The 57,671-nt window shown below is 44.8% G+C and carries 64 protein-coding genes and 4 tRNA genes (1 of these 68 running past the window's edge); 11 read left to right on the top strand and 57 right to left on the bottom strand.

Features of this window, described 5'->3' with window-relative positions:
* On the top strand, positions 1 to 502 hold the 3' portion of the coding sequence (gene ispB / locus DFP80_RS18660) for an octaprenyl diphosphate synthase (protein ID WP_113918307.1). Its footprint begins 479 nt before the window's first position; only the last 502 of its 981 coding nucleotides appear in the window; the start codon falls outside the window, past its left edge; the stop codon is at positions 500 to 502.
* 69 nt (positions 503 to 571) lie between these two features.
* Here ispB and DFP80_RS18655 read toward each other — a convergent pair whose 3' ends face one another.
* Positions 572 to 1,471, bottom strand: coding sequence for an alpha/beta hydrolase (locus DFP80_RS18655; protein WP_113918306.1), 900 nt, complete (start codon positions 1,469 to 1,471; stop codon positions 572 to 574).
* A 301-nt stretch (positions 1,472 to 1,772) separates the two neighbouring features.
* On the opposite strand from DFP80_RS18655, the gene fabA reads away from it, so the two are divergent.
* The gene (gene fabA / locus DFP80_RS18650; RefSeq protein ID WP_113918305.1) at positions 1,773 to 2,288 is read left to right on the top strand and encodes a 3-hydroxyacyl-[acyl-carrier-protein] dehydratase FabA; all 516 of its coding nucleotides are present in this window, start codon (positions 1,773 to 1,775) and stop codon (positions 2,286 to 2,288) included.
* 26 nt (positions 2,289 to 2,314) lie between these two features.
* On the top strand, positions 2,315 to 3,529 hold the full coding sequence (gene fabB, locus DFP80_RS18645) for a beta-ketoacyl-ACP synthase I (RefSeq protein ID WP_113918304.1): 1,215 nt from the start codon (positions 2,315 to 2,317) through the stop codon (positions 3,527 to 3,529).
* A 77-nt stretch (positions 3,530 to 3,606) separates the two neighbouring features.
* On the opposite strand, the gene DFP80_RS18640 is transcribed toward fabB, so the two are convergent.
* The 4 genes from DFP80_RS18640 to smrA form a co-directional block, all read right to left on the bottom strand.
* A complete protein-coding gene (locus DFP80_RS18640; protein WP_113918303.1) occupies positions 3,607 to 4,359 on the bottom strand; it encodes a lysophospholipid acyltransferase family protein in 753 nt (250 codons plus the stop codon).
* Between the two features lie 19 nt (positions 4,360 to 4,378).
* Complete coding sequence (locus DFP80_RS18635; protein WP_113918302.1) at positions 4,379 to 5,485, bottom strand: 1-acyl-sn-glycerol-3-phosphate acyltransferase; 1,107 nt, start codon at positions 5,483 to 5,485, stop codon at positions 4,379 to 4,381.
* A 90-nt stretch (positions 5,486 to 5,575) separates the two neighbouring features.
* Entirely contained in the window at positions 5,576 to 8,497 is a 2,922-nt protein-coding gene (locus DFP80_RS18630) for an insulinase family protein (RefSeq protein ID WP_113918301.1), read from the bottom strand.
* Positions 8,498 to 8,665: 168 nt separating this feature from the next.
* Positions 8,666 to 9,247, bottom strand: a complete 582-nt coding sequence (gene smrA, locus DFP80_RS18625; protein WP_113918300.1) for a DNA endonuclease SmrA — start codon at positions 9,245 to 9,247, stop codon at positions 8,666 to 8,668.
* Positions 9,248 to 9,612: 365 nt separating this feature from the next.
* On the opposite strand from smrA, the gene DFP80_RS20945 reads away from it, so the two are divergent.
* Entirely contained in the window at positions 9,613 to 9,765 is a 153-nt protein-coding gene (locus DFP80_RS20945; protein WP_241560310.1) for a zinc-binding dehydrogenase, read from the top strand.
* A gap of 55 nt (positions 9,766 to 9,820) precedes the next feature.
* On the opposite strand, the gene DFP80_RS18615 is transcribed toward DFP80_RS20945, so the two are convergent.
* The 3 genes from DFP80_RS18615 to DFP80_RS18605 form a co-directional block, all read right to left on the bottom strand.
* Positions 9,821 to 10,210 carry a VOC family protein gene (locus DFP80_RS18615; RefSeq protein ID WP_113918298.1) on the bottom strand — a complete coding sequence of 130 codons (390 nt, stop codon included), beginning with the start codon at positions 10,208 to 10,210 and terminating at the stop codon, positions 9,821 to 9,823.
* Between the two features lie 94 nt (positions 10,211 to 10,304).
* Positions 10,305 to 11,015 (bottom strand): single-stranded DNA-binding protein, encoded by a 711-nt coding sequence (gene ssb / locus DFP80_RS18610; RefSeq protein ID WP_113918297.1) that lies wholly within the window; start codon positions 11,013 to 11,015, stop codon positions 10,305 to 10,307.
* 39 nt (positions 11,016 to 11,054) lie between these two features.
* Positions 11,055 to 12,413, bottom strand: coding sequence for an MFS transporter (locus DFP80_RS18605; protein WP_113918296.1), 1,359 nt, complete (start codon positions 12,411 to 12,413; stop codon positions 11,055 to 11,057).
* Between the two features lie 157 nt (positions 12,414 to 12,570).
* On the opposite strand from DFP80_RS18605, the gene uvrA reads away from it, so the two are divergent.
* Positions 12,571 to 15,393: an excinuclease ABC subunit UvrA gene (uvrA, locus tag DFP80_RS18600; protein ID WP_113918295.1), complete on the top strand. Its 2,823-nt coding sequence runs from the start codon at positions 12,571 to 12,573 to the stop codon at positions 15,391 to 15,393.
* Positions 15,394 to 15,518: 125 nt separating this feature from the next.
* Here the strand turns inward: uvrA and rplQ are convergent, their stop codons facing one another.
* The 48 genes from rplQ to DFP80_RS18360 form a co-directional block, all read right to left on the bottom strand.
* Complete coding sequence (gene rplQ / locus DFP80_RS18595) at positions 15,519 to 15,896, bottom strand: 50S ribosomal protein L17 (RefSeq protein ID WP_113918294.1); 378 nt, start codon at positions 15,894 to 15,896, stop codon at positions 15,519 to 15,521.
* A 42-nt stretch (positions 15,897 to 15,938) separates the two neighbouring features.
* A complete protein-coding gene (locus tag DFP80_RS18590; RefSeq protein WP_111608644.1) occupies positions 15,939 to 16,943 on the bottom strand; it encodes a DNA-directed RNA polymerase subunit alpha in 1,005 nt (334 codons plus the stop codon).
* A 33-nt stretch (positions 16,944 to 16,976) separates the two neighbouring features.
* The gene (rpsD, locus tag DFP80_RS18585) at positions 16,977 to 17,597 is read right to left on the bottom strand and encodes a 30S ribosomal protein S4 (protein WP_113918293.1); all 621 of its coding nucleotides are present in this window, start codon (positions 17,595 to 17,597) and stop codon (positions 16,977 to 16,979) included.
* Between the two features lie 16 nt (positions 17,598 to 17,613).
* Entirely contained in the window at positions 17,614 to 18,006 is a 393-nt protein-coding gene (rpsK, locus tag DFP80_RS18580; RefSeq protein ID WP_012071913.1) for a 30S ribosomal protein S11, read from the bottom strand.
* A gap of 65 nt (positions 18,007 to 18,071) precedes the next feature.
* Positions 18,072 to 18,428, bottom strand: a complete 357-nt coding sequence (rpsM, locus tag DFP80_RS18575; RefSeq protein WP_013797821.1) for a 30S ribosomal protein S13 — start codon at positions 18,426 to 18,428, stop codon at positions 18,072 to 18,074.
* 127 nt (positions 18,429 to 18,555) lie between these two features.
* Positions 18,556 to 18,669 carry a 50S ribosomal protein L36 gene (rpmJ, locus tag DFP80_RS18570; protein WP_110577380.1) on the bottom strand — a complete coding sequence of 38 codons (114 nt, stop codon included), beginning with the start codon at positions 18,667 to 18,669 and terminating at the stop codon, positions 18,556 to 18,558.
* Positions 18,670 to 18,688: 19 nt separating this feature from the next.
* On the bottom strand, positions 18,689 to 20,020 hold the full coding sequence (gene secY / locus DFP80_RS18565) for a preprotein translocase subunit SecY (protein ID WP_012071916.1): 1,332 nt from the start codon (positions 20,018 to 20,020) through the stop codon (positions 18,689 to 18,691).
* A complete protein-coding gene (rplO, locus tag DFP80_RS18560; RefSeq protein ID WP_072841824.1) occupies positions 20,021 to 20,455 on the bottom strand; it encodes a 50S ribosomal protein L15 in 435 nt (144 codons plus the stop codon).
* A gap of 1 nt (position 20,456) precedes the next feature.
* Entirely contained in the window at positions 20,457 to 20,642 is a 186-nt protein-coding gene (gene rpmD / locus DFP80_RS18555; RefSeq protein WP_012071918.1) for a 50S ribosomal protein L30, read from the bottom strand.
* A 6-nt stretch (positions 20,643 to 20,648) separates the two neighbouring features.
* Complete coding sequence (rpsE, locus tag DFP80_RS18550) at positions 20,649 to 21,149, bottom strand: 30S ribosomal protein S5 (RefSeq protein WP_113918292.1); 501 nt, start codon at positions 21,147 to 21,149, stop codon at positions 20,649 to 20,651.
* 10 nt (positions 21,150 to 21,159) lie between these two features.
* Entirely contained in the window at positions 21,160 to 21,510 is a 351-nt protein-coding gene (rplR, locus tag DFP80_RS18545) for a 50S ribosomal protein L18 (RefSeq protein WP_113918291.1), read from the bottom strand.
* A 10-nt stretch (positions 21,511 to 21,520) separates the two neighbouring features.
* A complete protein-coding gene (gene rplF, locus DFP80_RS18540; protein WP_113918290.1) occupies positions 21,521 to 22,054 on the bottom strand; it encodes a 50S ribosomal protein L6 in 534 nt (177 codons plus the stop codon).
* Positions 22,055 to 22,062: 8 nt separating this feature from the next.
* Positions 22,063 to 22,455 carry a 30S ribosomal protein S8 gene (gene rpsH, locus DFP80_RS18535; RefSeq protein ID WP_113918289.1) on the bottom strand — a complete coding sequence of 131 codons (393 nt, stop codon included), beginning with the start codon at positions 22,453 to 22,455 and terminating at the stop codon, positions 22,063 to 22,065.
* Positions 22,456 to 22,584: 129 nt separating this feature from the next.
* A complete protein-coding gene (gene rpsN, locus DFP80_RS18530) occupies positions 22,585 to 22,890 on the bottom strand; it encodes a 30S ribosomal protein S14 (protein WP_110577373.1) in 306 nt (101 codons plus the stop codon).
* 12 nt (positions 22,891 to 22,902) lie between these two features.
* Complete coding sequence (gene rplE, locus DFP80_RS18525) at positions 22,903 to 23,442, bottom strand: 50S ribosomal protein L5 (protein ID WP_012071924.1); 540 nt, start codon at positions 23,440 to 23,442, stop codon at positions 22,903 to 22,905.
* Positions 23,443 to 23,459: 17 nt separating this feature from the next.
* Positions 23,460 to 23,777 (bottom strand): 50S ribosomal protein L24, encoded by a 318-nt coding sequence (gene rplX / locus DFP80_RS18520; protein WP_113918288.1) that lies wholly within the window; start codon positions 23,775 to 23,777, stop codon positions 23,460 to 23,462.
* 17 nt (positions 23,778 to 23,794) lie between these two features.
* A complete protein-coding gene (gene rplN / locus DFP80_RS18515) occupies positions 23,795 to 24,163 on the bottom strand; it encodes a 50S ribosomal protein L14 (protein WP_067020125.1) in 369 nt (122 codons plus the stop codon).
* Between the two features lie 51 nt (positions 24,164 to 24,214).
* Positions 24,215 to 24,475, bottom strand: coding sequence for a 30S ribosomal protein S17 (rpsQ, locus tag DFP80_RS18510; protein WP_013797833.1), 261 nt, complete (start codon positions 24,473 to 24,475; stop codon positions 24,215 to 24,217).
* A gap of 1 nt (position 24,476) precedes the next feature.
* A complete protein-coding gene (rpmC, locus tag DFP80_RS18505; protein ID WP_113918287.1) occupies positions 24,477 to 24,668 on the bottom strand; it encodes a 50S ribosomal protein L29 in 192 nt (63 codons plus the stop codon).
* Positions 24,669 to 25,082 carry a 50S ribosomal protein L16 gene (gene rplP, locus DFP80_RS18500; RefSeq protein WP_013797835.1) on the bottom strand — a complete coding sequence of 138 codons (414 nt, stop codon included), beginning with the start codon at positions 25,080 to 25,082 and terminating at the stop codon, positions 24,669 to 24,671.
* A 10-nt stretch (positions 25,083 to 25,092) separates the two neighbouring features.
* On the bottom strand, positions 25,093 to 25,773 hold the full coding sequence (gene rpsC / locus DFP80_RS18495; RefSeq protein ID WP_113918286.1) for a 30S ribosomal protein S3: 681 nt from the start codon (positions 25,771 to 25,773) through the stop codon (positions 25,093 to 25,095).
* Between the two features lie 14 nt (positions 25,774 to 25,787).
* The gene (gene rplV, locus DFP80_RS18490; protein WP_110577367.1) at positions 25,788 to 26,120 is read right to left on the bottom strand and encodes a 50S ribosomal protein L22; all 333 of its coding nucleotides are present in this window, start codon (positions 26,118 to 26,120) and stop codon (positions 25,788 to 25,790) included.
* A gap of 14 nt (positions 26,121 to 26,134) precedes the next feature.
* The gene (gene rpsS / locus DFP80_RS18485; protein ID WP_012071932.1) at positions 26,135 to 26,410 is read right to left on the bottom strand and encodes a 30S ribosomal protein S19; all 276 of its coding nucleotides are present in this window, start codon (positions 26,408 to 26,410) and stop codon (positions 26,135 to 26,137) included.
* Between the two features lie 15 nt (positions 26,411 to 26,425).
* Positions 26,426 to 27,250 (bottom strand): 50S ribosomal protein L2, encoded by an 825-nt coding sequence (gene rplB / locus DFP80_RS18480; protein WP_113918285.1) that lies wholly within the window; start codon positions 27,248 to 27,250, stop codon positions 26,426 to 26,428.
* Between the two features lie 14 nt (positions 27,251 to 27,264).
* A complete protein-coding gene (gene rplW / locus DFP80_RS18475; protein WP_012071934.1) occupies positions 27,265 to 27,561 on the bottom strand; it encodes a 50S ribosomal protein L23 in 297 nt (98 codons plus the stop codon).
* Positions 27,558 to 28,163, bottom strand: a complete 606-nt coding sequence (rplD, locus tag DFP80_RS18470; RefSeq protein ID WP_113918284.1) for a 50S ribosomal protein L4 — start codon at positions 28,161 to 28,163, stop codon at positions 27,558 to 27,560. The genes rplW and rplD overlap by 4 nt, the downstream gene beginning before the upstream one ends.
* Positions 28,164 to 28,175: 12 nt before the next feature.
* Positions 28,176 to 28,814, bottom strand: a complete 639-nt coding sequence (rplC, locus tag DFP80_RS18465) for a 50S ribosomal protein L3 (protein ID WP_113918283.1) — start codon at positions 28,812 to 28,814, stop codon at positions 28,176 to 28,178.
* A 128-nt stretch (positions 28,815 to 28,942) separates the two neighbouring features.
* The gene (rpsJ, locus tag DFP80_RS18460) at positions 28,943 to 29,254 is read right to left on the bottom strand and encodes a 30S ribosomal protein S10 (protein ID WP_012071937.1); all 312 of its coding nucleotides are present in this window, start codon (positions 29,252 to 29,254) and stop codon (positions 28,943 to 28,945) included.
* Between the two features lie 207 nt (positions 29,255 to 29,461).
* Entirely contained in the window at positions 29,462 to 30,685 is a 1,224-nt protein-coding gene (gene tuf / locus DFP80_RS18455) for an elongation factor Tu (protein WP_113918282.1), read from the bottom strand.
* Positions 30,686 to 30,720: 35 nt separating this feature from the next.
* On the bottom strand, positions 30,721 to 32,814 hold the full coding sequence (gene fusA, locus DFP80_RS18450) for an elongation factor G (RefSeq protein ID WP_113918281.1): 2,094 nt from the start codon (positions 32,812 to 32,814) through the stop codon (positions 30,721 to 30,723).
* A gap of 21 nt (positions 32,815 to 32,835) precedes the next feature.
* Positions 32,836 to 33,309, bottom strand: a complete 474-nt coding sequence (rpsG, locus tag DFP80_RS18445) for a 30S ribosomal protein S7 (RefSeq protein ID WP_012071940.1) — start codon at positions 33,307 to 33,309, stop codon at positions 32,836 to 32,838.
* Positions 33,310 to 33,408: 99 nt separating this feature from the next.
* Complete coding sequence (gene rpsL, locus DFP80_RS18440) at positions 33,409 to 33,783, bottom strand: 30S ribosomal protein S12 (RefSeq protein WP_012071941.1); 375 nt, start codon at positions 33,781 to 33,783, stop codon at positions 33,409 to 33,411.
* A 137-nt stretch (positions 33,784 to 33,920) separates the two neighbouring features.
* On the bottom strand, positions 33,921 to 38,123 hold the full coding sequence (gene rpoC, locus DFP80_RS18435; protein ID WP_113918280.1) for a DNA-directed RNA polymerase subunit beta': 4,203 nt from the start codon (positions 38,121 to 38,123) through the stop codon (positions 33,921 to 33,923).
* Positions 38,124 to 38,188: 65 nt separating this feature from the next.
* Positions 38,189 to 42,289, bottom strand: coding sequence for a DNA-directed RNA polymerase subunit beta (gene rpoB / locus DFP80_RS18430; RefSeq protein WP_113918279.1), 4,101 nt, complete (start codon positions 42,287 to 42,289; stop codon positions 38,189 to 38,191).
* A gap of 188 nt (positions 42,290 to 42,477) precedes the next feature.
* The gene (gene rplL / locus DFP80_RS18425; RefSeq protein ID WP_113918278.1) at positions 42,478 to 42,846 is read right to left on the bottom strand and encodes a 50S ribosomal protein L7/L12; all 369 of its coding nucleotides are present in this window, start codon (positions 42,844 to 42,846) and stop codon (positions 42,478 to 42,480) included.
* Between the two features lie 82 nt (positions 42,847 to 42,928).
* Positions 42,929 to 43,429, bottom strand: coding sequence for a 50S ribosomal protein L10 (gene rplJ, locus DFP80_RS18420; RefSeq protein ID WP_113918277.1), 501 nt, complete (start codon positions 43,427 to 43,429; stop codon positions 42,929 to 42,931).
* Positions 43,430 to 43,662: 233 nt separating this feature from the next.
* Positions 43,663 to 44,364, bottom strand: coding sequence for a 50S ribosomal protein L1 (rplA, locus tag DFP80_RS18415; protein ID WP_113918276.1), 702 nt, complete (start codon positions 44,362 to 44,364; stop codon positions 43,663 to 43,665).
* The gene (gene rplK, locus DFP80_RS18410) at positions 44,364 to 44,798 is read right to left on the bottom strand and encodes a 50S ribosomal protein L11 (RefSeq protein WP_113918275.1); all 435 of its coding nucleotides are present in this window, start codon (positions 44,796 to 44,798) and stop codon (positions 44,364 to 44,366) included. The genes rplA and rplK overlap by 1 nt, the downstream gene beginning before the upstream one ends.
* Before the next feature lie 49 nt (positions 44,799 to 44,847).
* On the bottom strand, positions 44,848 to 45,381 hold the full coding sequence (nusG, locus tag DFP80_RS18405; protein ID WP_113918274.1) for a transcription termination/antitermination protein NusG: 534 nt from the start codon (positions 45,379 to 45,381) through the stop codon (positions 44,848 to 44,850).
* A gap of 9 nt (positions 45,382 to 45,390) precedes the next feature.
* Entirely contained in the window at positions 45,391 to 45,759 is a 369-nt protein-coding gene (gene secE / locus DFP80_RS18400; protein ID WP_072841851.1) for a preprotein translocase subunit SecE, read from the bottom strand.
* Between the two features lie 40 nt (positions 45,760 to 45,799).
* Positions 45,800 to 45,875, bottom strand: a tRNA-Trp gene (locus DFP80_RS18395).
* Positions 45,876 to 45,991: 116 nt separating this feature from the next.
* Positions 45,992 to 46,067 (bottom strand) — tRNA-Thr (locus DFP80_RS18390).
* Positions 46,068 to 46,069: 2 nt separating this feature from the next.
* Positions 46,070 to 46,144: transfer RNA gene (locus DFP80_RS18385), tRNA-Gly, on the bottom strand.
* Positions 46,145 to 46,147: 3 nt separating this feature from the next.
* A tRNA-Tyr gene (locus tag DFP80_RS18380) sits at positions 46,148 to 46,231 on the bottom strand.
* 74 nt (positions 46,232 to 46,305) lie between these two features.
* A complete protein-coding gene (locus DFP80_RS18375) occupies positions 46,306 to 47,010 on the bottom strand; it encodes an SPOR domain-containing protein (RefSeq protein WP_113918273.1) in 705 nt (234 codons plus the stop codon).
* Positions 47,007 to 47,741, bottom strand: a complete 735-nt coding sequence (locus DFP80_RS18370; protein ID WP_113918272.1) for a type III pantothenate kinase — start codon at positions 47,739 to 47,741, stop codon at positions 47,007 to 47,009. The genes DFP80_RS18375 and DFP80_RS18370 overlap by 4 nt, the downstream gene beginning before the upstream one ends.
* On the bottom strand, positions 47,725 to 48,678 hold the full coding sequence (locus tag DFP80_RS18365; protein ID WP_113918271.1) for a biotin--[acetyl-CoA-carboxylase] ligase: 954 nt from the start codon (positions 48,676 to 48,678) through the stop codon (positions 47,725 to 47,727). The genes DFP80_RS18370 and DFP80_RS18365 overlap by 17 nt, the downstream gene beginning before the upstream one ends.
* Positions 48,679 to 48,791: 113 nt before the next feature.
* Positions 48,792 to 49,982: an alpha/beta hydrolase gene (locus tag DFP80_RS18360; RefSeq protein WP_113918270.1), complete on the bottom strand. Its 1,191-nt coding sequence runs from the start codon at positions 49,980 to 49,982 to the stop codon at positions 48,792 to 48,794.
* A 150-nt stretch (positions 49,983 to 50,132) separates the two neighbouring features.
* On the opposite strand from DFP80_RS18360, the gene DFP80_RS18355 reads away from it, so the two are divergent.
* Both DFP80_RS18355 and DFP80_RS18350 read left to right on the top strand, forming a co-directional pair.
* Entirely contained in the window at positions 50,133 to 50,516 is a 384-nt protein-coding gene (locus DFP80_RS18355; RefSeq protein ID WP_241560308.1) for a GNAT family N-acetyltransferase, read from the top strand.
* Positions 50,517 to 50,652: 136 nt separating this feature from the next.
* A complete protein-coding gene (locus DFP80_RS18350) occupies positions 50,653 to 51,996 on the top strand; it encodes a GH1 family beta-glucosidase (RefSeq protein WP_113918268.1) in 1,344 nt (447 codons plus the stop codon).
* 92 nt (positions 51,997 to 52,088) lie between these two features.
* Here the strand turns inward: DFP80_RS18350 and DFP80_RS18345 are convergent, their stop codons facing one another.
* A complete protein-coding gene (locus tag DFP80_RS18345; RefSeq protein ID WP_241560309.1) occupies positions 52,089 to 53,720 on the bottom strand; it encodes an OpgD/OpgG family glucan biosynthesis protein in 1,632 nt (543 codons plus the stop codon).
* 474 nt (positions 53,721 to 54,194) lie between these two features.
* On the opposite strand from DFP80_RS18345, the gene DFP80_RS18340 reads away from it, so the two are divergent.
* From DFP80_RS18340 to DFP80_RS18325, 4 genes are all read left to right on the top strand, one after another.
* Complete coding sequence (locus DFP80_RS18340) at positions 54,195 to 55,430, top strand: uracil-xanthine permease family protein (RefSeq protein WP_113918266.1); 1,236 nt, start codon at positions 54,195 to 54,197, stop codon at positions 55,428 to 55,430.
* Positions 55,431 to 55,617: 187 nt separating this feature from the next.
* Positions 55,618 to 56,121 (top strand): sigma-70 family RNA polymerase sigma factor, encoded by a 504-nt coding sequence (locus tag DFP80_RS18335; protein ID WP_113918265.1) that lies wholly within the window; start codon positions 55,618 to 55,620, stop codon positions 56,119 to 56,121.
* A gap of 4 nt (positions 56,122 to 56,125) precedes the next feature.
* On the top strand, positions 56,126 to 57,064 hold the full coding sequence (locus DFP80_RS18330; protein ID WP_113918264.1) for a FecR family protein: 939 nt from the start codon (positions 56,126 to 56,128) through the stop codon (positions 57,062 to 57,064).
* A gap of 106 nt (positions 57,065 to 57,170) precedes the next feature.
* Positions 57,171 to 57,671 (top strand): STN domain-containing protein (locus DFP80_RS18325; protein WP_181799892.1); only part of this gene is annotated, 501 nt, incomplete at its 3' end.

Below are 57,671 nucleotides of genomic sequence, written 5' to 3'. Positions count from 1 at the left end.
GGATACAACCGAAGAAAGCTATTTAAAAGTTATCCAATACAAAACTGCAAAGCTGTTTGAAGGCGCGGCACTTTGTGGCGCCGTCATCTCCGGAGCCAGTACTGAGTATCAAACAGCTTTAAGTGATTTTGGCATGTATGTCGGAACAGCTTTCCAGCTAATTGATGACGTAATGGATTACACCAGCACCGCTGAAGAAATGGGAAAAAGTGTCGGCGACGATCTAGCTGAAGGCAAACCAACCCTACCGCTCATTTTCACCATGAAACATGGCTCTTCAGCGGCAGTAGAACGAGTAAGACAAGCAATTTTAACCGGTGGTCTTGAGCAATTAGAGACAATTATAAATGACGTACAAAGTTGCGGAGCCATTGAATACACGCAACAAAAAGCACAAGAACAAGCGGACCTCGCAATAAAAGCCATTACACCATTGCCCGAGTCAGACTATAAAGCAGCATTAATTGCGCTCGCCAACGCTTCAGTAAAGCGTCGTAATTAGCTGCATCAACAACACAATAAAAACGCCAAACATGGCAAGTCATGTTTGGCGTTTTTATTAATACTCATTCTAGTCTTTCGTTTTTTTCAACGCATCCATGACAGCTTGAGCTGCCATAGTTGAATGCTGCTGCATAAAACAATGACCGCCGTCGACTTCAATCACTTGAATGTTCGGATTCAGTTTTGCAGCCAATTGATAGGCCTCTTTGAAATAATCAAAAGTATCTTTACCTTGAATAATGTAAGTAGGCACAGATATCTTTGTAATTGCTCTCCAAAGCTTCTTGGGATAGCTAGAAAAGATCGCAGCCTCCATCCAGGGTGGGCACCCTAATTGGTAATGTCCTTTTTCATCATGCTTAATAGAGAATTCGATATAGTCTTTCAAACAAGCAGGTTCCCAACCTTTAAACGTCCCCCTTTCAAAAAAACTACTTTTCACTTGAGCAAAACTTTCCCATTGAGTACGCCGACGACGAGCCTGTCGCGCCAAAGGAATTTGGCTTTTTAAGCCCGCCAGCTTTACACCACGCATCATCCAGATTAAACGTGGAGGAAAAAGCGCAGGGTCTAACAACACCAGTCGATCAAAAAGCAATGGGGCTTGCTCGCTCATTAACGCAGTCATGCAACCACCAAAACTGTGTCCAACACCAATTAATTCATTCTCTGGCAGCACAGCTCGCTGAGAGCTCAACGACTCTCTAAAACGAGAAGCCGTATTATTCCACCCAACAAACTGCTTTCCTGCTGTTGACTCTCCATGGCCGGCTGCATCTTGCATAATTAAATTAAAGCCTTCGAGCTTTTCTAAAAAGCACAAATACGTCTTTACCGCAAAGCCATTACCATGAAGAAAGTGTATCGTTGGCCGACCGCTTCTTAATGGACTTAGGTAGCCCTGTATATGACCGCCATCTACTTGGTATTGCCAAGGAGTTAGTTTTACATTTCTTTCTGAAGACATATAAAGGCTCTCGGAACGACAAAAAAATCATGAAAACAAACACTTTAACAGAAAAAAATAACGACGCCTGCTAATTAAAATCACTTTAAAACACACCTTTCCTAGTCTTCGACCCCCAAAAACATTAACAACAACGTAAAAATGATCACTTTTCATGCAGGTAATACGGTTTTTTTCCGTTCAAACATTCATATTAAGGTTTCAAACCGATATAATCAGTTGGATTTTCTACTGCAAACTGGACCACGACAATCCGCCTGACTATTTTGAGTCATCGGCTGGATGTGGATATAGGACTATAATGACTACAGCTTCATCTTTTGAAAAAGACGAACTATTAAAATGCGGCCACGGTGAAATGTTTGGTGCAGGCAATGCCCAACTTCCTGTCGGCAATATGCTAATGATGGATCGCATTACTCACATCTCGACTGAAGGCGGGGAACACGGCAAAGGCGAAATTATTGCTGAGCTAGACATTAATCCTGACCTATGGTTTTTTGCGTGTCACTTTCCTGGAGACCCAGTTATGCCTGGCTGTCTTGGCTTGGACGCGATGTGGCAGCTAGTAGGATTTTTTCTAGGCTGGAAAGGGAATAAAGGTCGCGGTCGCGCTCTGGGTTCTGGCGAAGTAAAATTCACTGGTCAAATTCTCCCTACAGCAAAAAAAGTTACCTTTCACATCAATCTTAAACGCGTAATCGAGCGTAAGTTAGTGATGGGGATTGCAGACGGAAGTGTTAAAGTTGATGGACGTGAAATTTACACAGCAAAAGATTTGCGTGTAGGCTTATTCACTTCAACTGATAACTTCTAAAGATTAAGAATGAAAGAGGCACATTTATGCGTCGTGTAGTAGTAACAGGTCTTGGCATTGTCAGCTGCCTTGGCAATGACAAAGAGAGCGTTCTAAACTCCTTACGCGAGGGCCAATCCGGCATTCGTTTCGCCGAAGATTACAAAGAGCATGGCTTCCGTAGTCACGTTTGTGGTCGTATTGATTTAGATGCAGACGGCATTGACCGCAAAGTTCGTCGTTTCATGGGTGATGCTGCAACTTATGCTTACGTTTCTATGCAACAAGCTATTTTAGATGCCGGTTTAACAGAAGACCAAGTATCCAATATTCGCACAGGCTTGGTTGCAGGTTCTGGTGGCGCATCCGCTAAAAACCTCGTTGATTCAGCCGATACACTGCGTGAAAAAGGCGTTAAACGCGTTGGACCATATCGAGTCACTCAAACTATGGGCAGTACTGTATCTGCTTGTTTGGCTACACCGTTCAAAATCAAAGGCGTTAACTACTCAATCACTTCAGCTTGCTCTACTAGTGCTCACTGTATCGGTAATGCCATGGAGCTTATCCAACTAGGCAAGCAAGATATCGTGTTTGCTGGTGGCGGTGAAGAAGAAAGCTGGACTCAAACTTGTATGTTTGATGCCATGGGCGCCCTATCTTCAAAGTACAACGACACACCTGAAAAGGCATCACGCGCTTACGATGCAAATCGTGACGGTTTCGTTATTGCTGGCGGTGGCGGCATGCTAGTTATTGAAGAACTAGAACATGCTAAAGCTCGCGGTGCTAAAATCTACGCTGAATTAGTGGGTTACGGTGCTACGTCTGATGGTTATGACATGGTTGCTCCTTCTGGCGAAGGCGCAGTACGTTGTATGCAGATGGCAATGAGCACAATTGATGGCGACATTGATTACATTAACACTCATGGCACAAGTACTCCTGCTGGCGACATGAAAGAGCTACAAGCAGTTAATGAAACTTTCGGTGATAAAATTCCACTGATTAGTTCGACTAAATCTTTGTCTGGTCACTCTCTAGGTGCCGCAGGCGTTCATGAAGCAATCTACTGCTTGCTAATGATGGAAAATAATTTCATCACTGCATCTGCAAACGTTGACGAGCTTGATGAAGCAGCAGGCAATATCCCTGTTGTAACAACTCGCAAAGATAATGCAGACTTGAATTTGATTATGTCTAACAGCTTTGGATTTGGCGGCACTAACGCCAGCCTAGTATTCAAAAAGTACTCTGCATAGATAAGACACTAAGAAACAAAAAAGCCGCATCAATGGATGCGGCTTTTTTATGGTATTTAGTTTAGCTTTCGGCTTGGCTAATACAGAAAATCATTTCCTTTGGGAAGCTTCGCCATTTCAGCACGCATCCAAACATCCATCTCTTCATGTAATGCCGACGTTTTTTTACCTTCAGACTCGATAATGGGTCCAATAACCACACGAATAGAGCCCGGATATTTACGCCATTTTTTACCTGGCCAAGTATAACCTGCGTTATGCACTACCGGTAGAATTGGAACACCCGCCGACGTTGCTAACATTGCAGCCCCTTTATTGAAGGCTTGCTCTTCATTAGGCGCGATTCGTGTGCCTTCAGGAAAAATCAGCACTGAGCGGCCATCGTCTAAACGCTCTTTACCCTGACTGATAATTTGCTTCAGAGCGTTAGTCCGCTGAGAGCGGTCAATGGCAATAGGCTGTACCATACGTAATCCCCAGCCAAAGAAAGGCACTGACAGCAGTTCTTTCTTCAATACCGTTGAAACCGGTGCCATCAACACCTGCAGCACATAAGTTTCCCACTCGCTTTGGTGATTTGCCACCAGCACAACAGGGCGATTTTTATTAATGTGCTCTAACCCAATGATTTCAACTTTCACGCCACAAAAAATACGAAAGACAAATAATAACCCCTTGTTATGCAGGTTCAATACTGGCTGTCGATAATTTTTTGGCAACAAAAGCGTTGCAAAAGGCGCAAGAATACCAAATATAATGGTTGATACCGTATAGTAAATGGCGAATATTATTGAGCCAACCCAAGACCTTAATGATGCCCATGTGCTCATTGACAGCTTACTCCCATGACTATTTATTCAGATATTTTTGCTGTTGTTTCAATGGATTTGCATACATTGCCAACACAGTTTCTTTTAAACTCTCAGGACAACGCTCAAGATAGCTTGTGAATGCACTATCCGTTGAAGGTAAGCCCTGCTGTAAAGCCAGCGCAACTTCATTGGTAGACTGAATCGCATAGTTAGAAATGATCTGACGATCCACTTCGGCAACAAACTCTTCAGGTGTTTCAAAGCCGTCTTTTATAACATCACCAAAAGTGACGACAACTTTACCTTTTTGGCCGACAATGCCATTTTTGATACTATCTATGTCTTCAAATTCGGCCTTTTCATAATTACCTGTTGTCGATTTTTGATGCAATTCACGCGCCTTATCAAAAGCACATGGATCATATTCATAAGCAATGGAGACAGGTACAACTTTCAAGTTTGCCATGGCTTCAGAGAAAGGTTTTTTTTCTTTCTTCTGACTCATAAAAAACATCTTTATAATCGCAGGATCTGTCTGATCCAAACCATCTTTCGCACGCCCCTCTTTTTGAGCGATCCAAATATTAGCTTGGTCTTTTGTTAATGATTCCGTGATATACGCAGAAAGCTGCCCAAAAGCCGCCATCATTTCTCGAATACCATTCGCTGAGCGCTTCACAATAAAACTCTTATTAAGGCGCATGAGATCCGATACAAAAGGGCGACGCAGTAAGTTATCTCCTATTGCAATACGAACAGTATCAAAACCCGCTAGATACAAACCGTAGTTGACAAAAGCCGGGTCCATGGCGATATCCCTGTGATTAGACAAGAATAAATAACCAACACCTTTCTCTAGCTTTTCAATACCTCGGTATTCAACATTCGTTGTCGTGGTTTTTATCATGCGCTCCATGTAGCTAGCGACACGCATTTGGAATTCATGAACATTCGAAATATTACCAATTTGACGCTTTAGCGCCAGCTTGACACAAAAAGCCAATGGCGCTTTTAAAAACTTAGGCCATTGAGCAAAACGAAAACCAATAATTGTATTAATAAAATCTGGCATTTCGACCAAATTATTCAACACCTCGGCGACCTCATCGTCGTTGTAAGGGCGTATATCGTGAAACTGATCCATTTAATTTTCCGTCAGTAAGACTGTTTTGTTATTAAATGAGCCCCTTGCACGATGACGCATTCGTCATTTCCTACAAAGGTCTCAATATTTTTACAGGGTCTGAATATCAAACCCAAGCGTTTCTAGCTCTGCGCGCTTGGATGTGGACGTAACCACAGCGACATTTTCATTTTCTTTCGTTAAATAAGTCTTAGTGACTTCTTTCAACTGCTCAAGAGTCACCGACAAAATCTTCGCGCGGAAAGCTTCTCTATAGGCCAAACTACGACCATGCAGATGCACATAGAAATCACTTTGCGCTTCTCCAGCTGGTGAACTTGGTTTATCCATCGAACCAATCACCCCTAAAATCGCTTCTTCAAGTGCATCTTCAGAGTGGGTTTCATTCAACATCCACTCAATCGACGCATCAAAGTCCGACAGGGTTTCTGTCAAACGAGGATCACGATAAGAATAGAAGCGGAACGAGCCAGTACTGCCATCAAATGTCGCGCCACCACCGTAAGCTCCACCCTGCTCACGAATCACACGATGCAAGAAGCCATTACGCAGAAAGCCGCCCAATACAGTCAATGCTGCAACATCGGGATGCTCGCCAAATGCCGTACGAAAGGCCTTGCCACAGAAATTCACCTGAGTCGATGTCAACCAAGCAACATTTACTTGAGAGTCAACAGGCGCTATCGAGAACTTAGTCTGCGCTGTACCAACAGGTAAATTAGCAAAAACAGATTGAACCTCACGCAATACATTTTCTTCATGTTGAGGCTCAGCCACTAATAGAAGCTGCTTGTTCGCTTGCAATAATTTTTCATGTAAACGTTTAAAAATAGCTAAAACATTTTCCGCCGTTTTACTATCGGCTTTCATCGCATCATCCAGCGCAATCGCAGCACGAATGCCTGACATGCCACTCCATTTTTCTTGCTGCGCAGCCAAACCAGAAATCGCACTAGAAGCCGCCGCCATCGCTAATGAGTGGCCTTGGCCGGTAATCGATTGTTCGCGACGAGCACGACGTTGGGCCACCAGCTCTTTCACTCGGCTCGCTTCGTCGAAGCGCACATTCAGCATAGTATCTTTCACTAATTCGCTCATGCCTTTAACATTTGGCACCAGGGCTTTAGATGACAATATGAAGTAGCCATTTAGCTCTTGTCGGTCTTCCACTGTTGCACGAATAGAGTTAGAAGCACCTAAGCCACCACAAACTTGAGCTTGGCGTTCCTGAACAGCCAGGTAACCCTCTTCGCCAATGCCTAGCTCCGTCATCATTGAAGAGAACAAAGGCAAATATTCCGTCTCTTCTTCATCCAGCTCAGGTAAATCGATCACCAACTGCTGGTAAACCAAACCATTTGTACCTTGTGGGTAAAAGGTAACCGGCAAATCACCTGCTACTTTTTCATTTTCGTATTCAGGCAAACGCGCAGGTACATCTTCTAAGCCTACTTTCGGCAGAATACTCATGTCGTCAACTTGTGATTGGCGCGCTTTCAATGCTGCACTGCGAGCAATAATTTGCTGCTTATCGCTATCGGACAACGCTGCTTTGATCTGACTTAAGCGGTCTTTTTCTGCCTGATTTCGACGCGCTTCAAGGGCATCATCAGGGCTTAGAGTTAGCGTTACTCGATGCGCATTCGCTAGCAGCAAATTTTTGATCAAATTCGGAATATATTGTTGATCCTGAACTTTCTCGCGCATCGCATTAATAACAGGATCAAGATCAAGCTGAGCAATGACATCGCCCGCATGAACTGCCGTCGACAAGCCAGCTAAAATCAGTTGTAAACCATAAGGATAGCTACCACCACCAACTTCACGTTGACTCAACTCTAATTGATGTAACATGGCGTCAACCATGTCTTGTGGTACGCCCTTTTCGACAATGTCTTCAAGCGTAGACAAAACCAAGGCTTCAACTTTAGGCGCATCTTCTCGTTTCACGCCTTCCAAACCACACATGAAACTCATTTCTTTATTACTGTCTTCAAGGCCACACAGTGGTGATGGCGCACGACCAAGGTCGCTATTCTCTAATACTCGCAGTAAAGGCGAGGCGCTGTTATCAAGTAAAACACTAGAAAGCAGCTGCGCTTCGAACTGTTGATTTAAGTCGGTGCTTTCACCCAGCAACCAACCGACAACAACATGACTGCCGTCTTCTTTTACTTCATCAGCAGCATAGCCTTCTTCAACGCGTACCGGAGAGAAGTAACGCTTCGCATTCGGCACACTAACTTGTTCTTCCAATCGCTCAAAACGACTTAGCACTTTGTCTTCAAACTCGGCCTGTAGTGTTTCCGCTGGAATATCACCAAACGTCATGAAGACCGCATTAGAAGGATGGTAATGAGTGCGATAAAACGCTAAGAGATCTTGGTAAGACAAATCAGGGATATCCGCTGGCTCACCACCAGAGTTGAAATGATAGGTATTGTTTGGGAACAAATACTTGGTAAGCGTTTGCCACAATACCGATGTGGTTGAGCTCATCGCGCCTTTCATTTCATTGAAAACAACGCCTTTGAACGTCAATTCTGACTCAGCATTATCTGGCTCGGCAAACTCTAAGCGATGACCTTCTTGGGAAAAATCCAACTCATCTAAACGAGAAAAGAACACCGCATCCAAATACACACCTAAAAGGTTATGGAAATCTTTCTTGTTCTTACTGGCAAATGGGTAAGCCGTCCAATCAGAGGAGGTAAACGCGTTCATAAAAGTATTCAACGAACGGCGAATCATCATAAAGAAAGGGTCACGCACAGGAAAACGCTCCGAACCACACAATACCGTGTGTTCAAGAATATGCGCGACGCCACAAGAGTCCGTTGGGACCGTTTTTAAACCAACTAGGAAGACATTTTCGTCATTCTCAGACGCGATATGAAAATGCTTAGCGCCCGTAACTGTGTGCTCAAACTCTTGAACAGTAACATTCAGAGCATCAATAAACTCACTGCGAAGAAACGTAAACGCAGGATGGTGTGCGGTGCTATTTGCCATTCTCTACCTCGATAAAATTAGAATACGATAATTACAATGTTTTGGGGCAGCTTGGCGACATTCAAGACAACATAAGTCCAAGACAGCAAAGTGGCGGGATTATAGCAAAAACATGGCTTTTACTGCACGAAATAACGTGAATACTCTCATTTAAGACGTCACAACTTATTAACGCTTCTGATGCTTTTCCCAATCATCCAAGCGTGCTTTTTCCGTCTTTTTCAACAATACATACACCGCACCCAAGCCGCCATGGTAGCGTTGCGCACTGTGGAAGGCCATGACGTTGTCTAAGTCCCGTAGCCATTTATTAATGTAGCTCTTAATCATAGCTTGGCTATCAGGATCTGGGGTTCTATCCCCTTTACCGTGAACAATAATAGCCACGCGAATATCATTGCGCATGCAATCTTCAACGAACTGATACACCAGCTCTCGAGCTTGGGCCACCGTTCTTTGATGCAGATCTAAGCGCGATTCAATGCCATATTTGCCTTGGCGTAAACGCTTAAATACGCCATCTTGCACCCCTGGTCGCTTGTATTCCAAGACATCATTTGGCTCGACTTTCTCAACGTAATCATGGGAAAGATGATTATTATCCGCTTCCTTCGCCATGATGGCTGCGCGCTTACGAGCTTGAAAGTCGACTGGTTCGCCTTTCTTGCCAAGGTACACTTCGCTTTTTTCTAAAGGCTGAATGCCCGCAACCTCTTGGGCAAATAAAGACGCTTCATCGTCATCGTTCATTGTTTCAAGCTCTGCATCTAGTTTGTACTGGCTAATCCCTATGGATTAGCGATCAAAAAAACGCCTAGTATACCGATAAATTGAAGCCAGATATCACCTTCTTACAAACAAAATCATAGACGGAGTTAAGCACAGACATTGGTAAAAGCAGAAATCTGGCAGTTTTTAGCACTAAAAAGCCAGCAGCCTTACTGACATTGAATTTGCGTTTTTCTCTGCTCCTATTCAAACAGCGAAAATAGCGTCGATGTAGTGGTCGCTATGCTGTTGCTGGCGCTATTGGCGGAGCCTTCGTCGAGCTGGACGTCAAAACCTTGTATTTGAAAAACTTAAGCCTATTTGGCTGTACCGTATTAGCTTCAGAGGTGTTCCAGAACTTAGTTCGTCACCTTGAAGAAGGGAAAATTCAACCTCTGGTAGCACAAACTTATCCGCTTAAAGAGATAGTCCAAGCACAAACCGCTTTTCAGAAGAAGGACCACTTAGGAAAAATAGTACTAACAATTAAGCCGTCATAATACGTTGCAACTCGACACGCTGACAGGTTAATTAACTAGCCAGCCAGCGCCATACTTACTCAACAATGGCACTGTTAGCTTCATGCATTACATGCAACTTATTGCCATCTGGATCTCGGCAATAGGCACCGTAATAATGGGGACGATAACGATAACCAGGTGCGCCTTCGTCGCTTCCCCCATGAGCTAATACAACACGATAAAATTCATCCACTTGCTCATTGCTTGCCGCCTGAAATGTCAGCTGCACACCATTGCCCACCGTCGCTGGTTGTTTATTAAATGGTGTTAATATCCAAAAACAGCTTGCGCCGCCCACCACGCCATAGCCTATCTCGCCATCTACCGTCATGGTTCTCACCATATTAATCGTACCTAATACAGCGTCGTAAAAGTCTCCCGCCTGGGCGAGATTATTGGTTCCTAGCATGGCCCCTAACAACATGGTTTAGTCCTCTGATGAAAATCGCTAATGAAATACAAGAAAGCCCCTATAAAAGGGGCCTTCACGTCAACTCTACAGCTTATATACTCAGATATCAGAACGGGATGTCGTCATCAAAGTCATCAAAGTTAGGCGCTTGCTGAGGCTTTGGCTCAGGTGCTGGAGCACGCTGTGGAGCTGGCTGCTGAGGTGCGCGCTGTTGTGGCGCTTGTTGAGCAGGCGCTTGCTGCGGTGCATTACCCCAGCTGCCAAAAGACTGTGGTTGAGCTTGTGGCGCTACTTGTTGCGGTGCTTGCTGAGCAGGTGCTTGGTTGTAACCGCCTTGTGGCTGGTTAAAGCCTTGCTGAGGTGCTTGTTGCTGTGGCGCTTGATTGTAACCACCTTGCTGAGGTGCTTGGTTGCCGTAGCCACCTTGCGCACCAGAATCATAACCACCTTGCTGGCCACCGTTGTTGTCACCACGGCCATCAAGCAATTGCATTTCGTTCGCTACGATTTCTGTTGTGTAACGCTTGATACCATCTTTTTCCCACTCACGCGTACGCAAAGAACCTTCAACGTAAACTTTTGAGCCTTTCTTGATGAAATCACCGGCAATTTGACCTAGGCGGAAATTGCCACGGTCCATGAATGCCACTCGGTGCCATTCAGTACGCTCTTGCATTTGTCCAGTTTGCTTGTCACGCCAGCTCTCTGATGTTGCTAGGTTAACGTTTGCAACCGCTGCACCCGATGGCATAAAACGCACTTCGGCATCGTTGCCTGCGTTTCCTATCAAGATTACTTTGTTTATTCCACGTGCCATGACGTTCTTCTCCAACTAAAAGATAGAATAGTGTTTTACTTAAAGATGTACTTGCGGTGCCAGGCGCACCAGAGCATCTTTATCTAATATTTTTTTATCGACTTTTAGATAAGCCGTTTGCTCATCTTTAAAAATTTGCATACCTTCCACTCCTTGGATTTCAGCAAGTTGATCCGCCAACTTTGTTACATCTTCATCTGTCATATTGGGTAGGCTAAACGCCATACTGCTTAACTGACGAGGTGCAGGCTGTACGGCACAAACAAGCGACCAAGCCAAAAACACCACACCAACAACCCAAAAGACACCACCATTTGCATGATGTTGCAGCAACCAACCACCGCCAACACCACCCAAAAATGAGCCCATAAATTGATGAGTAGAAAACACGCCCATCGCAGTACCGCGATAACCTACAGGTGCCAACTTACTAATTAGCGAAGGCAACACGGCTTCTAGAGAATTAAAGCCCACAAAATAAACCCACAATAAGGCCCCAAACACCCAAAGGTGAGGCGCCCAATGCAGCAATATAGAGCTTAAGCCCAACAAAATCATCACGGCGATTAAGACGCCTTTTGTCTTACCTTTTGATTCGGCAATAATCACTAATGGTAACATACCAGCAAAGGCAAAACCCATGATAGCTAAGTAAAGCCAGCTATGTTCTGACAAGGGCAAATCAAATTGTTGAACCAACAAATTTGGCACAGTGACAAACAATGCAGTAAGGCTAGCATGCAACAATAAAACACTGACATTTAAAAACCGAAGTTTAGAGTCTTTCAGAACCAAGCCAAGAGCCATTAGGCTTGGCGTCGTGTCGCGCTTAAAAGTGTGCTGAACGATATTCGGCACAGCAAAAACGATCAAGATGATACCAAGTAAAGATAACGCAAAGGAGAGATAAAACAGACCAGAAAGGCCAATCAAAGCAAAAATCCAAGGACCCAGCACTAAAGACAACATAAATGAAGCACCGATACTTACACCAACAATTGCCATGGCTTTGGTCCGGTTTTGCTCTCTAGTAACATCACTCAACAATGCCATAAGAGTACTAGCAATGGCACCTGCACCTTGAACTGCGCGCCCAACTATCAAAGTATTGATATCACTCGCATTAGCACAGATCAAACTACCCACAGCAAACAATAGCAAACCAATGACAATGACACGCTTACGGCCAATTTTATCTGACCACATGCCCATCGGAATCTGCAAACTCGCTTGGGTCAGACCGTAAATACCAATCGCCGTACCAATCAACGCGGCATCGGCCCCTGTCAGCCCATCTGCCGCCACACTAATAACAGGCATAATGAGGAACAAGCCCAACATTCTGAATAAATAGATCAGCGCTAAAGCAAGAACTGAACGACGTTCAAGTAGATCCATAAGGCGGTTTCAACCGTTTAACTGGGTGGTTAAGAAAAAAGATTGTCAATTTTACAAAAAATACCGTTGAAGCTCCATTTCAACTACTGTAAAAATAGACAGTTATTTAATTTACTGACAGATTTCTTTCTGTTGATCGACTTCACATTGGAGACTCATGGATACCATTACCATACGCGGGGCCCGCACACATAATTTAAAAAATGTGGACCTAGACATTCCAAGAGACAAACTTGTGGTGATTACTGGGCTATCAGGCTCAGGTAAATCATCTCTCGCTTTCGATACATTATATGCAGAAGGACAGCGCCGCTATGTAGAATCGCTTTCAACATACGCCCGACAATTTTTGTCCATGATGGAAAAGCCAGACATTGACCATATTGAAGGTCTTTCTCCTGCTATTTCTATCGAGCAAAAATCAACCTCTCACAACCCGCGATCAACCGTTGGTACAATAACAGAAATATACGACTATCTACGATTGTTATTTGCCCGCGCCGGACAACCTCGCTGCCCAGATCATGGCGAGCCATTAGAGGCGCAAACCATATCACAAATGGTCGATAAAGTTATATCGCTACCGGAAGAAACTAAGATGATGTTGCTTGCACCGATCGTTAAAGATCGAAAAGGTGAGCACTTACATACAATAAGCGATCTATTATCAAAGGGCTTTATTCGAGCCAGAATTGATGGCATTGTCGTCGATCTAGATGACGCGCCAGCGTTAGAAAAAAACAAAAAGCACACCATCGAAGTAGTGATCGACCGCTTTAAAGTACGCCCCGACTTACAGCTTCGCTTAGCAGAGTCTTTCGAAACTTGTCTTGGCTTATCCGACGGCATCGCTAAAGCGATTAACATGGATGATGAACAAGAAGAATACATTTTCTCTAGCAAGTTTGCCTGCCCTGTTTGTGGCTATAGCTTAACAGAATTAGAACCCCGCCTATTCTCCTTCAACAACCCAAATGGCGCCTGTCAAACATGCGATGGCTTAGGCACTCATCAAATGTTTGATCCAGAACGCATCATCCAAGATGACAGCCTAACTCTAGCAGAAGGCGCAATACGCGGCTGGGGGCGACGTAGCATCTTTTACTACCAGCAACTGAACGCTCTTGCGAAACACTATGGATTCGACATAGAGGCGAAATACAAAGACATTCCTAGTGATTTTAAAAAACGTATTTTACAAGGCTCAGGCAAAGACAAAATAGATTTCGTCTATATCAATGAGCGTGGCGACAAGATGACGCGATCTCATGCATTTGAAGGAGTCATTCCAAACTTGCAACGCCGCTATCACGAAACAGAATCTGATAGCGTACGTGATGACCTTTCACAGTACATCAGTATTCAACCTTGTCCAGATTGCCATGGCTCGCGACTCAATCGATCTGCTCGCAATGTTTTTATTGCTGAACAAACATTACCAGAAGTCGTAACTTATCCAATCGCAGAATGCTTGAGATATTTTGAAACACTAAAGCTTCCAGGGGCCCGTGGCGAAATTGCCTCAAAAATCCTAAAAGAGATTCGTGATCGATTAACCTTCTTAGTAAACGTCGGCTTAGACTATTTAACACTGGACCGAAAAGCCGACTCATTGTCCGGTGGTGAAGCACAACGAATACGCCTTGCTAGCCAAATAGGTGCCGGTCTAGTAGGCGTAATGTATATTCTTGATGAACCCTCCATTGGCCTGCATCAACGTGACAATGAACGCCTAATCGCCACATTAACTAGGCTTAGAGACCTAGGTAATACCGTAATTGTGGTGGAGCACGATGAAGATGCAATTCGTATCGCTGATTTTGTTGTCGATATCGGCCCTGGAGCAGGTATTCACGGTGGAGAAGTTATCGTCAGCGGTACGCCACAAGACATTATGAACTGCCCACAGTCGATTACCGGACAGTATCTAACGGGCAAGCGTAAAATTGAAATTCCCACTATTCGACATCAAGCTAAGAACCAACAACAGCTTAAATTAATAGGCGCAACAGGCAACAACTTGAATACGGTTAACCTCCATATCCCTGTTGGTGTAATGACTTGTGTTACGGGGGTTTCAGGATCAGGTAAATCAACATTAATCAATGGCACCCTATACCCTCTTGCCGCCACAGCACTTAATGGTGCAACAACATTAAAAGCAGCACCCCATGAAGCTATCGAAGGTTTAGATTTATTCGACAAGTGCGTGGACATTGATCAAAGCCCTATTGGACGTACACCAAGATCAAATCCAGCCACCTACACGGGGATTTTTACACCGATGAGAGAGCTATTTTCAGCAACACAAGAATCGCGCTCACGTGGGTATAAACCAGGGCGTTTCAGTTTTAACGTCAAAGGTGGACGCTGTGAAGCTTGTCAAGGTGATGGCGTAATTAAGGTTGAGATGCACTTTCTTCCGGATGTCTACGTTCCTTGCGATACCTGCAAAGGCAAACGCTACAATCGTGAAACACTAGAAATCCATTACAAAGGGAAGAACATTCACGAATGCTTAGAAATGACCATTGAAGATGCTCGAGACTTCTTTGATCCTGTTCCTTCTATCGCAAGAAAACTACAAACGTTAATAGATGTAGGCTTGGGTTATATTCGTCTGGGACAAGCCGCGACCACGCTTTCTGGTGGTGAAGCTCAGCGGGTTAAACTAGCTAAGGAACTATCTAAACGAGATACAGGTACAACGCTATACATACTGGATGAGCCGACAACAGGCCTACACTTTGCCGATATAGAGCAATTACTAAAAGTTCTTCATCGCCTTAGAGACCATGGCAATACCGTCGTTGTCATTGAGCATAACCTAGATGTCATTAAAACAGCAGATTGGATTGTAGACTTAGGGCCAGAAGGTGGTAGCGGTGGCGGATACATAGTTGCAGAAGGAACACCTGAAGACATTACTAAAGCCGAAAAGTCGCACACTGGACGCTTCCTGAAACAAATGCTTAATTAGCAATATCAAAGGCAACAAAATACCCGAAAGAGAAAACTTCGGGTATTTTTTATGCCTGAAAAACAGTCACATTCTGGGCAAAAAAAAGCCGAGCTATTAGCTCGGCTTTTTATTACAAACTGATATTACTCAGCGGCTTCTGTAACTGGACGATCGACCAATTCAACATAAGCCATAGGCGCGTTGTCACCTGTACGGAAGCCACATTTAAGAATGCGAACATAACCACCAGGACGAGCTTGGTAACGAGGACCAAGTTCAGAAAACAATTTACCTACTGCATCTTTGCTACGAGTACGAGCAAAGGCAAGGCGACGATTCGCAACAGAATCAACTTTCGCCAATGTGATCAATGGCTCAGCAACACGACGTAGTTCTTTCGCTTTCGGCAACGTAGTTTTAATAACTTCGTGTTCGAACAAAGAAGCAGCCATGTTTTTAAACATCGCTTTACGATGTGAGCTAGTACGGTTTAAGTGACGTCCACTCTTACGATGACGCATTTTACATTCCTTACCAAACTACGGTGGTCAGGGAACAATGACCTAGCGAGCTAGAACTTTGCTATCGTCTTTCAAACTAGCCGGTGGCCAATTTTCCAAACGCATTCCCAAAGACAAACCACGCTGTGCTAAAACATCTTTGATTTCAGTTAACGACTTCTTACCTAGGTTAGGCGTCTTAAGAAGCTCAACCTCAGTACGTTGAATCAAATCACCGATGTAATAAATGTTCTCTGCTTTTAAACAGTTAGCACTGCGAACGGTCAATTCAAGATCATCAACCGGGCGTAGCAAAATTGGATCAATCTCATCCTCTTCTTCTACAACAGGGGCTTCGCTTTCGCTTTCAAGGGCGACAAAAACTGCGATTTGCTGTTGTAAAATAGTCGCTGCACGACGAATTGCTTCTTCAGGATCGATTGTACCATTAGATTCGATATCTAAAACTAGCTTATCTAAATCTGTACGCTGCTCTACACGAGCATTATCGACACTGTACGCAACACGGCGAACAGGGCTGAATGAGGCATCCAGTTGCAAGCGACCGATTGGACGAGTCTCATCGTCGCCAGCAACACGAGCATCAGCAGGCTCATAACCACGGCCACGAGCGACTTTGATCTGCATAGTTAACTCTGCAGTATCATCCAAGTGCGCAATCACATGGTCCGGGTTAGCGATCTCTGCATCAGCAACCAACTGAATATCTCCAGCTGTTACGATACCAGGACCTTTTTTACTTAGAGTAAGAGTTGCTTCATCTTGCCCGTGTAGAGCGATCGCAACTCCTTTCAGGTTAAGAAGAATTTCAATTACATCTTCTTTAACCCCTTCGATTGCGCTGTATTCGTGTAATACACCGTCGATTTCGACTTCAACAATCGCACAACCTGGCATTGAAGAAAGCAAGATTCGGCGCAGTGCGTTACCTAAAGTATGACCAAAACCACGCTCTAGTGGTTGCAGTGTAACTTTAGCGCGACAGTTGCCTAGCTCCTGAACTTCAATGTTGCGTGGGGTTAACAATTCGCTCACTGAACGCTGCATAGATCCACCTATTTCTTAATCCCAATTACCGACTTACTTAGAGTAAAGTTCGACAATTAGGTTCTCATTAATTTCAGCTGATAAATCGGCACGTTCTGGAGCAGCTTTGTAAGTTGCTTCCAGTTTAGTTGAATCAACTTCGATCCAATGGATCGGTGCACGACCTTTAGATAGCTCTAGTGCGCTTTGTACACGCAATTGCTTCTTAGCTTTTTCACGGATAGACACAACGTCACCAGCTTTAACTTGGTAAGACGGAATGTTAACCGTAGCGCCATTTACTAGAATGCCTTTATGGCCAACTAGCTGACGAGCTTCTGCACGTGTAGAACCAAAACCTGCGCGGTATACAACGTTATCTAAACGTGATTCCAAAAGTTGCAGAAGGTTTTCACCAGTTGCACCTTTAAGACGAGCAGCAGATTTGTAGTAATTACGAAATTGCTTTTCAAGAACACCGTACATACGACGTACTTTTTGTTTCTCACGTAATTGTAAGCCGTAATCAGAAAGACGACCGCGACGTGCACCGTGCACACCAGGAACCGTTTCTACTTTACATTTCGACTCAAGAGCGCGTGAACCGCTCTTCAATTGCAAGTCGGTACCTTCACGACGAGACAACTTACAAGTTGGACCTATATAACGAGCCATGTATCTGTCTCCTCAATTAAACGCGACGTTTCTTAGGTGGACGACAACCGTTGTGCGGAATTGGCGTCACATCTGTGATGTTATTGATACGCAAGCCCAATGCATTTAATGCACGAACTGCGGACTCACGACCAGGACCAGGGCCCTTGATCATTACGTCAACGTTTTTAAGGCCGAACTCTTGTGCGACAGTACCGGCACGTTCCGCTGCTACTTGAGCTGCGAAAGGAGTACTTTTACGAGATCCGCGAAAACCAGAACCACCGGCAGTAGCCCAAGACAAAGCATTGCCTTGGCGGTCAGTGATAGTCACGATCGTGTTATTAAATGACGCGTGTACATGAGCAACACCGTCGACGACCGTCTTTTTGACTTTTTTCTTGGTGTTGCGCGTAGCTGGCTTAGCCATATTGCACTTTCCTATTTAATGCTCAGCTCTAGCAAACTTAGTGGCTAGAGCGAAACGCGTTTAAATTACTTACGAATAGGCTTACGAGGGCCTTTTCGTGTACGAGCGTTCGTTTTGGTACGTTGACCACGAACTGGTAGGCTGCGGCGATGACGAATCCCGCGATTGCAACCTAGGTCCATCAAACGTTTGATAGACATACTGACTTCACGACGTAAGTCACCCTCTACAGTATACTTAGCAACTTCACCACGAAGCTCATCAAGGATATCATCACTTAATGAACCAATTTTCGCAGTTTCAGCAACACCCGTAGCTGCGCAGATAGCGCGTGAACGAGTGCGACCAATTCCGAAGATGTAAGTCAGAGAAATGACCGCATGTTTATTGTCAGGAATATTGACACCGGCTATACGAGCCATTCACTTTACTCCGTTGTTATTGATGATTATATGTTAATTCATCACTTTACTATCATGAGGGCGGCTGATTATGCCTATCTTTAGGACATAAATCAACCACCCTTCCCATCATCGAGCGAACTCGCTATTAACCTTGACGCTGTTTGTGACGAGGCTCAATGCAAATCACTCGAACTGAACCGTTACGACGAACGATTTTGCAGTTACGACAGATTTTCTTTACAGATGCACGTACTTTCATGTTCAACTCCAACCTACGCTTAACGCATTAGGCCATTTGGACCATAACCAGTCAGATTAGATTTCTTCATTAATGATTCGTATTGCTGACTCATCAAATGACTTTGCACTTGCGACATAAAGTCCATGACAACTACCACTACGATCAACATAGAAGTACCGCCAAAGTAGAATGGAACATTCCACGCAACAACAAAGAACTGAGGCATCAGAGACACTAGAGTGATGTATAAAGCACCAAACAGTGTCAAACGAGTCATTACACCATCAATATATCGAGCTGTATGATCGCCTGGACGAATACCCGGCAAAAACGCACCGGACTTTTTCAAGTTATCTGCCACATCTTTAGGGTTGAATACTAGCGCCGTATAGAAGAAGCAAAAGAAAACAATTGCTATCGCAAACAACAGCACATAAAGCGGTTGCCCAGGAGCTAGAGCCAAAGAGATATTTTGCAACCATTCCATTCCTTCACCCTGACCAAACCACTGTCCGATCGAAGCTGGGAATAAAAGGATACTTGAAGCAAATATAGGTGGAATTACACCAGCCATATTCACTTTAAGAGGCAAATGACTCTTTTGTGCAGCAAATACTTTTTTGCCTTGTTGACGCTTAGCATAATTAACCGTAATACGACGTTGACCGCGTTCAATGAAAACAACGAATGCGATGGTCGCAATAGCTAATATACCAATTAACAACAAAGCTAAAATATTGATATCGCCTTGACGAGCCGACTCAAATGAACGGCCTAAAGCAGAAGGTAAGCCAGCAACGATACCTGCAAAGATTAGAATGGAAATACCATTACCAATCCCTTTTTCGGTAACCTGCTCACCTAGCCACATCAAGAAAACAGTACCAGCAACAAGGGTTACAACAGCTACAGCATAGAATTCCATGCCACTGCTAAATGAGATCCCTTGACTTGCTAAACCAACTGCCATACTAGCAGACTGGACAAGAGCAAGAAGCACAGTACCGTAACGAGTGTACTGAGTAATCTTACGACGACCCGCCTCACCCTCTTTCTTTAACTGCTCTAGCTGCGGACTCACAACTGTCAATAACTGCATAATAATAGAGGCAGAAATATAGGGCAAAATCCCAAGCGCAAAAATACTCATGCGCTCAAGCGCGCCCCCTGAGAATACGTTAAATAAACTCAGAATAGTGCCTTCATTTTGATCAAACAACGCAGACAGCCTATCAGGGTTAATACCTGGGACAGGAATGTGTGCACCGATTCGGTATACAATAATTGCCAGAAACACAAAACGGATACGAGCCCAAAGCTCGCTTAATCCATTTTGCATACCAGCTGGTAGTGAGCCACGCTTTGCCATTTATTCCTCGACTTTTCCGCCAGCTGCTTCAATAGCGGCACGAGCACCTTTAGTCACTTTAAGGCCACGAACAGTGATAGCTTTGTCGATAGAACCAGACAAAATCACACGAGCAGTCTTAATTTGATGACCTAAGATGTCGGCGCCTTTAAGAGCAGCCAAATCTACAACTTCAGCATTTACAGCAGCAAGCTCGTTTAAACGAACCTCAGCAACATACTTTGCCTGACGTGAAGTGAAACCGAATTTTGGCAGACGACGCTGCAAAGGCATTTGACCACCTTCAAAACCAGGTTTTACTGAGCCACCAGAACGAGACTTAAGACCTTTATGGCCACGTCCGCCGGTTTTACCCAAGCCGCTACCAATGCCGCGACCAACACGTTTAGGAGCATGCTTGCTACCTTCGCCAGGACGAAGTGTATTTAAGAACATGTTATTCCCCTACCACTTTAACCATGTAATAAACTTTATTAACCATACCACGTACAGAAGGAGTATCTTCCAACTCACGTGTTTGGCCAACTTTACGCAAACCCAAGCCTTTAACAGTTTCACGGTGCTTTGGAAGACGACCGATCGGGCTGCGGGTTAGTTGAACTGTGATGGTATTATTCGCCATGACACATTACCCCAAAATTTGATCGACTGACTTACCGCGTTTTGCCGCGATTTGTTCAGGTGCTTTCATATCCTGCAAACCTTTGATAGTAGCGCGAACTACGTTTACTGGGTTTGTAGAACCGTAACATTTCGCCAAAACGTTGTGAACGCCAGCGATTTCTAGAACCGCACGCATTGCACCACCGGCGATGATACCGGTACCTTGAGACGCAGGCTGCATGTAAACTTTAGATGCTCCGTGATTCGCTTTAACAGGATACTGAAGAGTATCGCCATCTAGCTTAACAGAAACCATGTTACGACGAGCTTGTTCCATTGCTTTTTGAATTGCTTGAGGAACTTCACGCGCTTTACCACGACCAAAGCCAACTTTACCTTTACCATCACCAACGACTGTCAAAGCTGTGAAAGAGAAGATACGACCACCCTTTACAACTTTAGCTACGCGGTTTACTTGAACTAGCTTCTCTTGGAGGTCGCTAGTTTGTTGATCATTAACTGCCATTTGCTACCCCTTAGAACTCTAGACCGGCTTCACGTGCAGCGTCAGCAAGAACTTGAACGCGGCCATGGTATTTGAAGCCAGAACGGTCGAAAGCGACCGAAGTGACACCTGCTTCTTTAGCGCGTGTAGCAATCAAAGTACCGACTTCTTGAGCCGCTGCTTTGTTGCCTGTCGCTGAGCCACGAAGAGCTTCTTCAAGAGTAGAAGCGCTAGCTAGCACTTTACTACCACAAGGAGAAATCACTTGAGCATACATATGGCGTGGTGTGCGATGTACAGTAAGACGATTCGCACCTAAGTCACGAATATGCAAACGAGCACGGCGTGCACGACGAATCCGAGATTGTTTTTTAGTGTTCATGAATGCCTACCTACTTCTTCTTAGCTTCTTTACGACGAATTACTTCGTCAGAATAGCGAACACCTTTGCCTTTATATGGCTCTGGTGGACGGAAACCGCGAACTTCTGCAGCAACCTGACCAACGGCTTGTTTATCAATACCGCGGATCACGACTTCTGTTTGAGAAGCACATTCAGCTGTTACGCCTTCAGGAAGTTCGTAATCTACTGGGTGAGAGAACCCCAGAGATAGGTTAAGTACGTTGCCTTTAAGCGCAGCACGGTAACCAACACCTTGAAGAAACAATCTTTTCTCAAAACCCTGACTAACACCAACAACCATGTTGTTAATCAAAGCACGAGTTGTACCAGCTAAGGCACGGCTTTGTTTAGCACCATCGCGCGCAGCGAAGGTAATAACATTTTCTTCTTTAGACACTTGTACGCTTGTGTGAACATTAAACTCTAAAGAACCTTTGCCGCCTTTAACAACAACATTTTGTCCATTTAGAGTCAAATCTACACCACTAGGAAGCGTCACGGGACTATTAGCAACTCGAGACATACTAACTCCTAGAATACTGTGCAGATTACTTCGCCACCGATACCAGCAGCACGAGCTGCACGGTCTGTCATCACACCTTTAGAAGTGGAGATGATTGCAACACCAAGGCCAGCTTCTACTTTAGGTAGAGCACTAGTGCCTTTGTATTGACGCAAACTTGGGCGAGATGCGCGTTTGATTTGTTCGATAACTGGCTTACCTTCGTAGTATTTCAACTCGATAGTAAGCGTTGGTTTTACTGCTTCGTCTACAGAAAAGTCACCTACGTAACCTTCTTCGCGTAGAACCGCAGCAATCGATGCCTTCATTTTTGATGAAGGCATGCTCACAGAGGTCTTTGCAGCCATCTGTGCATTACGAATACGTGTAAACATATCCGCAAGGGTATCTTGCATACTCATTTAAGAGCTCCTAATTAAAAAACCATTGTGCAGCAAATAGAGCTCGCGCATAGTACACAGCAGCGAGCAGAATGTCCAGTATTTAGACACTCCACTCACTGCCATGTATTATGATCGCGCTCTACTTGCTTACCAACTAGCTTTCTTCAAGCCTGGTACGTCACCACGCATCGCTGCTTCACGCAACTTGATACGAGACAGACCGAAGCGACGGTATACACCGTGCGGACGACCTGTAATTTGGCAACGATTACGTTGGCGTGAAGAAGATGAATCGCGTGGAAGCGCTTGCAATTTAAGCGTCGCTTCCCACTTTTCATCGTCCGATGCATTAACGTCGCTAATGATCGCCTTTAGAGCCGCACGCTTTTCAGCGAATTTAGCCACTAATTTGGTACGTTTTGCTTCGCGCTGAATCATTGATATTTTAGCCATGATTCCTACCTCTTATTTCTTGAAAGGGAAACTAAAGGCTGCTAGCAAAGCACGACCTTCTTCATCGGTACGAGCAGTCGTTGTAATGGTAATATCCATACCACGTACACGATCTACTTTATCGTAATCGATCTCAGGGAAGATGATTTGCTCTTTAACACCCATACTGTAGTTACCACGACCATCGAAAGACTTAGGATTAAGTCCGCGAAAGTCACGGATACGTGGAATAGCAACATCAACCAAACGGTCGAAGAAATCCCACATACGCTCGCCACGTAGAGTAACTTTACAACCGATCGGATAACCGTCACGGATTTTAAAGCCTGCTACAGATTTACGAGCCTTAGTCACTACAACTTTTTGGCCGCTAAGTGCTTCAAGATCATTTACCGCATGCTCAAGAAGTTTCTTGTCTGCGATAGCTTCACCAACACCCATATTTAAAGTGATTTTAGTGATTTTAGGCACTTCCATCACATTCTTGTAACTAAACTCTTCTGTAAGTTTTGCTACAACTTGATCTTTATAAACTTGCTTAAGTCTCGCCATGGCTATAATTCTCGCTCTTAGGCGTCGATCGCTTCACTATTTGATTTAAAAACACGCACTTTCGTACCGTCTTCGTTCAATTTAAAGCCGACGCGATCCGCTTTACCCGTAGCATCGTTAAAAATGGCTACATTGGAAACCTGGATAGGTGCTTCTTGTTCAACGATACCACCAGTTGAACCCTTCATAGGGTTTGGTTTCTCGTGCTTCTTAACAGTATTAATGCCAGAAACTAGAACTCGATTTTCGTCTACTACCTTAACAACTTTACCGCGCTTGCCTTTATCTTTACCAGCAATCACGATAACTTCGTCGTTACGTTTGATCTTACGCATAATGTCCCCTCTCCCTCTTACAGCACTTCAGGTGCAAGAGAAACAATTTTCATGAACTGCTCAGTACGCAATTCACGTGTTACAGGGCCAAAGATACGAGTACCAATAGGCTGTCCTGAAGCATTCAATAGAACCGCTGAGTTTACATCAAAACGGATTACTGAGCCATCAGAACGACGAACACCTTTCTTAGTTCTAACGACAACAGCGTTAAGAACCTGCCCTTTTTTAACACGACCACGAGGGATCGCTTCTTTCACTGTGACCTTAATAATGTCACCGATAGCAGCATAACGACGATGTGAGCCACCCAGTACTTTAATACACTGAACACGCTTTGCGCCGCTGTTATCTGCAACATCAAGCATCGATTCTGTTTGAATCATTACTGCTCTCCAATCAAATTAGATAACAAGTCTCACGAAGGAAGGAGCAGCTTATACAGCTGCTGCTTTCTCTACAACTTGAACCAGATTCCAAGTCTTAGACTTAGAGTAAGGACGTGTTTCTACGACCTTAACTGTATCACCGATCTGGCACTCATTGTTTTCATCATGAGCGTGTAGTTTAGTTGAACGACGTACAAACTTACCGTATAGAGGGTGTTTTTCTGTACGCTCAACTAGTACCGTGATGGTTTTATCCATCTTATCGCTTACTACTTTACCAGTAGCTGTACGCGCTTTTGTTTCTGCCATCTTAGTTACCTGCCTTATCATTTAGCACGGTTTTAACACGTGCGATATTGCGGCGAACTTGCGAGAGCAAATGAGTTTGCGCTAACTGACCAGTGGCTTTCTGCATACGCAGAGTAAATTGCTCACGTAGCAGTTCAACCAAGGTCGCTTGTAGCTCAGCTACAGACTTTTCTTGCAGTTCTTTTGCTTTCATCTACATCACCGTACGCGTTACGAAAGTTGTGGACAGAGGAAGCTTAGCAGCAGCCAACGCGAATGCTTCGCGAGCCAGTTGCTCTGAAACGCCCTCAACTTCATAAAGCATTTTTCCAGGTTGAATCTGTGCAACCCAGTATTCTACGCTACCCTTACCTTTACCCTGACGAACCTCAAGAGGCTTCTGAGTAATCGGCTTATCAGGGAACACACGAATCCAGATCTTACCACCACGTTTGATGTGACGAGTCATTGCACGACGCGCCGCTTCAATTTGACGAGCAGTAATGCGACCACGTTCTGTGGACTTCAATCCGAATTCACCAAAGCTAACTTGGTTTCCGCGAAGAGCAAGACCGCGGTTACGGCCTTTCTGCATTTTGCGGAACTTAGTACGTTTCGGTTGTAACATGACTTACCCCCTACTTAGACTTCTTCTTTTGTGCGCCTTTGTCAGCTCGCACTTGTTCAATACCGCCCAAGATTTCGCCTTTGAAGATCCACACTTTTACGCCAATAATGCCGTAAGTTGTAGCCGCTTCATAAGTAGCGTAGTCAATATCAGCGCGTAGAGTGTGTAGAGGCACACGGCCTTCACGGTACCACTCAGCACGTGCAATCTCTGCACCACCTAAACGACCACTTACCTGAACCTTGATACCTTTCGCGCCTGCACGCATAGCATTTTGTACTGCGCGCTTCATAGCACGACGGAACATCACGCGACGCTCAAGTTGGCTAGCAATATTTTGCGCAACCAATTTAGCATCCATTTCAGGCTTGCGAATTTCTTCGATGTTAATGTGGACAGGTACGCCCATCATTGCAGAAACTGCATTACGTAGTTTCTCAACATCCTCACCTTTCTTACCAATCACGATACCCGGACGGGCAGTGTGAATTGTAATACGGGCTGTCTGAGCAGGACGCTGAATCTCGATACGAGAAACAGAAGCCTGGACCAATTTTTTCTCCAAGTACTCACGAACCTGAAGATCATTTAATAACAGCTTAGAGTAGTTTTGATTATTCGCATACCAAGTAGAAGTATGATCTTTAACTATCCCTAGGCGTATACCAGTTGGATGAACCTTCTGACCCATTGGGTTTCTCCTAATTAGTCAGCGACTTTAACTGTGATATGGCAACCGCGTTTTAGAATACGGTCAGCACGGCCTTTGGCACGTGGCATAATACGTTTCAGAGTCATTGCCTCATCAACGTAAGCCGTAGACACACGCAAGTCATCTACATCAGCACCTTCGTTATGCTCAGCATTAGCTATAGCAGACTCTAGTACTTTCTTGACAATTACTGCCGCCTTTTTAGGACTGAACGTTAAAATGTTCAGTGCTTCGCTAACAGATTTGCCGCGGATTTGATCTACAACCAAACGGGCCTTCTGCGCTGAGAGGCGAGCACCTTTCAATGAAGCGCTTACTTCACTCATGTTAATACCCCTTATTACCGTTTGGCTTTCTTGTCCGCAGCATGACCACGATATGTACGGGTCGGAGCGAACTCACCCAATTTATGACCGACCATATCTTCAGTTACTAGAACTGGAACATGCTGGCGACCATTATGGACAGCGATAGTCAACCCTACAAAATCAGGGAAGATAGTAGAACGGCGTGACCAAGTTTTAATTGGACGACGATCATTTTTCTCTACCGCAGCCTCTACCTTTTTCAACAAATGAAGGTCGATAAAAGGACCTTTTTTTAGTGAACGTGGCACAGTCGTTTCCTCTTATTACTTAGTACGGCGACGTACAATAAGTTTATCAGTACGCTTGTTGCTGCGCGTTTTGTAACCTTTAGTAGGCACACCCCATGGTGTAACTGGGTGACGACCACCTTTGCTACGACCTTCACCACCACCATGTGGGTGATCCACTGGGTTCATCGCCGAACCGCGAACGGTAGGACGAACACCACGCCAACGCGTAGCACCAGCTTTACCAAGAACTCGCAAGCTATGCTCAGAGTTTGATACTTCACCTAAAGTAGCGCGACATTCTGTCAATACTTTACGCATTTCACCTGAACGTAGGCGAAGAGTAACGTAGCGACCTTCACGAGCAACTAGCTGAGCAGAAGCACCAGCGGAACGTGCAACTTGTGCACCTTTACCTGGCTTAAGCTCGACACAGTGTACGGTACTACCAACAGGAATATTTTGCAGAGGCAAAGTATTACCCGCTTTGATAGGCGCATCTGCACCACTAAAAACAACATTGCCAGCGACCATACCTTTGGAAGCGATAATGTAACGACGCTCACCATCAGCATATCTAATCAATGCAATATTTGCAGAACGGTTTGGATCATATTCCAAACGCTCAACTACCGCAGAAATTCCATCTTTATTACGACGAAAATCAACCATACGGTAATGCTGCTTATGACCACCACCTACGTGACGCGTAGTGATGCGTCCGTTATTGTTACGTCCACCAGATTTGCTTTTTTTGTCTAGCAAAGGTGCATATGGTGCGCCTTTGTGCAAATCGTTGTTGGTAACTTTAACAACGTGACGACGGCCTGCAGACGTTGGCTTACTTTTAACAACAGCCATTGACCTATCTCCCCTTATTCAGCGACCATGAAATCAATGTCTTGGCCTTCAGCCAAACGTACATACGCTTTTTTCACGTCTTTACGTTTACCTAGACCACGAACTGTACGCTTTGTTTTACCTTTATGGTTCAACGTGCGAACAGACTCAACTTTGACCTCAAAAAGCGCTTCGATAGCTTGTTTGATTTCAGGTTTCGTTGCATCACCAGTTACACGAAAAACGTACTGACCGTTGCCTTCAGCTACGATCGTTGCTTTTTCGGAAATGTGTGGACCCAACAGAACTTTATAAATACGTTCGCCGATCATGCTAGTGCCTCCTCAACTTGTTTCAGAGCACCAACTGTCACCAACACTTTGTCGTAAGCAATCAAGCTAACAGGGTCGATAGACGCTGCATCACGTACATCTACGTTAGGAATGTTGCGAGCCGCTAAGAATAAATTGTCATCCAATTGATCGGAAACAATCAAAGCGTTCTCAATATTCAATTCTGCCATTTTTGCTATGAAGAGCTTAGTTTTTGGAGCTTCCAATTTAAGATCTTCAACAACAACAAGACGGTCTTGACGTACAAGTTCAGACCAGATGGTGCGCATTGCTGCACGGTACATCTTCTTGTTCACTTTCTGAGAGTGATCTTGTGGCTTCGCAGCGAATGTAACACCACCAGAGCGCCATAAAGGGCTACGGATAGTACCTGCGCGTGCACGGCCAGAACCTTTCTGTTTCCAAGGTTTGCGTCCACCACCTGCTACTTCAGAGCGTGTTTTTTGTGCGCGTGAGCCTTGACGAGCGCCAGCCAAGTAAGATGTAACCACTTGGTGAACCAACGCCTCGTTATATTCACGAGCAAAGGCTACATCAGAAACTTCTACAGTCCCTTCCGCGCCTGTTAGATTCAAGTTCATTGTCTACCCCTCTTAGCGAGCTTTAACAGCTGATTGAAGAATAACATCACCATTTACTGCACCAGGTACGGCACCTTTCACAAGGATAAGGTTACGTTCTGCGTCTACACGAACCACTTCTAGTGATTGAGTAGTTACTTGTGCAGCACCCATATGGCCAGCCATCTTCTTGCCTTTCCAAACACGACCAGGTGTTTGACATTGGCCGATAGAACCAGGTGCACGGTGAGACAACGAGTTACCATGTGTAGCGTCTTGCATACTGAAATTATGACGCTTGATGGCACCTTGAAACCCTTTACCCTTTGATTGACCAGTTACATCAACCATTTGGATAGATTCGAAATCAGCAACAGTTAGCTCATCACCAACATTGATTTCTTTTTCATCACCTGCCAGGCGGAACTCCCACAAACCACGACCTGCTTCAACATTCGCTTTTGCATAATGACCCGCAGCTGCTTTGTTAACGCGGCTCGAACGGCGAGAACCTACAGTTACTTGAATAGCTTGGTAGCCATCAGTTTCTGCTGTTTTCACCTGAGTAACGCGGTTCGGTTCAACCTCGATGACGGTTACTGGCACAGAAGCACCATCTTCAGTGAAGATACGTGTCATTCCGGCTTTGCGTCCGACTAATTGAATAGCCATTTTTTACCTCATTTGCCAGTTGTGTATGGGGCTATCACCCGCTACGGCTGATCATTCCAGATCATTCCACTATTGTGCATATAGCCGACTGATATCCAGCCGGTTGTCGCACCCCAAACTTTGAGCTATTAACCCAAAGAAATTTGTACTTCCACGCCTGCCGCAAGGTCTAGCTTCATTAGAGCATCAACAGTTTTTTCTGTTGGCTCAACGATGTCTAGAACGCGTTTATGTGTACGGATTTCATACTGATCACGCGCATCTTTATTTACGTGTGGAGAAATCAATACTGTATAACGCTCTTTGCGAGTAGGAAGTGGAATCGGTCCACGCACTTGCGCACCTGTACGTTTCGCTGTGTCCACAATTTCTTGTGTTGAAGCATCGATCAGACGATGATCAAACGCTTTCAGACGAATACGGATTTTTTGGCTTTGCATTTCCAACTCCAAATACAATGTTTTAATGACTTAACTGTACATTTATTAAGCCACAATCCTTTTTTAAGGACGGCGAATATTAGCCATTCAAAAACTGGTTGTCAAGTAACCAATTTCCGAACAAACAAAATAAACCATAAAATAAAAAGGCCACCCGATATGCGAGTGGCCTTTTTAAAATCAAAGTAAGCAGATATTACTATCTAATTACTTAAGGATTTTAGCTACAACACCTGCACCAACTGTACGACCACCTTCACGGATCGCGAAACGTAGACCTTCGTCCATCGCGATTGGGTGAATTAGTTCAACAGTCATTTGAATGTTGTCACCAGGCATAACCATTTCTACACCTTCAGGAAGAGAACATGCACCAGTTACGTCAGTTGTACGGAAGTAGAACTGTGGACGGTAGCCTTTGAAGAATGGAGTATGACGACCACCTTCATCTTTACCCAACACGTAAACTTCTGCTTCGAACTCAGTGTGAGGAGTGATAGAACCAGGCTTAGCCAATACTTGACCACGCTGAACGTCTTCACGCTTAGTACCACGTAGAAGAATACCACAGTTCTCACCAGCACGACCTTCGTCTAGAAGCTTACGGAACATCTCAACACCAGTACAAGTTGTTTTGGTAGTATCAACGATACCAACAATTTCAACTTCTTCTTGAATTTTGATGATACCGCGCTCAACACGACCAGTAACAACAGTACCACGACCCTGGATAGAGAATACGTCCTCGATAGGCATGATGAATGCACCGTCGATAGCACGCTCTGGCTCAGGAATGTACTCGTCTAGAGTCTCAACAAGCTTCTTAACAGCTGTTGTACCCATTTCATTGTCGTCTTGGCCGTTCAATGCCATCAATGCAGAACCTGGGATGATTGGAGTATCATCACCTGGGAAGTCGTATTCAGAAAGAAGGTCACGCAATTCCATCTCAACCAACTCTAGCATCTCAGCGTATTCTTCAGAATCCGCACCACCACAATCTTCAGCCAACAAGTCAGACTTGTTCAAGAAAACAACGATGTATGGAACACCTACTTGACGAGAAAGAAGGATGTGCTCACGAGTCTGAGGCATAGGGCCGTCAGTCGCACCACAAACTAGGATTGCGCCATCCATCTGAGCAGCACCAGTGATCATGTTTTTAACATAATCGGCGTGTCCAGGACAGTCTACGTGTGCGTAGTGACGAGTTGGAGAATCATACTCTACGTGAGAAGTAGAGATAGTGATACCACGCTCACGCTCTTCAGGAGCATTATCGATACCGTCAAAAGCAACAGCCGTTCCGCCGAATACTTCTGCACAAACTCGAGTCAATGCTGCAGTCAAAGTTGTTTTACCATGGTCAACGTGACCAATTGTGCCAACGTTAACGTGCGGTTTATTACGTTCAAATTTACTCTTTGCCATGATACATACACCTTAAGAATTAGTAAGTATGATGATTAATCTTCATTTTTGATGATCGCGTCTGCCACACTAGCCGGTGCTTCAGCGTATTTCTCAAACTCCATTGCATAACTTGCACGCCCTTGCGACAAGCTACGCACGTCAGTTGCATATCCGAACATTTCCCCAAGAGGAACTTCAGCACGAATGATTTTCCCTGACGGGGAATCGTCCATCCCCTGAACAACACCACGACGACGATTCAGGTCACCCATCACATCCCCCATGTATTCTTCAGGAGTTACAACTTCCACTTTCATTACAGGTTCAAGAACGCAAGGATCAGCATCCATTGCACCTTTTCTTAGCCCCTGAGAAGCTGCAATTTTAAAGGCCATTTCATTAGAGTCAACATCATGGAATGATCCATCAAACAGCACAACCTTGATACCCAACAATGGGTAACCAGCGACCACGCCATTCTTCATTTGCTCCGAAACACCCTTTTCTACTGCAGGGATGTATTCTTTAGGAATAGCACCACCAACAATCTCGTTAATGAATTCAAGTCCATCTTTATCAGTTGGAATTAACTTCATTACGACGTGACCGTATTGCCCACGACCACCAGATTGACGCACAAATTTGTGATTAACCACCACTTCTTTGCGAATTTTCTCCCGATAGGAAACCTGAGGCTTACCAATGTTCGCCTCCACCTTAAACTCACGACGCATACGGTCAACAAGAATATCAAGGTGCAGCTCACCCATACCGGAAATAATTGTTTGACCCGTCTCCTCGTGTGTCTCCACTCGAAAAGAAGGATCTTCTTGCGCCAATTTACCCAGCGCAACAGCCATCTTATCTTGGTCAGCCTGAGACTTTGGCTCAACAGCAACCGATATAACAGGCTCAGGAAATTCCATACGCTCAAGTACAACAACATCTTTCATATCGCAAAGTGTATCGCCCGTCGTCACATATTTCATGCCCACAACAGCTGCGATGTCACCCGCCAACACTTCTTTGATCTCTTCACGATTATTTGCATGCATCTGAACCATTCGACCAATCCGTTCACGCTTCTGCTTCACAGAATTGTAAACAGCATCCCCCGAACGTAATGCGCCAGAATACACACGAATAAAGGTTAATGTACCAACAAATGGGTCTGTCGCTATCTTAAAGGCTAACGATGAGAACGGATCCTCATCATTAGCACTACGAGTGACAACAGTTTCGCCATCCTCAAGCGTACCTTCAATCGCCTTAACTTCAAGCGGTGAAGGCAAATATTCAACTACAGCATCCAAAACAGCCTGAACGCCTTTATTTTTAAAGGCCGACCCACACGTCACCAAGACAATTTCATTGGACAACGTACGAATTCGCAGACCGCTTTTTATCTCATCAACAGACAACTCACCTTCTTCAAGATATTTATCCATTAATTGATCATTCGCTTCAGCTGCCGCCTCAACCATATGCTCACGCCACTCTTGTGCTTCATCAAGCAAATCAGCAGGAATATCTTCCAAAGTGAAAGTCATCCCATGATCATCTTCGCTCCACACAATCGTTTTCATCAAAACCAAGTCGATTACGCCTCTGAAATCCTCTTCAGCGCCAACATTGATTTGAATAGGAACAGCATTTGCACCAAGACGTGACTCCAGCTGACGAACAACCGAAAAGTAATCCGCCCCCGTACGATCCATCTTATTGACGAAAACCATACGAGGAACTTCATACTTGTTCGCCTGACGCCAAACTGTCTCAGTTTGAGGCTGCACACCCGAAGAACCACAAAGCACAACAACAGCACCATCCAACACACGTAAAGAACGTTCTACTTCAATGGTAAAATCTACGTGCCCGGGCGTATCTATAATATTGACACGATGCTCTTCAAACTGCTTATTCATCCCACTCCAGAAGCATGTCGTTGCCGCTGAAGTTATCGTGATACCACGCTCCTGCTCCTGCTCCATCCAATCCATTGTTGCCGCACCATCGTGCACTTCACCAATTTTATGAGACAGACCAGTGTAAAAAAGAACGCGTTCAGTTGTCGTCGTTTTACCTGCATCAACATGCGCACAAATACCGATATTTCGGTAGCGGTTGATAGGTGTTTTACGTGCCACTGTGAATCCTTCTCTGGATGATTAGAAACGGTAGTGAGAGAATGCTTTGTTAGCTTCTGCCATACGGTGAACGTCTTCACGTTTCTTAACAGCAGAACCTTTGTTTTCAGCAGCATCTAAAATTTCGCCAGCTAGACGCAAAGCCATGGATTTTTCACCACGCTTACGAGAAGCATCAACCAACCAACGCATAGATAAAGCGGCGCGGCGAGCTGGACGAACTTCTACAGGAACTTGGTAAGTCGCACCACCAACACGGCGAGATTTAACCTCAACCATTGGCTGGATAGATTCCAATGCTTTTTCGAAGATGGCCATTGGCTCTTCAGTTTTAGCGCGAGCTGCTACAGTATTTAGCGCATTGTAAACAATACTCTCTGCAACAGACTTTTTACCGCTAACCATTACATGGTTGATAAATTTAGCGAGAATCTGGCTTCCGTGTTTAGGATCCGGAAGGATTTCACGCTTAGCGACGACGCGTCTTCTAGGCATATCTATATCCTCTTCAGGTTCGCCCGAGACAATTTAATTATTGCTCGGCCTTACTGTATTAAAAAATTATGTCTAAACGATGAACTAAGCTTATTTAGCTTACTTCTTAGGACGTTTAGTACCGTATTTAGAACGGCCTTGCTTACGATTTTGTACGCCTGAAGTATCCAAGCTACCACGTACTGTGTGGTAACGAACACCAGGAAGGTCTTTTACACGACCGCCGCGAATCAGCACTACGCTGTGTTCTTGTAGGTTGTGACCTTCACCACCGATGTAGGAAGTAACTTCGAAGCCGTTAGTCAAGCGAACACGACATACTTTACGCAAAGCCGAGTTAGGCTTTTTAGGTGTAGTAGTATATACGCGAGTGCAGACACCGCGGCGTTGCGGACAAGCTTGTAACGCAGGAACGTCACTCTTTGCCACTTTACGTTTACGTGGTTTACGAACCAACTGGTTAACGGTTGCCATTAGACAAGCTCCACAAATCCAATTCTTATGACGGAAATCGCCAAAATTAAGGAGGCGCAAGTTTAATTTGCGCCTATAAAACAGTCAATAGGGAGGCGACTAAAAAATCACCTCCCTTACGATTTAACAGCAAATAACTAGTCTTTCAGTGCGGCACTCAATGCTTCTTCAACATCAGAGGCACTTACTGTCGAACTTCCTTCCTTCGCTGCTAGCGCAAGCTCTTTCTTTCTCTTACGCTCATTGTGGTAAGCCAAACCTGTACCAGCTGGTATCAAGCGACCCACAACAACGTTTTCTTTCAAGCCACGCAAGTGATCTTTCTTACCAGTTACCGCACCTTCCGTAAGAACTCGAGTCGTCTCTTGGAAAGATGCTGCTGATATAAAGGACTCAGTAGCCAAAGAAGCTTTCGTGATACCTAGAAGCACACGCTCAAACTTAGCTGGGAACTTATTCTCAGCTTCCGCTTTTTCGTTTTCATCTAGCAGATGAGTAAACTCAACCTGATCACCTTGAATAAGATCCGTATCACCAGACTCACCAACTTCTACTTTACGCAACATTTGGTTAACGATAACTTCGATATGCTTATCGTTAATAACAACGCCTTGTAAGCGATAAACTTCTTGCACTTCGTTCGTAATGTAGTCAGCCAATGCCTCTACACCTTGAAGGCGCAAAATATCATGCGGGCTCAAAGGACCGTCGGCAATAATCTCACCTTTAGCCACTTCTTCACCGTCAAAGATGTTGATTTGACGCCACTTAGGAATCAAAGTCTCGACTGGGTCATCACCATTTTGAGGGGTGATAACCAAACGAATTTTACCTTTTGTTTCTTTACCGAAGCTAACCACACCGCTCGTCTCCGCCATAACAGCAGGATCTTTCGGACGACGCGCTTCGAATAGGTCTGCCACTCGCGGCAAACCACCGGTAATATCTTTGTTACCAATGGACTCTTGAGGAATACGCGCAAGAACCTCACCAGACTTCACTGTCGCACCATGATCTAAACTCAACAATGCTTTTTCTGGAAGCATGTACTGTACTGGTGAGTCTGTACCAGGAATCAACACAGGGTTACCTTCTGTATCAACAACAGCAATCATTGGACGAAGATCTTTGCCTGCCGCAGGACGGTCACGAATTTCCATAACCTCAATAATAGTCAAGCCCGTCATTTCGTCAGATTGACGACGAATAGTAACGTTCTCTTCCATACCACTAAACTCAAGACGACCTTCCATTTCAGATACGATTGGGTGAGTATGTGGATCCCAGTTTGCTACGATTTGACCCGCCGCAACTTGATCACCTTCACGAACACTCAACACGGCACCATAAGGAAGCTTATAACGCTCTTTCTCACGCCCTGCTTCATCAGCAATCGCCAATTCAGAAGAACGAGATGCAACAACAAGATGCCCTGTGTGGCGCTCGATACTCTTCATCTTATTGAAACGTACCGTACCTGCACTCTTCACCTGAACGCTATCTATAGCAGACGCTCGAGATGCCGCACCACCAATGTGGAAAGTACGCATTGTTAACTGCGTACCTGGCTCACCGATGGACTGTGCTGCAACAACACCAATTGCTTCACCAATATTAACCTGATGACCACGAGCAAGATCACGACCGTAACACTTAGCACACACGCCATGACGCGTATCACAAGTGATAACAGAGCGAATAATCATTTCATCCACACCAGCCGACTCGATAGTACGAACATCATGCTCGTCAATCAAAGTGCCTGCAGCAAGAACGAAATCACCTTTACCGTCAATGACGTCTTGAGCCACTACACGACCCAATACACGATGACCTAGCGGCACAACGACGTCCCCACCTTCAATCATGGCCGCAACGGAAATACCGTTTGTAGAACCACAATCCACTTCAGTGACAACCAAATCCTGCGCTACGTCCACCAGACGACGAGTCAAGTAACCAGAGTTTGCTGTTTTCAAGGCCGTATCAGCTAGACCCTTACGAGCACCGTGAGTAGAGGTAAAGTACTGAAGTACCGACAGACCTTCACGGAAGTTCGCCGTGATCGGCGTCTCGATGATGGAACCATCTGGTTTCGCCATCAAACCACGCATACCACCCAACTGACGCATCTGCGCAACACTACCACGGGCACCAGAGTCGGCCATCATATAAACCGAGTTAAAAGATTGCTGCTCAACCTCTTCGCCCGCCTTATTGACTGTCATCTCTTTTGCCAAGTTTTTCATCATGGCCTCAGTAACCGTTTCGTTAGTACGAGACCATAAATCGATTACTTTGTTGTACTTCTCGCCTTGCGTTACAAGACCATCTGCATACTGGTATTCGATCTCTTTAACTTCAGCCTCAGCTTTAGCAATGATCGCCACTTTCTCTGGCGGAATAACAAAGTCATCAACACCAACAGAAGAGCCAGACGCGGTAGCGTAAGCAAAACCTGTATACATAAGTTGGTCAGCAAAGATACAGCTTTCTTTCAAACCTACTTTACGGTAACACTCATTGATCAAGTTAGAGATCGCTTTCTTCTTCATGGTTTGGTTAACCACGGAGAACGGTAGGCCGTCAGGAACAATATCAAACAACAAAGCACGACCCACAGTCGTATCCGCAATAAAAGTAGACGGCACTTTCTCGCCATCAAGCGTAGTATCAACCTGGCTGATACGTACTTTTACTTTCGCATGCAATTCAACTTGTTTAGCGCCATATGCACGATGTACTTCTTTGATGTCAGAAAACGCCATGCCTTCACCCTTGGCATTGATTTTCTCACGAGTCATGTAGTACAGACCCAATACAACGTCCTGAGAAGGGACGATGATCGGCTCGCCGTTTGCTGGCGATAGGATGTTGTTCGTAGACATCATCAAAGCACGAGCTTCAAGCTGCGCTTCAAGAGTCAACGGAACGTGAACCGCCATTTGGTCACCATCGAAATCGGCGTTATAAGCCGCACACACTAATGGGTGCAACTGAATCGCTTTACCTTCGATCAACATAGGTTCAAACGCTTGGATACCCAAACGGTGAAGTGTTGGCGCACGGTTCAACATCACTGGATGTTCGCGGATAACCTCATCAAGAATATCCCACACTTCAGGTGTTTCACGCTCAACCATTTTCTTCGCTGCTTTGATCGTCGTCGCCATGCCACGAAGCTCAAGCTTAGAGAAAATGAATGGCTTGAATAGCTCAAGTGCCATTTTCTTAGGTAAACCACACTGATGCAGACGCAGTGATGGACCTACTGTGATTACAGAACGACCAGAATAGTCAACACGCTTACCGAGCAAGTTCTGACGGAAACGACCCTGCTTACCTTTGATCATATCAGCCAAAGATTTTAGAGGACGCTTGTTAGAACCAGTAATGGCGCGACCACGACGACCGTTATCAAGCAATGCATCAACAGACTCTTGCAACATACGCTTTTCGTTACGTACGATGATGTCTGGAGCAGAAAGCTCTAACAGGCGTTTTAGACGGTTATTACGGTTAATCACACGACGATAAAGGTCGTTCAAATCAGACGTCGCAAAACGGCCACCCTCAAGAGGTACCAATGGACGAAGATCTGGCGGAAGAACAGGCAATACATCCAGCACCATCCACTCAGGATTGTTACCAGAATGATAGAATGCTTCCACTAACTTAAGACGCTTAGAAAGCTTCTTAATACGCGTTTCAGAATTCGTGCTGTTTAGCTCTTCACGCATACTGTTAATTTCTACAGGCATATCTAGATCGCGAAGTAACATTTGAACCGCTTCAGCACCCATACGGGCATCGAATTCGTCACCGAACTCTTCAAGCGCTTCAAAATACTGCTCATCATTTAGCAACTGCCCTTTATCAAGCGTCGTCATACCTGGATCAATCACGATGAAAGATTCAAAATACAAAACTCGCTCAATATCACGCAGCGTCATATCCATGATAAGACCGATGCGTGATGGTAGAGATTTCAAAAACCAAATGTGAGCAACAGGCGATGCAAGCTCAATGTGACCCATGCGTTCACGACGCACTTTGGACAGAGCCACTTCAACGCCACACTTTTCACAGATAACACCACGGTGTTTCAAACGCTTGTATTTACCACACAAGCATTCATAGTCCTTAATAGGACCAAAGATTTTTGCACAGAACAAGCCGTCACGTTCTGGTTTGAACGTACGGTAGTTGATGGTCTCTGGCTTTTTAACTTCACCATAAGACCATGAACGAATCATATCTGGTGACGCCAAGCCAATGCGGATCGCATCAAACTCGTCAGATTGTCCCTGTGATTTTAGAAGACCTAATAAGTCTTTCATGGATATTCGCCCCACTCGTAAGGCCGGGGAGTCTTGCTCCCCAGCAGGTCAAATGTGATTCGTGCTTATTCGTTTTCTAGCTCGATATCGATACCAAGAGAACGAATCTCTTTCACCAACACGTTGAAGGACTCAGGCATGCCAGGTTCCATACGGTGGTCACCGTCTACAATGTTTTTATACATTTTAGTACGGCCATTCACGTCATCGGACTTAACAGTCAACATTTCTTGAAGTGTGTAGGCAGCACCATATGCTTCTAGTGCCCATACCTCCATCTCCCCGAAACGCTGACCACCGAACTGAGCTTTACCACCCAGCGGCTGCTGAGTAACCAAGCTGTAAGAACCGGTAGAACGTGCGTGCATTTTGTCGTCAACCAAGTGGTTCAACTTAAGCATGTACATATAACCAACGGTTACAGGACGTTCAAAAGCATCACCAGTACGACCGTTAAATAATTTAACTTGGCCGCTTTCGTTGATTCCCGCTAAGCGCAACATACGTTTGATTTCAGACTCTTTTGCACCATCAAAGGCACCAGACGCCATTGGAACACCACCCGTTAGGTTGGATGCCAACGTCAAAATTTCTTCGTCTGTAAAGCTATCTAGATCTTCTGTACGCGCACAACGCAAGTCACCTTCGTAGCCATTGTAGATTTCGCCAAGGAAGCCACGCAGTTCAACAACTGCTTCCGCTTTCTCACGCTCTACCACTAGCATTTCGTTGATCTTACGGCCCAAGCCTTTAGAAGCCGCACCCAAGTGAGTCTCCAAGACCTGACCGACGTTCATACGTGAAGGAACACCTAGTGGGTTCAATACGATATCAACTGGATCACCGTTTTCATCATACGGCATGTCTTCAACCGGCATAATTTTAGAAATTACACCTTTGTTACCATGACGACCGGCCATTTTATCACCTGGCTGGATACGACGCTTGATGGCAACATAAACCTTAACGATTTTAAGAACGCCAGGCGCTAAATCATCACCCGTTTGCAGTTTACGTTTCTTATCTTCGAATTTCGCATCAAGCTCTTTACGGCGCTCAATCAAAGCGGCTTGCGCTTTCTCAAGCTGCTCACTCGCTTCTTCATTAGCAACGCGAATTTTAAACCACTCAGGGTGGTCTAGATTCGCCAAGAACTCTTCCGTAATAATCGCATTGCGAGCCAATCCAGGACCACCTTCCGCTTGCTGACCGATTAGGGCTTCAGCTAGACGTTCGAAAGTCGCTTTTTCAACAATACGGAACTCTTCATTCAAGTCTTTACGAACCTGATCAAGCTGCGATTTTTCAATGAATTTAGCGCGATCATCTTTTTCGATGCCATCACGAGTGAAAACCTGCACATCGATAACAGTACCGCGTGTACCTGTTTTAACACGTTGCGACGTGTCTTTTACGTCGGACGCTTTTTCACCGAAGATAGCACGCAAAAGTTTCTCTTCAGGTGTTAGTTGAGTTTCACCTTTAGGCGTCACTTTACCAACTAGAATATCACCCGGCTCAACTTCTGCACCGATATAAACGATACCAGATTGATCCAACTTAGAAAGCGCACCTTCACCCACATTCGGGATATCGGCAGTGATCTCTTCTGGCCCAAGTTTGGTGTCACGCGCAACACACGTTAACTCTTGGATGTGGATAGAAGTAAATCGATCTTCTTCTACAACACGCTCAGAAACAAGGATGGAATCCTCGAAGTTGAAACCATTCCAAGGCATGAAAGCAATACGCATGTTTTGGCCCAGTGCCAAATCACCCATATCAACAGAAGGGCCATCAGCCATGATGTCGCCAGAAGCAACCCTCTCACCTTTCATAACCAAAGTACGCTGGTTAATACATGTATTCTGGTTAGAACGCACATATTTAGTCAGGTTATAGATATCTACACCTGCCTCACCTGCAATCGTTTCTTCTGAATTCACACGAACAACGATACGGCTCGCATCAACAGACTCAATCACACCGCCGCGGTTAGCAACAATACAAACACCAGAGTCTTTCGCGACATTTTTTTCCATACCCGTACCCACAACAGGCTTATCAGCCTTAAGTGTAGGCACTGCTTGACGTTGCATGTTCGAACCCATCAATGCACGGTTCGCATCATCGTGCTCCAGGAACGGAATCAACGACGCCGCCACAGAAACAACCTGACGAGGAGAAACGTCCATTAGGTTTACTTTTTCTTTTGGAATCAAAGTGGTTTCATGCATATGACGCACCTGAACCAACTCATCCACCAAACGACCTTCCGCATCAACATTCGCAGACGCTTGGGCAATAACGTATTTCGCCTCATCAATAGCAGAGATATAAACTGTTTCATCAGTCATCTTGCCATCAATAATTTTACGGTATGGCGTTTCTAAGAAGCCGTAGCTGTTAGTGCGCGCATAAGTAGAAAGCGAGTTAATTAGACCAATGTTTGGACCTTCAGGCGTTTCGATAGGACAAACACGACCATAGTGAGTAGCGTGTACGTCACGTACTTCAAAACCAGCACGTTCACGTGTAAGACCACCAGGCCCTAACGCTGAAACACGACGCTTATGCGTCACTTCAGAAAGCGGATTGTTTTGGTCCATGAACTGAGACAACTGGCTTGAACCAAAAAACTCCTTGATTGCGGCAGCAACTGGCTTCGCATTCAAAAGGTCTTGTGGCATAAGGCCATCAGCTTCTGCCATTGACAAACGCTCTTTCACTGCACGCTCAACACGAACAAGACCAACACGGAATTGGTTCTCGGCCATTTCACCAACAGAACGAACTCGACGGTTACCCAAGTGATCGATGTCATCAACCATGCCGTTACCGTTACGGATATCAAGCAAAGTTTTTAGAACGGCAACAATGTCATCATTGTCAAGAACGCCAGCACCAGTATCTTCTTCACGACCCAAGCGACGGTTGAACTTCATTCGACCAACGCCAGATAAGTCATAACGATCTTCGGAGAAGAACAAGCCTTGGAATAAGCCTTCAGCCGATTCTTTGGTTGGCGGCTCGCCAGGACGCATCATACGATAGATTTCAACTAGAGCTTCTAGTTGATTACTCGTTGGATCAATACGTAGCGTGTCAGAAATAAACGGGCCATTATCCAAGTCGTTTGTATAAAGCGCTTCAACTTCAGTAATACCGGAAGAAACTAAAGCCTCAAGCAAATCAACAGATAACTCAGTGTTTGCTTCCGCAATCAACTCACCTGTTGAAGGGTGAACCAAGTTTTTCGCCGTTACTTTTCCAAGCATATACTCAAGCGGCACAGACAGACGCTCAAGCCCTGACTTTTCCATCACACGAATATGCTTAGCCGTAATACGACGACCTTCTTCTACGATCAGCTCGCCATTCGCATCAGCAATATTAAATAATGCAGTCTCGCCACGTAGACGATTTGCAATAAGATCCATTTCAAAACCATCACGCTTCAAATAGAAACGTGTAGACTCAAAGAAAGCATCTAGGATTTGCTCTGTACCGTAACCCAAAGCGCGCAACAAAATAGTAGCAGGCAGCTTACGACGACGGTCAATACGAACAAATACGCAATCTTTAGGGTCAAACTCGAAGTCCAACCATGAACCACGGTAAGGAATAATACGAGCAGAATGTAGTAACTTGCCTGAAGAGTGTGTCTTGCCACGGTCGTGGTCGAAAAACACACCAGGAGAGCGGTGCAATTGAGATACAATAACACGCTCAGTCCCATTAATTACAAAGGTACCATTGTCTGTCATAAGCGGAATTTCGCCCATGTAGACTTCTTGCTCGCGAATGTCTTTGATTGCTTTGTTGGACGACTCTTTATCATAAATAATAAGTCGAACACGAACTCGTAAAGGTGCCGCGTAAGTAACACCACGCAACTGACACTCTTTAACATCAAAAACTGGCTTGCCTAAACGGTAATCGACGTATTCTAGCGCCGCATTGCCGGAAAAGCTGACCATTGGAAAGACAGATTTAAAGGCCCCATGCAGACCTAATTCCCCACGCTCTGCAAGGCTTTTACCTTCTTGCAGAAAATTACGGTAGGATTCAAGCTGAATTGCCAGCAAGTATGGCACATCCAAAACGGGCGGCAGTTTACCGAAATCCTTACGGATACGTTTTTTCTCAGTGTATGAGTAAGCCATCAGCATTCCCCAGCTTGTGCACATTGACGCAAAAGGCCCAAATCAGGCCTTACCATTTATGGGAGCATAATCTCCCACGTGAAAATTCTTCTAAGTTTTATTTGAGTTTTAGAAACCCAAAAAGGCCGGCGACAATAATGTCACCAGCCATTTCGACTATTGGTCGAAATCTGGAAATACAAGTATCATTACTTGATTTCGACAGATGCACCAGCAGCTTCAAGCTCAGCTTTAAGCGCGTCAGCGTCTTCTTTAGAAGCGCCTTCTTTAACAGTCATTGGAGCGCCGTCAACGATAGCTTTAGCTTCTTTCAAGCCTAGGCCAGTTGCTGCACGAACTGCTTTAATTACGTTAACTTTCTTATCGCCTGCAGCAGTAAGAACAACGTCAAATTCAGTTTGCGCTTCAGCAGCAGGACCAGCTTCAGCAGCAGGACCAGCAGCAGCAACAGCTGCAGTTACACCGAATTTTTCTTCCATTGCAGAAATTAGTTCAACAACGTCCATCACAGACATTTCTGCTACTGCATTGATGATATCTTCTTTAGTTAGAGCCATGACTCAGATTCCTAGCATTCTTTATAATCACCCAAAGGTGATAAAACAAAATATTTATCAAGAAACGATACGATAACTCGTATTACGCCGCTTCTTGCTCTTTTTGATCGCGAATCGCTGCAAGAGTACGTGCAAGCTTGCTTGTTGCGCCCTGCATAACACTCATCAGTTTCGCAATAGCTTCGTCGTATGTAGGCAATGTTGCCAAACGATCAATGTCGCCAGCTGGGATCAACTCACCGTTGAACGCCAACGCCTTAACTTCAAACTTGTCATTCGCTTTCGCAAAAGTTTTCAACAAACGAGCCGCCGCACCTGGGTGTTCGTTTGAGAAAGCAATTAGCGTAGGACCAACAAAGCTCTCAGCTAGACATTCGAAGTCAGTACCTTCAACTGCACGGCGAGCCAAAGTATTACGTACTACACGTACATAAACTCCAGCTTCACGCGCTTCTTTACGTAGTGCTGTCATGCTGCCCACGGTAACACCGCGAGAATCAGCAACAACCGCAGACAACGCAGTCTTGGCAACTTCGCTAACTTCGGCAACAATGGCTTTTTTGTCTTCTAGACCTAATGCCACTGGTTTTCTCCTGGATTAGCAGAGGTAAATTACCTCTTGTTTTTACCAACTCTTCGATTGCTCGAAGTACTTGCTGGTGAGTTAGATCCAAGTATATCTGAATCGGGCCACACCATCTGCGCAGGACAAACATTTTTCAACGTTGTTATTAAACCATAAGGTTCCTGCGGTCTTTGACGGCCTGCTCAACAAACTAATGAAGGCAGACCCCAAAGCTCATGATCTAAACGTACTTACTTAGCAGAGCTAAGCGCGCCTAGATCAATTTGTAGACCAGGTCCCATTGTAGAAGACAAGGTCACTTTTTTCAGGTAAACACCCTTAGAAGACGCAGGTTTAGCACGACGCAAGTCGGCCAAAAGTGCTTCTAGGTTACCTTTGATAGCATCCGCAGCAAACTCAATAGAGCCAACAGCCGCATGAATGATACCATTTTTATCTGTACGGTAACGAGCTTGACCTGCTTTTGCATTTCGCACTGCAGTAGCAACATCAGGTGTTACTGTGCCAACTTTCGGGTTAGGCATTAGACCGCGTGGACCTAGAACCTGACCTAGCTGACCAACGATACGCATCGCATCTGGAGATGCAATAACCACATCAAAATCAAGGTTACCGGCTTTAACTTGCTCAGCTAAATCTTCGAAACCAACAACATCTGCGCCAGCTTCTTTCGCAGCTTCTGCATTTGCACCTTGCGCAAATACAGCAACACGAACATCTTTACCTGCACCGTGAGGCAATACTGTAGAACCACGAACAACTTGATCAGATTTACGCGGATCAACGCCTAGGTTAACAGACACATCGACAGACTCTTTAAACTTAACAGTAGAAAGCTCAGACAATAGAGCAACAGCTTCTTCTACAGAGTACAACTTAGTTGCTTCTACTTTTTCAGCGATCAAGCGAGCGCGTTTAGTTAATTTAGTCATTAGTTAACACCCTCAACGTCTAGACCCATAGCGCGTGCACTACCAGCAATGGTACGTACAGCTGCATCCATACTAGAAGCAGTCAAATCAGCCTGCTTAGCAGTAACAATCTCTTCTAGTTGAGCACGAGTAACCGTACCAACTTTTTGAGTGTTAGGACGTGGGGAACCACTCTTCAAACCAGCTGCTTTTTTAAGCAAAACAGCGGCAGGAGTAGACTTAGTTTCAAATGTAAAACTACGATCACTGTATACAGTAATAATAACTGGCGTTGGAAGACCCGGCTCAACACCTTGAGTTTTCGCATTGAACGCTTTACAGAATTCCATAATGTTCACACCGTGCTGACCCAATGCTGGACCAACTGGTGGACTTGGGTTCGCTTGACCCGCTTTAACTTGTAGCTTGATATAAGCTTGGACTTTCTTAGCCATTTTTCAACTCCAATTGGGTCACTGCCCGAAGGCTACCCGTTCAACAAAATCAGGCTTTTTCAACCTGACTAAATTCCAAATCAACTGGCGTAGAGCGCCCAAAAATAAGCACCGCCACTTTGATTCGACTTTTATCGTAATCCACTTCTTCCACAACACCGTTGAAATCAGCAAACGGACCTTCATTTACACGAACGACCTCACCCACTTCAAACAAAGTCTTAGGACGAGGCTTATCAACACCATCACTAACACGCTGCAGAATAGCATCCGCTTCGCGACTTGTTATTGGCGAAGGCTTATCAGCCGTACCACCAATAAAGCCAAGCACGCGCGACGTTCCTTTAACTAAATGCCAAGAGTCGTCATTCATATCCATTTGCACTAACACGTAACCTGGATAGAATTTTCTTTCACTCTTGCGCTTTTTACCATCTCGGATTTCGACAATTTCTTCAGTCGGCACCAAGATGTCACCAAAATTTTCTTCCTGCCCCATAACCTGCACTCGCTCTATCAGCGAACGCATTACGTGCTTTTCGTACCCTGAGTACGCTTGTACTACATACCATCGTTTGGTCACGAGCAACTCCTAACTAATTACCGAGGAAACGATCCAACCAAGGAACGAATCCACCCCCCATAGCACGAGAGACATAAAAACAACAACCGCTAATACTATTAAGGTTGTTTGCATGGTTTCTTGCCTAGTTGGCCACACAACCCTGCGAATTTCAGTTTTAGCTTCTTTTGCCAAAGTAAAAAAAGCCTTACCTTTCACAGTCTGTAACGCAACAAAGCCAGCAACACCAGCCAACACCAAGATAGCGATTAAGCGATACAATAGTGACTCAGCAGAATAATAGTTATTACCAATCACGCCTACCGCAACTAGCAGAACAACAATTGCCCACTTAAATACATCTCCGCGAGACGCTTGAGCTTCAGTACTCGAACTCATACTTCAGGTGATCCCTAACTAAGAAATAGGATACGAAAGATGGCAGGCCAAGAGGGACTCGAACCCCCAACAGCCGGTTTTGGAAACCGGTGCTCTACCAATTGAACTATTGGCCTACATTCGTATGGGCGAAGGATGATACCTGAACAAGCTAAATCTAGCAAGGGTATCTGCCCAAAAAACAGACAATAAAAAAGGCGGTCAAACCACCTATCTTTTGCATTGGAAATGCTGGAGCTCATGAGCAGATTTGAACTGCCGACCTCACCCTTACCAAGGGTGTGCTCTACCAACTGAGCTACATGAGCATTGGAGCGGGTAGCGGGAATCGAACCCGCCTCTTCAGCTTGGAAGGCTGAGGTAATAGCCACTATACCATACCCGCAATTGGTGGAGGGAGGTGGATTCGAACCACCGAAACTTTCGTGGCAGATTTACAATCTGCTCCCTTTGGCCACTCGGGAACCCCTCCACTTACTCAGCGCTACAACGCAACACCCCAAAAGGTGGGAGCCATTATATGAATCGTCTTGCCAATTGCAAGCACTAGCAAGGATTTTTTTCTACTTTTATCATCATCTTGGTAAGATCGAAGCGTGCCATAAACCGTTCCCAGTCTTTTTCATCCACTGGCTGCGCAATATCAATCTGCTGAAGCGAGACATTTCTCATATGCTCATAAACATCAACATCATATCCTGATACATCTTGTATGCGCTTTTTCGCCTGCTCTGCTCGCTCTTTTGAAGAGTACAAACCCAGCGAAATTCGATTCTTCATTTCAGCACGATTAATAACAAAGCTATCAATGGATTTAGAAGCAAGCTCTTTTACTATACGCCCCGCAATGGCTGGCGTTTCCGGCGCGGCAATATAAAGCCAAAATTTTGGCCGCTTCCCTGTCACTTCTCGATCTGTGTAAGCCCAATCAAAACTTTTCAGCACTTGAATAATCTGTTTCTTGTCCTCATCTCGCTCGGCCTCTAAGCGTGGGCAAAATAATTCAGGCGAATCTTCATAAGCTTCATCGACCACCTTACTGAGCGCTTCTTCAAGACTTTCGTTAGTTGCCATTCCGGCAACATAATCTTCCCCAGTTACTGCTGACGGCTCTGAAAGCAAATGAATTTTCTCACTGACCGGTGGTCCATAGATGGGCTCTTGATTCTTTTCCTGCTTATCTTGAACAAAACTATGCCAACTCAAAAACGCCGCATTAAGCAGCACTATAAAAAGAAATAGCCACTTCATTTATTGCCTCTTAGCTGCTCATCGCCAACTAGCCTTGCACCCAATGCCACAAGATTGGGCTGACATTCCAATGAAACACCCAAGGAGTCCAACAACTCTTGTGCATCCCCTCCAGTCACAACCCATTTAAATTCTGGATAACGATGATAAATACGCTCTAGAAAACCCAATACCATTTCGCGCCCACCTTCGACTACGGCTCGAGCAGTAGAGTTAGGCAAACCTTGACCCGTAACGACTTCATCAGTGCCGTAACGAATTCTAGCGGTTTTAGACAGGAGCGCATCTTCCATCATCGCCAACCCAGCGGCGATATATCCACCGAGATGAACCCCTTCTTTGTTGACCACATCCACTTTTATTGCAGTTCCTGCATCCACCACAACGACATCACTTTTTACCAAGTGATGGGCAGCAATCACACCAAGCCATCGATCAATCCCCAGTCGCTCTGGCTCAACATAAGCATTACTTACCCCGCAAGCAAAAGCCTGACTCGTCAACGTCACCCAATCGCTTTGCGGAAATTCCGCTTGAATATCTGCGTGCAACAACGCGCTCTGCTCTTTCGACCTCACACTGGCAAAGTAAATCACCTCAGGCACAAAACCAGATTCTGTCGGGCAACCGTCTCCACGCTCAACCCACAACACTTGCTCACCTTCAAATGCAGTGAATTTGATACTAGTATTGCCGGCATCAACAATTAAAACCCTAGACACGACGGACACTAATTTCTCCTCCATGAAGAGCCACAAGCTCACCATTTTCTTCTAGAAGCAACGCACCTTTTTGATCTATCCCTCGCGCAATACCTTGACGCTGTTGAGAAACCGTACTGACAGTAACCGTCTGATTAAATAAAACATCGTATGCCTGCCACTGGTATTGGAAGTGCTTCATACCATTGCCATCTTCAAACAACTGACAAATATCGATCAGCTCTTTAGTTAATTCAGCCAAAATAACATTTCGACTCGGTCGAGCTTTAAGGCGAGAAACAAGATCTGTCCAAGGCTGATCGACGAGAGTCATAAAACCATCATCCATTTCAACATTAAGACCGACACCGATAATCACGTGACAAACATCCTGATCTGCCACCATCTCCAATAAAATGCCACAAATTTTCTGCCCATCGACCTGTACATCATTCGGCCACTTCAGCCCTGGGTTCGGAATACCAACCTTTTTCAATACCCGCGCCACCGCAACACCTACTGCGAGGCTCAATCCTTCGACTACATTTGGTCCGTTATCAAAGCGCCATGCAAATGAAAACGTAATATTTTTTGCGACACCTGACTCCCATTGACGCCCACGACGTCCTTTACCTTGCGTCTGACGTTCAACCGAAATCACCACAGGCAATGACTTACCTTGAGAAATATACTGCTTAGCATCGCCGTTGGTTGATTCGGTCTCAAACGCTAATTTAATAGCCACATCATTGGGCACACCACTTTTACGCAGCGCACTTTCAGACAACAACTCAACTGGTGCCGGTAACCGATAACCTCGACCTTTCACGGAATGAACAGTCACACCAATGGACTCTAGCTTTTTAAGCTTTTTCCAAACTGCGGCGCGGGTCACGCCTAATGCAGCCCCCAATTCTTCACCAGAGTGAAATTCATTATCACTAAGTAGGGCCAAAACAGCTTGCATTAATACTCTCCAACTTCATCTCTTATCTCATTCGCTCCTAGCATCAGATCAATACCTGATACTTATTGAAGCCATGTTTGCCGAGTAAACTCTTTTATAAAAAGAGCTTTTGTTTATCTATTTGCGCTTGCCTTGATAAAAAAAGCCATTTCTTGCATTAATCCATTGAAATTCGGGTTCCAAGATACTCTAGCGGCATGAGGACTATTTTTCGTCAATGCGTCAGAGCCTTCGCCAAACCAATTATCTTTGTCTTCTCGGCATTTTTGATACAAGGCTTCATCAGACAAATACCAGCCACAAATACGGTACTCGCCAACCGCTCCGTAATAGGCATTTTCAGGATTACCATGAACCGCCATATGCGACAAACCTAGTATTCTAGCCTCAGGCCAATTGGTATTATAAACCTTGACACGATCCGTATTGGCACTCATTTGATCTTTACTGTAAAGCACCATTTGACTCTTGGCTCCTATCATTCCCTCGTCAAAAACCCTTTCTGATATAGACGCATCTACCGTCTGATCGTCTGCAGACAAGGCAATAAACACAGGCAACTCTTTCGGGTTATCCAGTATTAAATTACGTACTTCTTTAGACAATTTATACACCTGAGCAATAGCAGGCAAAGGAATTGACGCGTATTTAGCAAAATCATCGCTCGGATAATTGTCTAGCCAGTCTTTCACCATCGCCAACCAAGGTGACAACCAATCTATGCTACTGTTTACCTTAAATACAGGGGAAAACAAAATAGCGCCAGCAACTCGCTCTGTGTGCTGCCAAGCATATTCCGCAGCCAATGCACCACCGGTAGAAAAACCACCGACATACATCACATCAACGTCTTTACTGAACGCATTCGCGGCGTTTCGAAACGTGGCTCGCCAGTCATCACGAGAGACATCAAGAAGATCCTCTGATTTTGTACCATGGCCAGGCAATAAAACGACACGCACTTGAAAGCACGCCGCTTGTAGAGCATGCGCAGGGTCTCGCATCGAAAAAGGAGAATCAGACAAACCATGCGACAACAACACACCTATGCTCGCCCGCCCAGCGCAGCTCTCGGCATCGGGCAGCAACTCAAAAGGCAGAACCGCGGCGAGTTCCCTCGGTTTATCATCAGACTTAATCCATAACTTACGCTCATTTACATATTGCTCTGCACGTGCAATATAATGAGCAAATGATTCTTCTGGCTGATAAACAAATTGCGCTTGCTCTTCTGTCGCATGCCCAATTACAGAGACAGTTAATGCAAAAACACCCAAGCACCACAACGCTATTTTTTGCCGCACAATAATCCCCCGCGATCAATAACCCAATTGACCCAACACTCTTAGAATAGCTGATTATGCTATTATCAGGCACCAAGTCATTACATACATTCAACTATGAATACATCCTATCCTATCCCTGAAAAAGTTCCTTCGCTTTGGTTTCCTTTGGTGAAGAAATTTTACCAAGAGCATTATCCAAGCGGTAAACCAAATAAAGCGGACCCTATTTGGGTAATAAGGCAGAAAGGCAAGATCCTTTGTGCATTAAGGCTCAAGCAAACGACCAACGCTCAACTGCTCACCGGCATGGTGACAGAACCTAACCACCGACACCTTGGCCTTGGTAGTCATCTAATCAATAGCCTTCACCCCGTATTAGATGGAACTCCTACTTATTGCTTTGCACTGACACACCTAGTGCCTTTTTATAACGCAAATCATTTTACGAGTATCTCAGCAGAAATGTTACCAAAAGAGCTAGAAAGTCGCTTCAAGGCTTACACAACACAAGGTCGAAGCCTTACGCCAATGCGTTACATCGGGCGCCAATAAACACTTAAAAGACGCTTAAATAATCTTAAATAACTAAAACTCCCTTCTCATCGTTGACGCTTTTCTATGTCCTCCAGTACCTTTGAGCACAATACATTCCTTTGTAAAGGCAACTAATAAAGAGTCTGGGGACAACATGTCAATTACCTTACCATCAAATTCAAAAATGCTTAGTTCCAACTTTATCTTTGGCGTGGCCACTGCCTCCTTTCAAATCGAAGGCGCAACCATAACGGATAACAGACTGCCTTCTATTTGGGACACTTTTTGTGCAATACCTGGAAAAGTAAAAGACGCAGACAATGGTGAAATCGCGTGCGACCATTACCACCGATGGGAACAAGATATCCAGTTGATTAAAGATCTTGGTGTAGACGCCTATCGACTCTCTATTGCATGGCCTCGTGTCATGGATCAAAACGGCGAAGCCAACCAAGTCGGATTGAACTTTTATCGTAACCTACTTAAAAAGCTAAAAGCAGAAGGCTTAGCGGTATTCGTTACGCTTTATCATTGGGACCTCCCACAATATCTGGAAGACAAAGGTGGCTGGCTGAACCGAGAAACTGCTTACCAATTCAAACACTATGCTGATTTAGTAACCAAAGAATTAGCGGAATGGGTGGACAGCTGGGCAACCTTTAACGAACCTTTCTGTGCCGCGATATTGGGTTATGAGTTAGGCATACACGCACCGGGATTAAGCAAGCCAGAATACGGAAGACAAGCTGCGCACCACATTTTACTCGCGCATGGTCTAGCACTGCCAGTAATTCGCAAAAACGCGCCGAAGTCTCAAGTGGGCATTGTTCTCAATATGAACCGCTCCTACGCAGCCAGTGAAAAAGTCGAAGATCAATTCGCTTGTTTGATGCGAGAAACGCTAGACAACCAGTTTTTCATTGAACCTCTAATGAAAGGGCAATATCCGCAATTGCTCAAAACGGTCGCCCCACAATATTTGCCAACGATTCTACCTGGTGACATGGACATTATTTCTCAACCAATTGATTTCTTAGGCCTGAACTTCTACACCTGTAATCACAATACTTACGCTACTGATGACCTATTTAAGAATGTAAAAAACAGCCAAGCAGTTGAATACACAGACATTGGTTGGGAAATCGCCCCACACGCCTTTACTGAACTGTTAGTAAATCTGCACCAACAATATTCCTTACCTCCTATTTATATTACCGAAAATGGGGCCGCGTGTGCGGATCAAATCATTGACGGTGAGGTGAACGACGAACAACGTGTGCGTTATTTAGATGGCCATATAACCGCTGTGCACCAAGCTATAGAGAGCGGTGTTGATATTCGCGGTTATTTCGCTTGGAGTTTGATGGATAATTTTGAATGGGCAGAAGGTTACAGTAAGCGCTTTGGTCTAACTTACGTTAATTATCAGACTCAAGAAAGAACCATTAAACGCAGCGGATATGCCTACCGAGACTTTCTAAATAATCGCAAAAGCTAAAACTTTTAGAGGCAATTATTGAACAACTAAAAATGCCCGACGCATAACATCGGGCATTTTTATTGGTAAGAACAACAAATACCTTTAGAGAGTTACTTCAAATGACCTGCATTGTGAAGCTCTCTGTCTTTTTCTGCTGGCGGTGTCCACTGATACTGCCACGTTTCAGTCAGCGGCTGACCGTTGGCTTCCAAATGTACGGTTAAATTAATCGGCTTAGGCTCGCCTTTCGGCGGCACCAAATCAAACATCGCACGGTAACCATCAATCGAGTGCAATGGTCGAGCCGATTCGATTTCCACTCTACCTTCAGAAGAAGTAATCACCGCCTTCACTTTGGTATCATTGCCTAACATTGATAAAGAGCCACCCGCGAAATCAACCACAAAACGTTTGCTATAATACTGGCGTTTCTTACCAATCACGCCACCAATACCAGTGAATGTATCCACGACACGAGCACGATTAGATTGCACAGGAGGCTGGCTTCCCCAATACATATTGTAGCTATACAAAAGCTCTTGACCCGCTTCAACCGGCGCCGCAGGGTTCCAGAAAGCCACGATGTTATCGAAGGTTTCATCCAGCGTTGGAATTTCTACCAATTGCACAGAACCTTTCCCCCAGCTACCAATCGGTTCAATCCATAAACTTGGGCGTTTTTCATAGAACACACCGTCATCTTGATAGTGGTCGAAGTTTCGATCACGCTGCAATAAACCAAAGCCTTTTGGGTTGTCATCGCTATAAGCGTTGAATTGTAAGTTTTTAGGGTTACCGAGCGGACGCCAGATCCATTCACCATTACCCGTCTGCATTGCAAGCCCATCAGAGTCATGAATTTCGGCGCGCCAGTCATAATTAGTTCGACGGTCATTTTCACCGATCATAAACATACTGGTCATTGGTGCAACACCTAGACGCTCAACAGATTTACGCGGATAGATAGCTGAATCCACTCGCATTTTGAACGGTTCGCCTGGCGTCATATCAAAGCGATAAGCACCCGTCACACTGGGAGAGTCCATTAACGCGTAAACTGTAACCACATCAGAACCTGGTTTTGGTTTCTCTAACCAAAAATCGGTGAAAGTTGGAAACTCTTCTGGGTGAGGCATAGCCGTATCGATCGCCAAGCCACGAGCCGAAAGGCCATACTGCATTTCACTGCCAACCGCGCGGAAATAGCTCGCACCTAAAAAAGCAACAACATCGCGCTGCCAATCAGTCGCAAACTGCATTCTAAAACCTGCAAAGCCAAGGTCTTTTGGCAATTTTTCGCCCTCTACTCCTGACTTACCATAAGTAAATTCAGAAGGCATGTAAGGAATTGGTGTCGACTTACCATTTTCAAGCTCATTCATATGAATAGGCGTATCAAAACCCAACCCCAGATGGAAAAGCCCTGTACGAAACTCTGACGGTTGATCACGCCACAATGAAGCTTCTTTGTTAAATTGAATCTCTTGGTAATCATCCCAGTCCAAACTTTTTAAGCTCTCAGGCATTTCACCTTGATGACTTTCATAAGGCTTAGTGGCTAATTGACGAGCGTGACCTTTTAACCAAGCATAGCTAAAGTCTTCGCCTTTCTTAGGTTGAGCGATCGCCTGAGATGATTGTGGTGGTGCGGTCTGTGATTGAGCGGCACAAGCAGTAAGACTGAACAACACACCAACCGCCAATAACGACCTGCTCGCTAAACGTTGTACGTTACTAGACACATTTTTTTTCCGGGATTTTCGCAACACCTGCGACCCGATCAAGTAGGAATCCTTCATGGATTCTGAAAAACAATGAGGAAGCATAGAAGATGACCCTATCAGCTAAAAAGTTGATATCTATAGTAGCGAATTACAGTTGAGTCGAGTGTTCAGATAGAGTAAATATTTAATACATTTATATGGAAAATTTAGGACATCACCTTACAGTCGATCGAAAGGCCATTTCCAATCAAACCATTTTTCACTTCATCACACCATAAATAAACTAAAGCCTTCGTGTGGATAAGCAGCTAAGTTATTCACATTAAAACACTTAATTGTATTTAGCACAGGAATGAGCATCATTACGAAAGGCGTAGAAGCAAAAACACAACTTGATAGACTGAATTACCCCAACAATGATTGCCTCCTTCTGGCACTCACACCAACTTGCCTATAAAATCCCTGCACTTAAACCATTCAAGGATTCTACCTATGAAAAATGCCGTCTTAGGTATTCAAATGCTCTTTGTTGCATTTGGCGCTTTAGTGCTCGTCCCGCTATTAACAGGACTAGACCCCAACGTTGCGCTTTTCGGCGCAGGTGTGGGAACACTCTTATTTCAATTCACCACACGTCGCACGGTTCCAATCTTTCTTGCGTCTTCGTTTGCCTTCATCGCCCCCATTATGTATGGCGTTCAAACATGGGGAATTCCAGCAACCATGGGCGGCCTAATCGCAGCAGGGGTTGTCTACGTAGTTCTAGGTGGGATTATTCGCCTCAAAGGCGCTCGCTTTATTCATACCCTATTACCACCGGTTGTTATCGGCCCAATTATTATGGTAATTGGTCTAGGGCTAGCACCCGTTGCCGTCAATATGGCACTCGGTAAAGCTGGAGACATACAAGCCATTGATGCCAATATTTCTATATGGATTGCCCTTGCATCTTTACTTACTACGATTCTAATTAGTGTGTTCGCAAAAGGACTTTTTAAACTATTACCCGTTTTTGGCGGCATTATTGTCGGTTATATCCTCAGCTTATTCTTCGGTATCGTCAATTTTGACCCTATATACAATGCAGCTTGGTTTGCTATGCCAAACTTTAGCACACCAGAATTTAATATTAATGCAATCTTGTTCATGCTGCCTGTTGCGATTGCTCCGGCGGTTGAACACGTAGGTGACATACTGTCTATTTCCAACGTTACTGGAAAAGACTATCTTAAGAAACCGGGCCTACATCGCACGATCACTGGTGATGGTGTCGCGACCATAGCCGCTGCTATGGTTGGCGCTCCACCAAATACGACTTACAGTGAAGTCACGGGGGCTGTCATGCTTACCAAAGCATTTAACCCAGTCATTATGACGTGGGCAGCTATTGCGGCGATTATTCTTGCTTGGGTTGGTAAATTAGGCGCCGCTCTGCAAACTATTCCACTGCCTGTAATGGGCGGCATTATGATTCTATTGTTTGGCTCTATTGCGGCAGTCGGACTAAATACTCTAATTAAGAATCAAGTCGATCTTCATAAGTCACGTAACTTAATCATCGTTGGTGTCACTCTCGTCTTCGGTATCGGTGGAATGGCATTTGGTATCGGTGAATTCAGCCTACAAGGCATCAGCCTATGCGGTATCGTCGCAATCACTCTGAATCTAATTTTACCTAAGGACATCGGCGACAATCACATCGTCGACAACGCACAAATGGAAGACTAGTACTTTCCTAACAAAGCAACGCCATCTAAAACGACCCCAAATTGGGGCCGTTTTTTAATGACCCCACCACAGAAAATACACAAAAAACACCCACCCCAACCAAACATTAAGTTTTCTTAAATCTATTGCATATTCACTTCAGCCCTGTGATCATTAATGATAACCATTACTATTAAATAGTGACGCTATGAATAGAGACAAGCAACTCCAATTCACCGAGCTGTATGAAACACATCAAGGATGGCTAGCGAACTTTCTTAGAAAACGACTCAATTGCTCCCATAAAGCCGCAGACCTGATGCAAGACACTTATCTAAAAGTCCTTGTTAGTGGAAAAGTGCCACCAACGGAATACGCACGTCAGTATTTAACCCGAATAGCTAAGGGACTAGTAGTCGATCAATATCGTCGCTGGCGTATTGAACAAGCGTATTTAGAGTCCATTAGCCACCTTCCTGAAGAATATCATGCGTCACCGGAAAAACGTTTTGAAGTCATGGAAACCTTAATACACATAGATACCTTGCTACACAAAGTTCCAGAAAAGGCACGCCAAGCATTTCTACTCAGAAAGCTGGAAGGATTATCTTATTCAGAAATATCTCTTGAGTTAGGCGTCACCATTTCATCTGTCGAAAAATACATCGCTAAAGCATTACAAGCCTGCACCCTTGCCATGCTAGAGAGATAACATAATGCAACCAAACCAAATAGACATAGAGCGAATCCATCAAGCTGCCAACTTTATGGCAAGGTTATGGTCCGACACATCTTCAGAAAAAGATCAGCGCGCTTGCAATACATGGCGCACATCTGACCCAGCCAATGAAAAAGCATGGCAATGCTTAATACAGGCACAAGAAGGTTTTAATGACGCTCCAAAAGACGCCATTAGAATTATAGCCCGTAGTCGTAAAATGTCCCGCCGCCATATGCTAAGCATACTTGGGCTCTCGGCAGGCGGATTCATACTAGCTGGCAGCTACACCAAGAACCACATAATGAAGACTCATAGTAATTACAAAAATCTCGCCACCAGCACAGGAGAAATAAAAAGCCTGTCATTAGGCAGCAGTAACCGACTGGTTATGAACACAAAAACAACACTCTCTATGCCAACCCAAAACCAATTCAAACTCGATGAAGGCGAATTCTTTCTAGACGTCTCACAAGCAACGCCCTATCAGATCGAAACCACTGAAGGCATGATTTCTTTTCATCAAGGCCAACTCAACATCAGACACACAGATGACATCACTAGAATCAGTTTATTCTCTGGTCAAGACGTACAGCTAATTGGCAATAAAATGCAGAACTCACTCTCTATAAAGCCCGGACAAAGCCTATCTTTTACTGCCATCAATACACCCAACATTTCCACGACAAACCCAAACACTATTGGGTGGGTAACAGGAAAGCTCATGGCACAACGCATGCCTCTCACAGACTTTATTCACGAACTAAGCCGCTACAGAAAAGGCGTATTAAGAGTCGCACCAGAACTGAATCAATTGGCTGTTACGGGTGTGTTTTCGCTGAATAATACAGATCAAATATTGCAACAATTACAAGACACCTTGCCTATCAATATTTACCAATTAACCCCCTATTGGGTCAGCGTGACAGCCAGCTAAATAAAACCCACAAAAGAAAATGACAATTATTTTCATTTTCTTTTGTGGGTTTTCCCTTCTCATTCGGTATGAAAGGTATAGACACTCATTCAGCCGAGGACTTCAAGTGAAGCAGCAAAAGAACAGCACCTTCAAACCTTTGATGTTAGCTATACCATTAAGCGTTTACACCGCACTTTATAGCGTCACTCCCGCTATAGCAGCAGATAGCACAACTAAAGTAGATATACGCACTTATTCTATTCCTGCAGGCTCTTTAGATTCTGTTCTCAATCAATTTGCTTTAGCTGCTGACGTCAGTTTATCTATTAACTCTGCGCTCACCGCAGGTAAACGCAGCTCTGGACTGAACGGTAACTTCACTCCAAACGACGCACTGGCGAAAATATTGGCCAACACCAACCTCGTTGCTCAACAAAATCAAAATGGCAGCTACATATTGAAATCAGAACACAGCGACGATGGATTTAACCTTTCCACCATCACCATTGAGGATAATAACTCAACGTCAAACATGAGCGCCCGTGACCAAAAAGGCTACGACGACGTTTATGACAGAAACTCATCAACGGCCTATGTCGGGAAAACAGAATTAGAGCGATTCAAA

The sequence above is a fragment of the Marinomonas rhizomae genome, assembly GCF_003315485.1.
In the GTDB taxonomy this organism is placed as follows: domain Bacteria; phylum Pseudomonadota; class Gammaproteobacteria; order Pseudomonadales; family Marinomonadaceae; genus Marinomonas; species Marinomonas rhizomae.
This window is presented reverse-complemented; position numbering and strand designations above follow the sequence as displayed.

Coding starts and splice junctions, on each gene's coding strand:
- ssb (WP_113918297.1), bottom strand. CDS start 11,015: ATGGCACGTGGAATAAACAAAGTAATCTTGATAGGAAACGCAGGCAAC.
- tuf (WP_113918282.1), bottom strand. CDS start 30,685: ATGGCAAAGAGTAAATTTGAACGTAATAAACCGCACGTTAACGTTGGC.
- DFP80_RS18615 (WP_113918298.1), bottom strand. CDS start 10,210: ATGTTGTTAGGGGCCATGCTAGGAACCAATAATCTCGCCCAGGCGGGA.
- smrA (WP_113918300.1), bottom strand. CDS start 9,247: ATGAACGATGACGATGAAGCGTCTTTATTTGCCCAAGAGGTTGCGGGC.
- rplW (WP_012071934.1), bottom strand. CDS start 27,561: ATGATCGGCGAACGTATTTATAAAGTTCTGTTGGGTCCACACATTTCC.
- rpsD (WP_113918293.1), bottom strand. CDS start 17,597: ATGGCTCGTTATATAGGTCCAACTTGTAAGTTGTCTCGTCGTGAAGGT.
- rplR (WP_113918291.1), bottom strand. CDS start 21,510: ATGAACACTAAAAAACAATCTCGGATTCGTCGTGCACGCCGTGCTCGT.
- rplN (WP_067020125.1), bottom strand. CDS start 24,163: ATGATTCAAACAGAATCGATGCTTGATGTTGCAGATAACAGCGGCGCA.
- rplC (WP_113918283.1), bottom strand. CDS start 28,814: ATGGCTATTCAATTAGTCGGACGCAAAGCCGGAATGACACGTATCTTC.
- DFP80_RS18335 (WP_113918265.1), top strand. CDS start 55,618: ATGAATAGAGACAAGCAACTCCAATTCACCGAGCTGTATGAAACACAT.
- rplK (WP_113918275.1), bottom strand. CDS start 44,798: ATGGCTAAGAAAGTCCAAGCTTATATCAAGCTACAAGTTAAAGCGGGT.
- rpoB (WP_113918279.1), bottom strand. CDS start 42,289: ATGGCTTACTCATACACTGAGAAAAAACGTATCCGTAAGGATTTCGGT.
- DFP80_RS18635 (WP_113918302.1), bottom strand. CDS start 5,485: ATGGATCAGTTTCACGATATACGCCCTTACAACGACGATGAGGTCGCC.
- fabA (WP_113918305.1), top strand. CDS start 1,773: ATGACTACAGCTTCATCTTTTGAAAAAGACGAACTATTAAAATGCGGC.
- fabB (WP_113918304.1), top strand. CDS start 2,315: ATGCGTCGTGTAGTAGTAACAGGTCTTGGCATTGTCAGCTGCCTTGGC.
- rpmC (WP_113918287.1), bottom strand. CDS start 24,668: ATGAAAGCAAAAGAACTGCAAGAAAAGTCTGTAGCTGAGCTACAAGCG.
- rplB (WP_113918285.1), bottom strand. CDS start 27,250: ATGGCTGTTGTTAAAAGTAAGCCAACGTCTGCAGGCCGTCGTCACGTT.
- rpmJ (WP_110577380.1), bottom strand. CDS start 18,669: ATGAAAGTACGTGCATCTGTAAAGAAAATCTGTCGTAACTGCAAAATC.
- rplF (WP_113918290.1), bottom strand. CDS start 22,054: ATGTCTCGAGTTGCTAATAGTCCCGTGACGCTTCCTAGTGGTGTAGAT.
- rplE (WP_012071924.1), bottom strand. CDS start 23,442: ATGGCGAGACTTAAGCAAGTTTATAAAGATCAAGTTGTAGCAAAACTT.
- DFP80_RS18375 (WP_113918273.1), bottom strand. CDS start 47,010: ATGAAGTGGCTATTTCTTTTTATAGTGCTGCTTAATGCGGCGTTTTTG.
- rpsC (WP_113918286.1), bottom strand. CDS start 25,773: ATGGGTCAGAAGGTTCATCCAACTGGTATACGCCTAGGGATAGTTAAA.
- DFP80_RS18590 (WP_111608644.1), bottom strand. CDS start 16,943: ATGCAGCGTTCAGTGAGCGAATTGTTAACCCCACGCAACATTGAAGTT.
- rpoC (WP_113918280.1), bottom strand. CDS start 38,123: ATGAAAGACTTATTAGGTCTTCTAAAATCACAGGGACAATCTGACGAG.
- rpsM (WP_013797821.1), bottom strand. CDS start 18,428: ATGGCTCGTATAGCCGGTGTCAATATTCCTGACAATAAACATGCGGTC.
- rplD (WP_113918284.1), bottom strand. CDS start 28,163: ATGAACTTGAATCTAACAGGCGCGGAAGGGACTGTAGAAGTTTCTGAT.
- DFP80_RS18330 (WP_113918264.1), top strand. CDS start 56,126: ATGCAACCAAACCAAATAGACATAGAGCGAATCCATCAAGCTGCCAAC.
- rplQ (WP_113918294.1), bottom strand. CDS start 15,896: ATGCGTCATCGTAAGAGTGGACGTCACTTAAACCGTACTAGCTCACAT.
- rpsJ (WP_012071937.1), bottom strand. CDS start 29,254: ATGCAAAGCCAAAAAATCCGTATTCGTCTGAAAGCGTTTGATCATCGT.
- DFP80_RS18340 (WP_113918266.1), top strand. CDS start 54,195: ATGAAAAATGCCGTCTTAGGTATTCAAATGCTCTTTGTTGCATTTGGC.
- rplO (WP_072841824.1), bottom strand. CDS start 20,455: ATGTTCTTAAATACACTTCGTCCTGGCGAAGGTAGCAAGCATGCTCCT.
- rpsQ (WP_013797833.1), bottom strand. CDS start 24,475: ATGGCAGAAACAAAAGCGCGTACAGCTACTGGTAAAGTAGTAAGCGAT.
- DFP80_RS18640 (WP_113918303.1), bottom strand. CDS start 4,359: ATGAGCACATGGGCATCATTAAGGTCTTGGGTTGGCTCAATAATATTC.
- DFP80_RS18350 (WP_113918268.1), top strand. CDS start 50,653: ATGTCAATTACCTTACCATCAAATTCAAAAATGCTTAGTTCCAACTTT.
- DFP80_RS18655 (WP_113918306.1), bottom strand. CDS start 1,471: ATGTCTTCAGAAAGAAATGTAAAACTAACTCCTTGGCAATACCAAGTA.
- rpsH (WP_113918289.1), bottom strand. CDS start 22,455: ATGAGTATGCAAGATACCCTTGCGGATATGTTTACACGTATTCGTAAT.
- rplV (WP_110577367.1), bottom strand. CDS start 26,120: ATGAGTGAAGTAAGCGCTTCATTGAAAGGTGCTCGCCTCTCAGCGCAG.
- secY (WP_012071916.1), bottom strand. CDS start 20,020: ATGGCAAAGCGTGGCTCACTACCAGCTGGTATGCAAAATGGATTAAGC.
- rpsN (WP_110577373.1), bottom strand. CDS start 22,890: ATGGCTAAAATATCAATGATTCAGCGCGAAGCAAAACGTACCAAATTA.
- DFP80_RS18365 (WP_113918271.1), bottom strand. CDS start 48,678: ATGCAAGCTGTTTTGGCCCTACTTAGTGATAATGAATTTCACTCTGGT.
- DFP80_RS18605 (WP_113918296.1), bottom strand. CDS start 12,413: ATGGATCTACTTGAACGTCGTTCAGTTCTTGCTTTAGCGCTGATCTAT.
- rplX (WP_113918288.1), bottom strand. CDS start 23,777: ATGCGTAAGATCAAACGTAACGACGAAGTTATCGTGATTGCTGGTAAA.
- uvrA (WP_113918295.1), top strand. CDS start 12,571: ATGGATACCATTACCATACGCGGGGCCCGCACACATAATTTAAAAAAT.
- rplL (WP_113918278.1), bottom strand. CDS start 42,846: ATGGCTCTAACTAAAGAAGATATCATCAATGCAGTAGCAGAAATGTCT.
- rplA (WP_113918276.1), bottom strand. CDS start 44,364: ATGACTAAATTAACTAAACGCGCTCGCTTGATCGCTGAAAAAGTAGAA.
- rpsE (WP_113918292.1), bottom strand. CDS start 21,149: ATGGCAGTTAATGATCAACAAACTAGCGACCTCCAAGAGAAGCTAGTT.
- rpsG (WP_012071940.1), bottom strand. CDS start 33,309: ATGCCTAGAAGACGCGTCGTCGCTAAGCGTGAAATCCTTCCGGATCCT.
- rpmD (WP_012071918.1), bottom strand. CDS start 20,642: ATGGCGAATAATACCATCACAGTTCAACTAACCCGCAGCCCGATCGGT.
- rpsL (WP_012071941.1), bottom strand. CDS start 33,783: ATGGCAACCGTTAACCAGTTGGTTCGTAAACCACGTAAACGTAAAGTG.
- DFP80_RS18630 (WP_113918301.1), bottom strand. CDS start 8,497: ATGGCAAATAGCACCGCACACCATCCTGCGTTTACGTTTCTTCGCAGT.
- secE (WP_072841851.1), bottom strand. CDS start 45,759: ATGAGTTCGAGTACTGAAGCTCAAGCGTCTCGCGGAGATGTATTTAAG.
- rpsK (WP_012071913.1), bottom strand. CDS start 18,006: ATGGCTAAGCCAGCTACGCGCAACACCAAGAAAAAAGTCAAAAAGACG.
- rplP (WP_013797835.1), bottom strand. CDS start 25,082: ATGTTACAACCGAAACGTACTAAGTTCCGCAAAATGCAGAAAGGCCGT.